Genomic DNA, 50,474 nt, shown 5'->3' on the forward strand with positions numbered 1-50,474 from the left:
AAGGGGCGAGCCGCTGACACCCAGAGTCAGCGGCTCGTGTTCTACGCTCGCAAGAAAGGGAGAGGGTCTTTCTTCGAGCTACGGGAACCTGAATAAAGCAAGCAACTAAATTGCTTAAAAACATAGTAAGTTAACCGAGGGAAACTTACAAGAACATTTTCAACTTTTTTATCTAATTTCGTAAACTCTACAAAAAGTTAGACTAAGTTTACATGTCTATGGATTTTTATCTTATATCAAGAAAGTCCGAGATAAACATAAACAAAATCCCCCGCACCGAATTGGTGCGGGGGATCAGGTCAGCTTACTAAACTAGTAGTAGCTTATGCCTTTGCAGCCTCAGTAAGGCTGGTAAGGATCTTGTCGTCCTTCTTATCCCACTTTGGAGCAGGACGGAAGAGCTGGAAGAGAATTGCTGCCAAGAAGGCAAAAGCAATAACAGTCCAGACACCGAAGGAACCAAGAACGAAGAACTCCCAGAACTGATTGATCATCAGGCCAACAATCCATGCAAATACGCACTGATAGCCAATAGCAAACCAGAACCACTTAGAGTCGTTCATTTGTCGACGAATAGAACCTACTGCAGCGAAGCAAGGTGCGTCAAGCATATTGAATGCCACAAATGCACACATTGCACCAACGTGGAGGATACCACCAGCATCAGTAAACATACCAGCAAAGCCAGACCACATAGTGACAGACTTCTCACTTGCATCGCCAAGGCCATAAAGAACGCCAAAGGTGGAAACAAGATTCTCTTTTGCAATCAAAGCAGAAATAGAAGCTACAGTTGCCTGCCAATTTCCAAATCCAAGTGGAGAGAAGATAAATCCAATAGAACCGCCAATAGCAGCAAGCAAAGAAAAGTCCATAACATTATCAGGAGCACCCTGAATACCTGGGAGATAGCCGAATACTCCATTTGCGCCGTCCCAGTTAGCCCAGCCAAAATTGGATAAAACCCAAATTCCAATTGCTGCAGCAAAAATAATGGTACCAGCTTTAATAATATACGCAGAAATACGCTCCCAAACATGCATTGCCCAAGACTTAAGAGAAGGCATGTGATAATCAGGAAGCTCCATGACAAATGGTGCTGGCTCTCCCTCAAAAGCCTTAGTCTTCTTTAGCATGATTGCAGAAATAACAATCATAGCTACACCCAAGAAATAAAAGGCTGGGGCAATCCACCAAGCAGTAGTTCCTCCAATAAGAACACCCATAATCAAGGCAATAATAGGCTGTTTTGCCGAACATGGAATCATAGTGGTAAGCATAATCGTCATGCGACGATCTTTCTCATTTTCAATAGTACGAGTAGAAAGAACGCCAGGAACACCACAACCAGAGGAGATAAGAAGTGGAATAAAAGACTTACCTGATAGACCAAAACGACGGAAGACACGGTCCATAACAAAAGCAACGCGGCTCATATATCCGCAGTCTTCCAAGAAACACAACATAACAAACAAGACAAACATCTGTGGAATAAAGCCAAGAACAGCACCTACGCCGCCGATAATACCGTCAACTACAAGACTGGTGATGACGGGGCTTGCGCCAGCACCCTCAAGAGCGCCGCGAGCAAGCGTAGGAATACCAGGGACATACATGCCGTACTCAGATGCCTCTGGCTCAGTAGCAGCGCCTTCAACAGCGGTCTTGAAGCCCGCAGCAGTTACGCCGCCCAGAGTCTGAAGTTCTTGACCTTCAGCAAGAATTGGGTTGCCGTTTGCGTCAAGCTGAAGAGGATTGTCGTCAGTATCAACGAAGTTGCCATCCTCATCATGAACTGGTGCGCTCAGAGCAACGACGCTCTTTTTAGAAGCTTCGTTCTCAAAATTAGTAATAGCGTCAGAATCCCACTGTTTAGCCGCGATTGCAGCACGAACCTCAGTGGTATCAATACCGGCCTCGTCTGCTGCATTGAGATATGCGTCAATCTGGTCGCCATAGTGGTGAGAGTCAAAATCATCTTTTGCCTGACTATACTCTGCATCTCCGATGCCCAATACGTGAAAACCTTTGTCAAACAGATTGTCGTTGACCCAGTTGGTAGCATTGATACCAACTGTAGAAATAGAGATAAAATACACCAGGGACATTACAATAACAAAAATTGGAAGACCCAGAATACGGTTAGTGACAACACGGTCAATCTTCTCGGAAGTAGACAGCTTCTTAGGTGCCTTTTTGACACAAGCTGCCATTACGCCAGCAATCCACTCATAACGGTCAGACGTGATGATGGACTCAGCGTCGTCATCACGAGATTTCTCAACTGCAGAAATAATCTTCTCAATTTCTGCGGTCTTCTCGGCAGAAAGATTAAGAGGGGCAATTGCAACTGCATCGCGCTCAAAGACCTTAATTGAATACCAACGAGAAAGAGATGCTGGAGCAAGGCCCTCGATTGCAGCAGCAATCTTGCCAAGAGCCTCTTCAACCTCTGGGGTAAAGCACTTAACACCCTCAGCAGGAGTTCCCTCCTGGCCAGCCTTAATTGCCGTCTTTACCAGAGTATCAATGTTCTTGTTACGAAGTGCGGAGACCTCAACAACCTCAACGCCAAGCTGCTTAGAAAGCTCCTTGACATCAATGACGTCACCAGACTCCTTGAGCAGGTCAACCATGTTAAGACCAAGGACAACTGGACGACCAGCCTCAAGAATCTGAGTAGTCAGATAGAGGTTACGCTCTAGGTTAGTAACATCGAGAAGGTCAATGATAGTATCAGGGCGCTCGTTAATGAGATAGTCACGTGATACCTGCTCCTCAGGTGAATAAGGAGACAGAGAATAAATACCAGGAAGGTCGACAAAGGTGACGTCCTTATCAGCTCGCCAGTTTGCCTGCTTCTTCTCGACGGTAACGCCAGGCCAGTTGCCGACGTAACCGTTTGAGCCCGTAAGCTCATTGAATAGGGTGGTCTTACCGCAGTTTGGATTACCTGCAAGACCAATAATAGTCTTTTGTGCCATTAGGCTTCCTCTACCTTGTGAACGTCTACTACTTCAATGCTTGCAGCTTCATCCTTGCGGATAGAAAGCTCGTAGCCACGAACTGTGAGCTCAATTGGGTCTCCCAGTGGTGCTACCTTTTTGACGTGAACCTCAGTACCCTTAGTAAGGCCCATGTCCATGATGCGACGTTTCACGGCGCCTACACCCTTTAGCGCAGCAACCGTGCAACTCTCCCCCACCTTAACTTCTTTCAGAGTTGCCATAACCTTCCTTTCATCGAAACACGTATTAAAAGCCGCGGGTTTTACCAGCAGCGCAATACAACAAAGTGTTTAGAGCGGAGAAACCATGATGTGCGACGACATCTGACGGTTCAGTCCAAGTCGTGCACCCTTAACGCTAACAATAACGTCGCCGTTGACTCGTGAAATAACCTTTACCTCGGCGCCCTCAACAAAACCAAGTGTTGAGAGGTGCTGGCGAAGATCAGAAGCACCCTTAACCGTTACGATCAGCGCAGTCTCTCCCTCACCAAGCATGGCAAGAGGAAGAACTGGACCAGAATTCGCAGGACCCTGTGAGGTCTTTTCTGTATCCATGCATCCCCCAAAATAACGTAGGCAAACTAAGTTTGCTCTTTCGAACTTTTACTTCATTAGTATCAACTAAAAGTTAAGGTAATTCAACTTTCATTTAATAATTAAAATAAAAATAAGGCGAGAAACTCTGTCTACCAGTGGTTTCTCGCCTTGTAAATATTGCAACTTTATTTCAGGTAATCCTAGTTTTACGTAAACATAAACGATTGTTTGCTCAAGCTTACGGCAAGCTGTGTGACATCAGCCCGTATTCTGCAGACCTGCGGCAACACCAGACACGGTGCACAAAATCAAATACGTAATGTTTGCACGTTCCTCTGGAGTAAGCATGTCATCCCTTATACGAAGCTCAGACAGGGCATGCACCTGCGTAACCGAGAGAATATTAACAAATGGCAGACGCAGGCGGATAACAGGACCAAGCACACGACGGTTCTCCAACGGCCACTTATTTCCCGTAATATTCAGCACCCACTTACGTGTGAGAGCCATCTCAGAAAGAACCATCTCCGAAAGTTCAGGGCGATCGCCTAAGGCCAGGTAAAGCCTTGCAATACGAGCGTCAATCTTGGAGATAGACATCTCAATGTTGTCGATAAACGTAGTGAACAGCGGCCACTCTCTATATGCCTCACGGAGGCGTTCGATATCCCCTACTGCCTCGCAGGCACTGCCCAGTCCGTACCAAGCAGCCAGGTTGATACGAGCCTGTGACCAGGAGAAAATCCATGGAATAGCACGCAAGTCATCAAGAGACTTGGCACCCAGACCACGTTTTGCAGGTCTTGAACCAATGGGGAGAAGACCAATCTCTGTCAGAGGGGTAACAACCGAGAACCACTCAGCAAAGCCATCGGAGTGAATGAGCTCCAAGAAACGCTGCTTGGACGCTTTATCAAGCTCAGAAGCGAGTGAAGCAAACTTCACGTCTGTCTGAGTATTCTTCTGCTCAATAGAAGGTGCCATCTGAAGCAGTGTTGCTCCAGCAACGGACTCTACGTGACGACGGGCAAGCGTTGGGTCACCATAGCGAGCAAAAATAACTTCTCCCTGCTCAGTAAGTTTAAAGCGACCGTTGACTGAGCCTTTGGGCTGAGAAAGAACAGCACGGTTTGCAGGACCACCGCCACGACCAACTGCACCGCCACGACCATGCATCAAGATGAGGTCAATGGAGTTCTTCTCTGCCCACTCTGCCAAAGCAGCCTGGGTCTTATGCAGAACCAACGTTGCCGTAGTTGGACCCTCGTCCTTTGAGGAATCGGAATAGCCCAGCATGACCTCAAGCTTGCGGTCTGTCTGAGCAAGACGTGCCTGTACCTCAGGGAGCTGAATTACCTGGTCAAGTGTAGCAACAGCGTTCTCAAGGTCTTCAATTTGCTCAAAGAGTGGAATAACGTCTAGTACAGGAACGTCTTCTTCATTTGCAAACGCTAGACGTGCAAGCTTATAGACATTCTCAACATCCTGAGCAGACTGCGTAAACGAAATAATATAGCGACGAGCAGCATTAATGCCGTTCTTCTTTTGAATTGATCCAATGGAGCGGAAGGTGTCTAGCACCTCCTGCGTCATAGCATCAAGTTTGGCGGGTTTCTCGGCAGTTGATGGGTGTGCCTCAATATCTGTAAGTGCACGCTTGTGCACCAAAGAGTGCTGACGGAACTCCATCTCTACCAAATGGAAGCCAAAAGTTTGAGCCTGCCAGATAAGCTTTTGAACAGGACCGTAGGCAATACGGAAAGCCCCTGCTTGAGCCAGTGAATCCTGAATAACGCGCAGATCAGCAATAAACTCTTCAGCGTTTTGATACATCAGGTCAGCATTGCGCTCAATGGTGGCGCTGAGTCGTCCAGAAATAACGCGCATTGCCGCACGGTGCAACTCAGACCCAGCCTTATCAATAGCCCTAGAGGTCAGGGCCTGGCTCATTTCTACCTGCTGTGCCCAAAGATTGACAAGCGCAGGCGAAGCTGGAGTAGAAATACCATCAAGCGTCAGGCCTCGACTGACTTCCTTGGTAGCCCGAGCCAGTGCCTGCAGTACGTGTACACGGTACTTCTCGGCAACTTGGCGAGAAACCAGGGCGGTGACGTTAGGGTTACCATCGCGATCGGAGCCAATCCAACTACCTGGACGGAAGAATGGTGGACAGACAGGTCGCACACAACCAGCATTTTCTCCCAGCACCCAGTTATCAAAGCGGCGATACACCAAGGGAACCATCTCAAAAAGAGTGGTGTCAAAAATGTTAAGGACAGTGTCTGCCTCCTCCAAAGGAGTTGGCTTTTTATGACCGATAGGAGATGTGCGGAACAGGCCGTCAATCTCTTGCAACATGCAACGCTCGTTTTCTATGCGAGCAGGACCGCCGAGCCTCTGGCGCTCATCAAGAAGCTCTGAAATAGCGCGGATTCGGCGCTCAACATTTTTACGGCGAGCCTCAGTTGGATGTGCAGTAAAAACAGGATGGAACTCAAGGCGATTAAGACGTGCTTTTGCCTCTTCTTCACCACACTCGTCAATAAGCTGCCTATAGGCAACGGTTATCTCGTTGATAGGGTCTTCTGCAGAGGATGGATCTACAGAGGCCTCACGAGAACGCAGGCTGGTAACGCGATAATTCTCTTCACAAAGATTTGCTAAATGGAAGAAAGTGACAAACGCACGCATAAGAAGTACGGAGTCTTCAATGCTTAGGTTGTCAATGGTAGAGGCAAAGCGAAGAAATGCGTTAAGCGATTCCTTCTCTGAATCTACCTTGAGCACCGCATTAATTGCCTCAAGCAGCAAAGGTGCGCGAGTTGTAGACAAGTCATCTGGTCCAGCTTTAATTGCCTCAACCAACAACGTGTCAAAGCTAGTAAGAAGATCTGGATTGTACTCAGCAAGCACCTTTCTTACCAAACGCAAAAAGAAGGTAAGGTTATCACGCAGAGGAGCTGGTGCTTTAAGCGCTTGAATAAGGGTACGAGCAGCAGCAATCTCATTCCCGCGTCGTTCAAGAAGCGACTGAGCTACTTCAGAAGTTGTTGCACCATCGATGGGTTTCTCGTCAAAAGAAGCATTGCTGGACTCTAGATTTGAATCTTGAGGATTGCCTGCCATGCTCATCCTTTCCCACATGACTCAGAATACGTACTATCTACCATACCCTTTTGTAACAATCTTCGCACGATTGTTTGTCAATCTGTTACCTAATGTACATCGTGGACTACAATCGATATAACAAATAAAAATTGATATATCAAAGTTTCTGGCCACGTTAAAGAAGATTTTAGGTTTTACATGCTCAATCCATTCAAGAAAAGTCGTACTGCGTACAACAATTCTTCCGTACATAAGCAGGTAGAGCGTCTTCGCACACCTCGCTATGAGCTTGATGACTCGCGCACAAACGGGGGTCAACCTGGCATTGTGGTTACATGGTGGACCAGGCTTCTCTCTGCCGTAGTCTCTGGCGATATTGCTAATCAAGACGAGCAATACTTGGCACATCAAACGTCCCAGGATTATCTCTTCAATGCACTTGGACAAGGTGCCTGGGGTGCACTTTTCCCGCTTTTAACTGTTGTTTGCTCTCAGCTTGTTGGCATTGAACAAGCAGGACTTTTCTCCATGGCATTTGTTGTGGCAACACTTTTGTTATTTATTGCCCAATACGGTGTTCGCACGTATCAAGTTTCCGACATAGTTGAACAACGTAGTTTTTCTGATTACCAGATTCAACGCGCAGCTACTGTTGTTGTCATGGTACTAGCAGGTCTTATTTGGTGCTTCTTTAAAGGGTATACCGAGCCCATGTTTTCTATCTGCACGGGAGCTTTGCTTTTTAGGGCAGTTGACGGCATGGCAGATGTCTACGAAGGTCGTCTTCAGCAAAAAGATAAACTCTATCTAGCCGGACTCAGTCAGGCTCTTAGGTGTAGTGCCAGTTTTATTCTCTTTACTGTTGTGTTGTTTGTTACCAGAAATCTTGTATGGGCAAGCTGGAGCATGGGTATTTGTGCCCTTATCACCCTGCTATTTGTTTCTGCTCCCCTAGCCATTCTTGAGACCGATAAAAGCGTGCGCATCAAACTTGCAAACATCAAAGATATTTTTGTACAGTGCTGGCCTCTCTTTTTAGCACTTTTCCTCTACAACCTTATTGACTCGCTGCCAAAGTTTGCCATGGAAGGCACACTTTCTTACAGCAATCAGTTGTACTTCAACGCACTTTATTTCCCAGCTCACACTATTTTGATGATCTCTACGCTCATCTACAGGCCACAGCTCTTCAAACTTGCTAGTTTGCTAGAAACCTCAATTCATAATCCCGCTAATAAGAAGCGCTTTGGCGTAATTGTACTTGCAATGTTTGGAGCCATTGCCGTAGTCACCATTGGTACCGCTGCATTTGTCGAGATCATTGGCATTCCTCTTAACGGCTTCTTATATGGCGTTGATTTTGAGCAATATCGTGGACTTGCACGCATTATGGTGGCCACGGGTGGACTTTGTGCTGCGATCGACTTTTTATACCAGCTCATCACCATCATGCGAGTTCAAAAAGCCGTTACGCGCTCGTACCTCATTTCATTTGCTGTATCCATCCCCATTATCTGGATGATGGTCAGCTTTACTGGTCTTAATGGCGCAGTTATTGGCAGCTTCTCATCCATCCTTATCCTCTTCTTACTGCTCATCAGCGAATACGCCGTAGCACGTATGAAAAGCTAGCAAAACAATTGATGCTCAAACGCAAAACCCCCTCTGCTCCATACGTTGGAACAGAGGGGTTTTAATGCATATAGCGAGAAACCCGTCTGCTAGAGGGGTTTCTCGACAATGAGCTTAGAAGGAGCAAGCGCCGCCGATAGTGCAAGCAGCTGCTGCAGAGCCGTCATCTGAATCATCGTTTGAACCAGAAACATGGAAGACCTCGGAGAGGTAGTTAATGATGTCGCCGGACTCATACATTGCCTTGCCGTCAATGAACAGACATGGAACCTGACGCTTGCCGCCTACCTCAATGAGGCGCTCGCGAGCAGCGTCATCAGCAACAATGTCATGCATAGGAAGCTCAATGTTGTTCTGCTCCATGAAGGACATAACCTTGTGGCAGTATGGGCAGGTTGGCTTATAGAAAAACTCGAGATTCTGAGTAGCCATAAAAACTCCTTTTGTTAGTAATTACTACTACTTTGTCTATACCCACCACAGTGTAGTTGTTTCACATGGATTTAGATAGGCATAAAAATAGCCGCACAAGGCGGCTATTTAATAGTTAATGGTGCCAGCAACCAGGATCGAACTGATGACCCCCGCTTTACGAGAGCGGTGCTCTACCAACTGAGCTATGCTGGCGTGCAAAAGCGCGCTAACAACTATACGGGGAAGCCCTGTATTATTCAAGCAGAAATACTAAAGAAGCCCGAGAACACCACGAACAAGGCGCTCAAGATCATCTGCGTACTTCTCGGATGCCTCTTGAACACTCTTATGCGTAGTTCCGTGAGCACCAGCTGGATTTGCTGCAAGCGTTAGAGCTAATACGTTCATATCAAGAGCGCGGGCCATAATAACCTCAAGAGCTGTGGAAACGCCAACATATGAGACGCCAAAGCTACGAAGCATAGCAACTTCTGCAGGAGTTTCAAAGTTTGGTCCCAAAAGACCAGCAAAAACACCCTCATTGAGCTCAATCTTAAGGTCATCTGCTACGCCACGTGCAAGCGTTCTTAGGTAAGGCGAGAAGGCATCATTCATATCAACAAATGGTGTCTCGACATCGCGAAGGCCTGCCCACTCTGCAAGCGGATTGGTTCCGGTGAGGTTAATCTGATCCGTAATAACGCCAAGGCCAGTCTTTGCGTTTCCAGAAACAGCGCCTGTTGCACCTGCAAAAATAATGTCTTTACAGCCTAGGTGATGAGCATGCTGAACAAGAGAGGTTACCTCAGCGGCAGAATAGCCCTGATAGAGGTGAACGCGGCCAGGATAGACAACTACAGGCACACCATCGATAGTACCAATGGTTGCTTCAAAGCTGTGACCTGCCATAGGTGAAGCGTCAACAGGGAAGCCGGGAATATCACGATAATCAATACGACGAACTGGCTTTACCAGATCGGCAAGATGACCAAGTCCGGTTCCCAAAATAAGAGCAACAGGATGCTCAACAGATGGGCTTACATTCTCAATGGTTTTCTCGGTAACCACGCAAATCCCCTCCTCTAAGAGGTGACGAGTAAGTGTTCCCTCGCCAGAAACAAGCTTTCCTGAGTACGTACCATCATAAATCTCATGCACGCCACAAGACGGGCTCTTTGCCTTCAAAACGGCGAGCGTGATGTCAGAAGACGTAACAGCGCTAAGAGCAATCTTAGATCCACGTTCAAAATCTTCTGTAACATCCGAGCCATCCTTGAGCCAAACACGTCCTTCTCGCTGTTCCGCGGGTGGACGAGGCACAGGAAGACCTGAGGAAGTCTCGGGGCAAATCTTTGTGACGTTTACTTTTTCTGCCAGCTTTTGTACTGCAGAAACAGGCTTGGCCCCTCCGTCATATCTGACGGGGAGGCCAAGTAAACAAGCGCTAATAGCAACTTTCATTGCTTTTCAAATCCTAGAGAGCAAGAGAGTAAACAGCAATAGATGCCTTACCAAGAATCTCGTTGATCTTCTGTGACCACTCCTGAGACGCCTTGCTTGCAACAGCAGAGTACTTGCTCATTGCAACCTGATAAGCGGTCTGAGCAGCTGCATAAGAAGCGGAATCGTTGGAGATTGAATAAGCAGAGAGCTGCTTGTAGTAATCGCCATCCTGGGAAGCCCAAGTGTTATTGTTTGCGTCCCACTCGCTACCAGCAAGACTAATGATGTACTGAGCATACTCCTGGCTTGTGGTTTCAGAATTGCCATCTTCAGGTGCCGTTGGTGCCTGTGGAGCATCTGGAAGGGTTGTAGTCAGAACGCTATCACGATACTTCTTCATGATGACAGCATCATGGATGAGCTTCTTTGCAACATCTTCAGAGAGCTTGTATGCAGAAGCAACCTGGCTAACATCAGTAGTCTTGAAGTTGGTCTGCATGTAATTGGTAATCTCGTCATCAGTAACGGTAATACCCTTACTCTGAGCCTCAGCAACAACAAGAGCATTACGAACGTAACCAATAATCTTATCCGCTGGTGGGACAGCATAGGTGCCGTCAGACTGCTTTGCTGCGTCAAGACCAGAAGTATTCTCAATGACCTCACGAGCAGTTACTTCTTTGGTCTGACCGTTATAGGTATAAGAAGCAATAGGAGTGTTGAGCTCACCCTCAGAAAGTGTGGTGCGACCGTTCAAAGAACCAGTAGCTCCGCCACCGCCCAGAAGGAAGCGACCGATGACAATACCAAGAGCAAACAATACAACTGCGCCTACTCCGATAAAGATCTTTGAGTTCTTTTTTACATCAATAGATGGCATATCCTTGCCTTTCATCGCTTAATGCAACTATGCGTACATAATACAAACCTGTAGTTTACTCTTATTAGCATGCATAAAACATACAACCAGTAAACTCCCCCGTTTGTACACAGTCATTTACAAGCAAATCAAATTACTTGGTAGCTGCAACAATCTCTTCCGAATACTGCTTAATGTATCCAGTGGCATTTTCCGCATCAAACTTCATACGCTGCGACAATGCCTTCTTCACGTCCTTAGAAATAGTTCCATGTGCTAAGGCGAGAAGACCTTGGAGCATATCATGGTACTCAGCATCTCCGTGATAGCACTGAACTGCCTCATCCAGAAGTGGCCATGCCTCATCAGAATGTTTTGCAGAAGTTGCGCCGTACTGGCAAAGGAACAAAAATGCTGCTAGACGCACTGTTGCCGAGTCGTCATCAAACAAAGAAGCTTCAGCAGCGTCAAATGCCTTAAAGACCTGGTCACCAAAGTGAGCGCTCAGATTGGCAAGCGCATCAAGTACTTCCCAACGAGTTTGTGCCTCTGGCCTATATAGTGCATCAATAAGAGAATCAATGTGCTCTTCAAAAGCAAGAGGAGCAATATGGGCCAGCTCCGCAAGCTCATGAGAAGCGTCTTGACGAGCGCGCCTACTAGCATCAGATAAAGCAATGACCAGTGCATTCACTTTTTTCATCTGTGCCATAGTTGGCTTTTTAGTAGCCTTCTTAGCAGGTTGCTTTTCTTCTTTTGGCGCCTTTGTAGAGCCCGCTTTTGCGGTTGCCTTAGTTGAAGCCTTTTTTGGCTTCTGAGCAGTTTCTTTCTTTTCTGCCATGAAACCTAAATCCTCTCTAAAACACCCTTTATTCTCTAAATCCGTCTACGACAACGGTACCGCTTTTTTGATCCTCATGAATTTTAATAAATCCAAGGCTCGATGCTTCACGTAAAAGAGAAGTAAACGAACGATATCCATAAGTTGCCTCAGCAAACTGTGGACGCTTCCTTCGCATAGTCTCCTTTAAACGAGACGCATAAATAAATGTTTCGCTTTCACGCTCCAAAGACTCAATGGTCTCAAATAAGAGCTGATAGCAGTCGTGTTTCTCGACAGGTACCTTCTCTTTAAAGTCTGGAATTCTGCCAGAACTCAAAATATCCTCGTAGAAGATAAACTCGTCACAAACCTCAGCAAGAAGCGAGCTGGTAGATTCCTTCATGCCAACGCCAATAACTGTTTTACCAGCCTCTTTGAGTTTTGCCACAAGTGGCGAGAAGTCCGAGTCACCAGAAAGCACAGCAAATGTGTCAATGTGATCTTTAGTTAGACACATCTCAACAGCATCTACCGCAAGTCTAATGTCAGCGGAGTTCTTGCCGGTATAAGCTCTATCGGGAATCTCAATGAGCTCAATGCCAAGCTCATGCAGGGGTGTAATAGCATTTGGAAAGCGCTGCCAATCGCAGTATGCACGCTTGGCAGTAATGCGTCCCTTATCAACAAGCCTCTCCATAATGAGCTTCATCTCTGGAAGATGGCCTGGCTCTTGATGACCGTTTCTCTTTCTTTTGCCTGTTCCTAGTGCCAAATTTTCATAATCGATGAAAACCGCAATAGAGCTCTGAGGAGTAGAAATATCACTCATAATCGGGGTCCTTTGCGGTTAGCACTTAGTGGCAGCAGTGGCCGTCATGACCGTGCTCGTGACCTTCATGCTCATGATGATGCTCATGATGATGTCCGTGACCATGGCACTCACACTCGTGATCACCATCTTCGTGGTCGTGGCCACAGCAGCACTCGTGCTCACCCTCATCTTCCTGGCTCTCAAGAAGTGACCAGTCAAGACCAGCTGCAGTGCTCGTAGCCTCATCAGCATAAAGCAATGAGATTGCCTGAGTGCCCTTGCGAGCGCCACCGATCTGGCAGAGCATGTCATAGAGGGTAAACGCAGTTTCTACACCAGGGAGGGTAATCTCAAGGTCCTCAGACTGAGCAAGAGCAAGCGCAATATCCTTGCGGAAGTGCTCGGCCAAAAATCCTGGCTGGAAGTCTCCCTCAAGCGACTTAGGAGCAAGCTCTTTAAGTGCGCGAGAAGAACCCATGCCGCTTGCAACAACCTCAAGCATCTGCTCGACGTCAAGTCCGCCCTGCTCTGCCAAGGCCATTGCGTCTGCGTAGCCAATCATGCAGGAAGCAAGAGAAACCTGGTTACAAAGCTTTGCAGTCTGACCCTTGCCAGCACCACCCATGCAGAAAATCTTTGCCGAGAAGGTCTCGAGAAGAGCGCGTACTGGCTCAACATCATTCTCAGTTGCGCCGACAATCAGCGTAAGAGTACCATCCTGAGCGCCTTTCTGACCGCCCGTAACTGGACAGTCAAATGCATGCTTTCCCTCAATTTCAGCAGCATCGTGAATATCACGAGCAAGCTGAGATGAAGAAGTGGTCAGATCAATAAGGTATGCGCCCTTCTTAGCAACGCGGATAAGACCATCTGTTGCCAAGTAAACATCTTCAACATCAGTTGGATAACCAACCATGGTAAAGACAACGTCAGCGTCTTTTGCAGCATCTGCCACACTCTCTGCAGCGTGAGCGCCCAACGAGACAAGCTTATGCGCTTTCTCTGGTGTTCTGTTGTAAACAGTAACATCATAGCCAGCAGAAATAAGGTGCTCCGCAATAGGAGCGCCCATAATGCCTGTTCCAATAAAAGCAACCTTTGCATTCTTGCTCAGTGCCATGTATGAGTCCTTTCAGACTGAAATAAATATACAAACTGGGGCCGCTCCAAAGAGCGACCCCATACCTTGTACCCGTTAATTAGATTTACGAACCCTGTTAGCAATTCGGTCAGAAAGCGAAAGCTTCTCGCGGCGATCAGTGCCCCAGAAGACAATAGCTACCATGCCTGGGCCAACGTGAGCACCAATGACTGGTCCTACCTGGCTATGAATAATGGTAAGTCCCTCGCAGCCCTTCTCTTTACGAATCTGAGCCTCAAGCCAATTAGCGTCCTTCTGTGCGTCTGCAGAAATAATGCCAACAGGAAGCGAGGTGTCATGAGAATAGCTATCTCTAAAGTCCTGGATAAGAGACTTGAGTGCCTTCTTACGGCCTCTGCACACTGTCTTGACGGTAAGGGCTCCTGTTGAGTCATAGGTAAGCTCTGGCTTTACATCAAGCTTGCCACCAATATTTGCTGCAGCAGCAGGAATGCGACCGCCCGCAGCAAGAGCATCCAAGGTCTCAAGTGTTAAGTAGCCATGAATATAGTTACGCGCATCTTGTGCCCACTCGGCAATCTCTTTTGCCGAGAGACCCTTATTGGCCTGATGTACTGCTTCAAGACCCAAAAGCTGAGCTGCGGACGAAGGTGCACCATTGTCGACTACGTAAATCTCAAAGTCTGGGTATTTCTCTCTTACCATATCTGCTGCTTGCTCAGCTGCATAGTAGGATGAAGAAAGCGCAGAGGTAAAGCAAAGATATACCGTTGGAGTGCCCTGCTTTGCAGCACGCTCAAAGACCTCGAGGTAATGACCAGGAGTAATTGCAGAGGTGGTGTAGCGCAGCTTTTTGTCTTTGCGCATGCCCTCAAAGAACTCATGTGCACTGATGCTCTTCCAGCCGTCATCATAGTGCTCTCCATCTGGTCCCACATAAGGGAACTGGATGATATCAACACCTAGCTGTTCAGCAATTCCTGGAGCAAAGTCTGCGCAGGAGTCCATGATGATTCGAACGTTACTGGGCTTATGATATGCAGCTGAAAGCTCAGTAGGCTCAAGATCTTCAAAGGCAACCTCGCTGATTTCTTCTTCGGCTTTATCTTTTTTATTGAACATCCTGTTCCTCAATCTTAGGTTTGATAATTCCGTATCCACCATTTTTACGATGGTAAATGACATTAGTCAAACCAGTAGAAGAATTAACAAAGACATAAAAATCATGGCCGAGAAGGTCAGTTTGGACAAGCGCCTCCTCTTCCGTCATTGGCTCAAGATCAATGTATTTCTCGCGAACAAGCTGGTCATCAAGATCTTCAGCTGGAATCTCAATGAGATTGGCAAGATCTTCTTGTGTAAGAGCAACTCCGCGCTCAGACTTTACATGATGACGGCGCTCAACAACTTTTGTCTTGTACTTGCGTAGTTGTCTGGAGACTTTTTCTGCTGCTTCATCAATAGCCACATACATATCGTCAGAGCTAGCAGTGACACGAACAACATTGTTACGAACAAATACCGTAACCTCAGCTGTCTTTCTATCTGGATTTGAAGGGTTTTTGTCTACTCTGAGAACTACATCGCAAGACATAGGAGTGATGTCAAATACTTTAAGAGCATCACCGATTTTCTGATCTACGTGTGTGTGCAAAGCCTCAGAAATGCTTACCTTGCGTCCCGAAATCTTGATGTCCACCATAGGAGCCTCCTATCGGATACACGAGACATCTTCTAACTGATGTCTGTATAACAACAATACCCATTTGTCGGTCAATCATTCCATAAAAAGTTGAATTGAGCGGTAAACGGTTAGAGACTATTTCTCTTTATGTGCGATTAATTTTGCTCAGAGGAAGATGTAGCTGAATCAGCGCTGGTAGGTTGCGTAGAAACTTCCACAAGACCAGAAATCTTATTGGTAGTTGAGAGGTGTGGCAAGGTACCAATCCACTTGTTTCTAATAACTCCCTCGACACCGTTAGATTGAATAGCTGAAAGAGCTTGCTGAATTTGTGTAGCGAGAGCTTTGTTACTGGTTGCTACAGAAATACCAATCGTGGATGGAACGTCAACGACACCAACCATAGAAATATCTTTGTTTGCTGCTAAATAAGCACCAGCATATGCATCACAGGCCACATAATCGATGGAGCCATTTTCAAGTGCTTCAAAAGCATCATTTAGGTTAGAAAAACCTTGAACAGACATGCCCGTGAGTACCTGACCCATTGCGCGCTCAGATAAAGAACCCGTTTGAACGCCAACTGACTTTCCACTCAAACTATCAGCAGTAATGTTTGTCTCTGAACCTTTATGGAAAAGAGCTGTTGCATACTCAGCATAACCAGAAATGAGCGTACTTGTTGAGTCTTCACCACTTCTGACATCCATGACAATGTCGCAACCTGCTTGTAGGCCATCTACTGGTCCGTTAACTGATACAAACTTGACGTCTACGCCTAGCTGATCTGCAATTGCAGAAGCTATTTCAACGTCAATTCCCTGCAATGTTCCAGCTTCTGAGGCCACAACCATTGGAGCTGTTACTGACTGAGTACGTAGACCAACGGTCAAAGTGCCAGCTGTGTGCAGAGAGGAATCAGGAATCTTCTGCTGACGGGCTTCTCGCTTCTCTTGGATTGCCTCTTGCACTGACTTGACGTGGAACCATTTATCCAGATCAATGTTGATAGGACCAATGGAGCATCCTGTTAAAACAACAGCAAGTGCTATAAGAAGTAACACCTTAAGAGAGCTTTTACCGCGCGTCATCAGAACTCCTTCTTCTATTCAGGTGTCTTTTCAGCTGACCTGGTATTTGACCCCACACTCGCATACTGGAACGTTTGCTTTGCTACCGCAGCAGCTCCACTAGTAGTTCTCTCGCCTGCGAGACCCTTTGTCTCTTTGATATAACAGGCGGTATGGCTTACTTCTAGGACGAGCCATGATCGTTTACGTGCGCACACGCAAACTTACGTGGATCCCTTTGACCTCGTCTGTCATGGACTAAAAGCTCACAGAGAACTTCGCAACCACAGACCTGAAAAGACTTATCAAGTATAGCCGTTTGCAACCATAGGTAACTCACCATACGCGAGCTAATGCGCCTACGGTTACAGAATGCACGCCTGCGGCACAAAGTACTCTAGTGGCTTCTCTAATTGATGCTCCCGTAGTTACAACATCATCTAAAAGTAAAATATTTGATTGATTAACCGGCGCAGTACAAGCAATACTTCCTTTCAAATTTATTTGCCTTTGAGCGGATGAAAGTGTTCTTTGGTCCTTTGCATGAGGACGTATAAGCACGTCATACAAAGGTAAACCTGTAAGCTGGCAGAACGATTGGGCTACAAGTTCCATATGATCAAAGCCTCTGCGCGCGTACGCTTCTGCAGTTGCTGGAATAAAGGAAACGCCATCAATTTTTGAACTATCAAAGCGAGAGGTACCGTCACGAGCTTTCCATGCTGAGGCTTCTTCAAGCGCACACAATAGAGCTGCAGCAATTACCGGCACCAGTCGAAGCTCGTGTCCATCCTTAAGCGTCAAGATCAACCGTGCGGGAGGGCCCTTAAATCCCATGGCACAAATGACCGCTCTACTCTCCCACTGAACAGGTCGTTTCTTTTTATCTGCACACTCTGAACAAACAAGCTTCCCGTATGGAGCACCGCAATTAGGACATGCCCACTGCTGAGAAATCCATGGCAGCTTTGCCCGACACTCATCGCAGAGGAGCTGGCCGGGTTTCTCGCACACAACGCAGCGCGTAGGAGCAAGCAGCTCAAGTGTTGAGTTTGCCGTTGCAGTAAGGATAGATGTAGGTTGCATTTTTACCCCCAAATCTGGGGGCTGACAGTGAATACAGTCTAGATCAAAGGTCGCAAAATGGAAGGCATTTTAGGTAAACGGAAAAAGATGGCTTATCTAAAGCTCCTACCAGTGAGATTGTATTTTGTGAGGATTCGGCTAACGGATGTTTGCCACGGAAGCCATAACAAAATCAAAAAAACAAGCGTTGCTACGCCGTGCGTTAGATCAAGCGGAATTGAAGCCGCAAACGCGAGAAGAGCGGATTCAAGCGTTAAAGGATGTACAAATCCAATAACAAAGTACACGTTCATTACAAGGCCAAAGAATGGTCCGGATATAAATGCCCAAATCATAAGCAAGAAAGGTGGAAGTTTGTGGGGTTTCTCGCTTTGTTGGACGGATGGACGCTTAGAAGATGCACAAGCTGAGATAAAAGTTGCAAGAAGGCCTCCCAGATAGCCAACAAGTCCCCACGCATACATCTGCCATGGCGTCCACGAGCCCTGACCAAAGAAAACGTTTGAAAGAAGCGCAGATAAGGCACCTACCAAAAAGCCCGCATGCCTGCCAAGAAACGCTCCCGCGAAGATAGCAACTGCGGAAACAGGCTTTACGTACGCGAGGGGCGCAAAGGCAATTCTTCCCGCAGCACCTAAGGCGCTAAAGACGGCAGTAGGTACCAAATTGGCAACTGATGGCTTCTTTGCCTCAAAACTTAACATAAATAATGCAACTGAAATGATCGCTAAAATAATTGAAGATACCGCGGTAAAATCGGGAAAATATATCATTTCAATAGCAAGAATAATAGGTGTAGCAAAGAGTGCCACAACCTCTAAGACTATTGATAACGTGTGTCGATTATCCACAAGAACCTCACGCTTACCGTCAAAATAAAAATATCGAGAAGGTCTATCTTATTTTGGCATAAGATGATTTGAAACTACAACAAGGAGGTCTTCATGATCTATCTGGGAAACTTTAGCTACAACGACGAGCTTGACTCTTCTGACAACTACTGTCTTATGCCTTGTATTGTTGAGGCAGATTCCACAGATCACGCGCTTGAGCTTTTCTCGGAGCACCTTATTGAGGTTGCAAATTCATCTGACCTGCTTGACGGCGCAAAAGAGATTTTCTTGGATTCCATTGTTGAGCTGGGAGAAGTTCCAACCACTCCTCTGATTGCTCAGTGGCAAAAGATTATGCCTGCAGGAGTTGGTCTGTGCAGCATTACCAGCGCTCTTCCAACACTTGAGTTTGATGATGAGACAGCCAATGCCTACGGCTTCAATGAGCATACTCACAATCATGAGGAAGATGAAGAGGAGCATGAACACGAGGAGTTTGGCGACATCAACGATCTTGACGATGAGCTTCTTGAGGAGCTTGGCCAGGATGAGGAGCCGTTCTTAAGGTTCTAGCCACCTACTCCGCCGACCATACCCAAGAGTTCTCAAAGAACTCTGAAGTTGGCTCTGTCAGAGAAATCTGACCATCAAAAACTAGAGAAACGTTATCAGCAACGCGCGATATCAACTGCATGTCGTGCGTTGCTATTACTATGGTTGCACCTTCTGACTGTGCGCGAGAAAGCAAATTGACAACAGCATCTTTGGTTGGGGCATCCAGGCCTTTTGTTGGCTCGTCAAGAATAAGCAGACGCGCTTTTGTAAGCAGCACTTTTAAGAGAGCTAAGAGTTGCTGCTGTCCACCAGACAAATCGTATGGATGAGAAGACATAAGCTTCTGATATGTTGTGCGAGCAAGAAGTCCCGAAGCTTCCAGAAGCTCCTGAACATCCTGGTCAGAATAGGCGCCACTCTGCTGCCACTGAGCAAGCTCCTCGCCCACACTTAGGCAGGTAAAGAGCAGCTCGGGATCTTGTGGAATGTATCCTTGGGATTGCTGGAGCTGGTTGTAGATATGTCCGCGTCTTGGACGGAGAACACCCGCTGCAAGCTTAAGCAGTGTTGACTTACCTGAGCCGTTGCCGCCTACGAGCGCACGAATTTCTCGCCCCGCGACCTCAAGTGAGCACTTGTTGAGCACCAGGTACTCGCTCTGTGGATACGCAAACGTCACGGCGCTGAACTCGAGCACGGGAGTGTTGTCGGCCACGGTGGATGCTTGGTTTGGCGCGGAGCTGCGAGGACAAAGCGCCTGGCGAGAAGAGCCGTCTGCTTGGAGCGCATCGGGCTTCTCGCCATCGAGGTGGATGCGGATATCTGCGAGGTGCTCGAACGCCGCAACGTCGTGGGTGGCAACAAGCACGGCAACGTTGAGCTCGCGCGCCACTCGCTCTAGGAGCGCGGTGAAACTCTTCTGCGCAAACGGGTCCAGCTGCGAGGTTGGCTCATCCAGCAAAAGCAGCTTTGGGCGCATGACAAGCGCTGCAGCAAGGGCCACTAGCTGCTGTTCTCCCCCGGAAAGCTCGTTGCAGCGTTTATGCAAAAGCGATTCCATGCCAAAGAAACTGACCGTCTCAAAAATACGTCGGCGCATTTCTTTCTCTGAAACGCCTCGATTTTCCAGGCCAAAAGCCAGCTCTTTCAAAGGTGTCTCACACACAAGTGCTTGTGAAGTGGCTTGCGGCACAAATGCAATGGTGTCTACGGATTGCGCCTGCGTCATCGTAGAAACCTCTTGGCCGCAAACAACAATTGAACCCTCTCGCCTACCTTGAGGCGCAATCTCGGGCTTAATGAGGCTCAAAATGGTGGACTTGCCTGAACCAGTTGGTCCCAGTAAAAGACTAATCTGACCAGCACAAACCTCACAGGAAAAATCTTCTACAACGTTGCGGTCTGGAGTTAGAGCATACGCAAACGAGAGATTTTGAATAGCAAGAACTACTTCTTTACTAGCTGAAATAGTAAGTGAATTCTGAATATAGGAAGAATGCTCATTCATACAGACTGCTCCCATAAGACAGTATCAATACGCACAAAAATTACTGGTAAAACGGTAAACAGTACTACGCCCAGATACCAAAAACTCACTTGGAACTCTGGCATAGTAGGATAAAACTGCCAGGCTTGTACCAGCATATACAAAGAAACCGCAGCTATAACGCTTAAGAAAGTAAATACCAGCAACGCCACAGTATCATAGGCGTCAAGCACTTCAGCGCTCCATCTACTCCTGTGCCCTGCCATCCCCCAACCTCGAGACACGATAGACTGAAACGTACTCATCGACTTCTCCAGCGCGCTCATGCACACTGCGTTAATGGTGGCAGCTGATTGCACAATAGTTTTTCTCGCGCTCAAAAGACGGCTTTGACTTGGAACACGGCTTTGCTGATGTGACTGCACAGCAGAATCACACCTTCTAGCTGCGGTATTTGCTGACTGAATTTGACGGGCTGTTGTCAGATCAGAAAGTAGTTGTGGCATAAGCTGCACAGAAAGACTCAAGACCAGCTGCAATCCCGGAAAGCGCACGCTTGATCGCTGTAACATCTCGAGCGGCGATACTACTGCAAATAGGCACTCAAGCCAGCTCAAAGTACTTACGAGCACCAGGCCCGAGGTAGCCCCGTACACCAGACTTTCTGCGTACAGTTGCGTGTGCCCAAAAGAATACAAAACGGTAGATCCAGATGCCGAGAAAAACGGATTAATTATCGCCATCAATATAATAATTGGAGCATACCAAACAAGCTGTTTAGCAGCATGTTTGGTATCAAACAACTGGATTGTACAAAGCTGCGCTCCTAGAAAAGCAATCAGCGCACAGAGAGGTTGAAAAGAAAACGCGGCAAGCGCAACCTCGCTTCCAAACAGCACCACCATAGCAAGTGGATGAAGGCGAGAAAAGCTTGTGCGCGCGGGATTCATTAGTTCACCGCGTTAACGTACGTCCAAACAACCGAATCGCCATCATGCAGAACATATGCATCTGACGTGTAGTTAGGCTGAACACCGTTAACTGAATATACCCAACCGCTCTGTGGACCGTGGTCACGCTCTGCAAGCCCATTAATAGCCGCAACGTACATACCAAACGACGTGCTACGTGCATTTACCCCGGCTCCACTTGCAAGCAACGCGTCATAGACTGACGTACCCTCTTGCACCTGGAGGTTGACAGTAAATGAAGACCCTTTGGCTGCAGAGCCGTCAACCGTAACACTTACAGAAAGCGCACTATTCTCTTTATGAGGAGCAGCTACAGCGTTTGTTGAGTTACCAGAGTTAGAAGGCTCCGACGTTTTCTGATTAGAAGAATCCTGCGTTTTAGACGCATCAGCATTTGACTGAGCATCAGGAGTAGAGCTCCCTTGCGTCTGTGACGTCTGAGAGTCTGCTTGCGTGCCAGAAGCACCTGCTGCCGTCTGACCTTGTGCGGTAGGAGCTTCTTGAGCAGAAGTGCTTGAAGCGGGCGTAAAGAAATACTGGACTAATGTCCATGCAAAGAAAAGCATGAACACAAAAGATACTATTGATGCTGCCAAATAGAGAATCCGTTTGGATTCTCTTGTGAGCTTAACCACTATCTCACCTGGCCTCGGCCATTGGGAACATGGTGAATTGCAGCAGTTTCTTTCTTAAGCAACACTACAAACACTGCAAGAACTGCACCAGAAGCAAAGAAACCAAAGACACTCAGAAGTGGAATGGTAGGTGCAGAGGACACCTGCTGTGGGGCAGCAGCCTGCTTATTTGAGTATTCAGTAGGTGGAAGCTGCTTCTCGTCAGAGTTAGTGTCTGCAGTCTTGTTCTCAGATGGAGCCTTTGTAACCTCCTCACCAGCACTCGCAGCGGTGGTCGAGGAAGTTTCATGCGCAGCTGGAGATGAAGGATCTTGAGCTGGCACGTTTGTAGCTGTGGAATCTGTCCTGCTAAAAATGTCTCCAGATGGCTGGGTATTCTCGCCAGAAGGTTTCTGATTAATAAGCGAGAAAAGCGTGCCGGAGTCGTTGGTGTAGTAAAGATTGCCCTCAAAATCTGCAATGACCGACGACGTGGTGTAGTTCTGATGGTTCTTATCTGGAGTGTAAATCTGCGCTGCTCGGCTGGTGCCCAACTTGTATACCCATACGCCACCAGGTAGACCGTTTACCGTGAAGTAGGCATAGGTACCGTTTTGTTGAACAGAAACAAGAGGAGTGCTCTGAGACTTACCCTTGCCAGCTCGGGCCTGGTCAATCACCGTAAAGGTATCAAGAGAAATCACAGAGATAGTTCCGTAGCCCTCAGCATCGACACCGTTAACAAAGACATTAGAACCGCTGATAGTTGGTGTAGAGGTAGATTCTGCTGCAAATTTGACTTGCTTCTCTTCAACAAGAGAAGAACCGTTTCTTCTAATCAGGTGCAGCGTACCGTCATTTCTGGTTACGGCAAGATAGGTTCCATTACCGTTTTGATCAACAGAGACAGGAACAATACCTGCGCGAATTGGCGAGCCAAGGTTAAGCTCGGCCTCAATGGCGCCGGTGGTACCGCTGATAAGTCTGACAGAGGAGGACTCGTCGCCAATCATAAAGTCAGAGCCAGAAGCCGCTGCGCCAGACCAGTAATAACCTGAAGGCTGACCAGAGGTTGCTCCAGGAATATTTGCAGGCTGTGCATTCTGCTTCCAGCGAAGCGCACCAGTTGTAGCGTCAACAGCAACCATGTAGCCACCAGCTGCGTCAAATCCGCTCATCTTAGTAAACTCAGCCAAGATGGTGCCATTATTAACCGTCAGGCTAGAAACAGATTGCAGTGCATTGGTGGTATCCAGCGGCTCTGTCTTCCAGATGCACTCCATAGTTGTTGCCGAGAATGCGGTAAGACATCCATCATCGGTAGCAACAACAATCATGCCATTAACGTAGAGAGGACGTGCAAAGTACGAAACCTTAGAGCCAATCTGTGCCTCAGCAATAAGGCTACCCGTTGCAACATCAACTGCTTTAAGGGTAGAGCCACTCACGTAATAGACAGTATCTTTAACAATGACCTGATCAGAAATAAATCCTGGTGCATTTTGAGTTCCCTCAGTAACACTCCAGCGCAAGGCTGCAGAGTTAATTGGGGTGCTCTGCGTAGTAGTGGAACCGTTTCCGCTACCAAAACCACTCCAAGATGCATCGTAGTTAGGGTGCTCAGCAAATGGATTGATGACCAACTCATTTTGAGGAGTTGGAATGGAGCTATCCTGACCACCATATGTCCAGGTAATAGTAGTGTTTTCGTCCAAGGAAACGTTGTTTGCCATCTTGTCCGAAAGCTGACCGTTTACAAAGAACTGCCACCATTTATAGGCGCCATCTACCTGCGCTGTTGCAAGCGTAAGTCCCTGTGAAGGCGACGTAATAGAAGACAAATAACCGCCCGCTGCATCGTAGGTAAGGCCATTATTCTTCAGGTAGTCATACGTTGCCTTGTCAGCAGTGGTACCCTTACGAACCTCAATAGTCTGCGTAGGAGCCCAGTGCTGAGGCTTACCGTCTTTATCAAGACCTACTACAGAAAGAGTGACGGAAACAAGCTGACTTGGATCTGGGTCTTCCTCTACAGGTCGAGCGCCCTTCTCGCCTGCCACGGTAAAGGTAGCAGAGACCTTCTGATTAGTAAGGGCCTGGAACTGCGCATTATCTGGATACAAGCTTGCATAGCGAGAATAGCGTGCACTTGAAAGAAGTGCCGAAACCGTAACAGACGTGTTGTACTCAGGAGTCTGTGCGAGAACAAGATTCTCGTTCTGAATGATTGTTGGCTGAGAAGAACTGTACGTGCGCGCCTGATCAGAAGGGCCCATGGGGTCGTATGTTGGGAACTCCGAAGGCACAATACCACTTGCGGTCTTATCGGTATTGTTAACATCATAAGACCAGGTCAAAGAGCCGTCAGCAGCACGATAAAACTTGTTTGGTGTAGCCAAGGACTCAGAGACCGCATTCTGCTTATCCTGCTGACCAGAAGGAGTAGCAAGCGCATCCCAGAAATGAGCCTTAGACTTATTCATCAAAGCAAGCTCTGCATCAATGTCAGCCTGATTAAGCGGGCTTACCGTAACCGTAAGAGTCTTAGAGACTGATACCTCAGGATTTTCTTTATCGGTAACGGTCAGAGTAATGTCTACCTGCTGCGCGGAAGCAGAAGGCAAAGGCTGGTACACCGTTCCTCTATAGCCATTGAACGTAATAGCAGCATTGGAGGAAGTGTACGTAAACTGATAGCGCTTTCCATCTAAGCCAAAGTTCTTTGGCGTAGGCATCTGCAGGTCGTCTGTAACTGCCTGGGCATTAATTGAGTGATTGGTATACACATCTTTAATGCTTGATGCCGAGAAACGCCTGTTAATGCGCCTCAACAGATTATTCTGTGCATCGGTAATAGCCGAAGGATCTCCGGGAACCGTTATGGTAAAGGTTTTCTGATAGTTTGTCTGAGGGGCATCGGAGCTGCTCAGAGAGACATTTGCAGTCAGCGTTACCTGCTTATCACGAATGCCGCGGGTAACCGTTGCCTTATAAGGCTCAGTACCATATCCATCAATGCGAACTACAGAGGTATCTGAGCTAGTCCAAGTGACCTTAGACCATGAAAGTTGGTTTCCATCTGCGGAAACAAGCTTATGTGGAAGGGTAAAGTCTGAAGTTACAGAAGATTCATTTTGTCCTGCCGCGTATGATGGCGCAAGGTTTTGAGATACGTCAGCAAGTTGCGCCTGAGATTTTGCCTCATCCCAAGGAATTAAAACATTGCAGGTATATTGGACGGTCTTGCCATCTTTGGAAAGTTCAAAGGTAACTTTTGCCTGACGGAGGATAAGAGTGCTTCTCTGGTTAGTAAAACCAGCCGCATCCATCCAGAAGTACTCAATAGAACCATTAGTCGCAAAATCAGTAGAAATGCCTGCGTGAGCATATGAGGCTGTCGAAGACATCTGAACAGATGCCACTCTAACGTTAACCTCTCCAGCACCAATGCGACGCAGCTCTTCTGCAACCATGGTGTTGAGGTTAGTATCTACACCATAGCGAGGTTTTGGCTTATAGAAGGAATTAGTCAGAGTTTCTACTGCCTGGTCCAGCGTTTTGTGTGGATAGTCAGTCTCATTTGTGGTTGCTGCAACGCCAGGACCTGTCTCTTCAGAGGTTGTGGCTGCGCCAGCTGTAGCGTCTGCTGCGCCAGAAGTGGCGGCTACCGTACCAGAAGTAGCTTCCGTACCAGAAGCGTTATCCTGAGCAGTAAGGGCAGTTTCTGCTGAGGAGGTTGCAGTAACAGTAGTGGTCAACTCCCCCGCTGCTTCTGCGAATGCAGGAGCTGGTAAGAGCGCAAACACTAAGAGTATGGAGAAAAGGCTATTGAGCGCCTTTTTAAACATGCTTCTAATTCCTTCCAACTTGTGGTGAGTTTAGCCTTCTTGCCAAAACAAGCACCACAATTCCAAATACAACTAAAGGCAGACTGAGCAACTGTCCCATGGTAATAAAACTGCCAAAGAGATAGCCAAGCTGCTCGTCAGGAACACGGACAAATTCCACGACAAACCTAAAAATGCCATACAGCATCAAAAACGTTCCAATGAACGTTCCTTGTGGACGAGGAGGGTACTTCCTAGAAAGGATGTACAAAATAGCAAACATCACAAGGCCCTCGAGAAGTGCTTCGTAGAGCTGAGAAGGATGACGGTAAACCGCTCCTCCTGTCTCAAACATAACTCCCCAAGGCAGATCAGTTGGCTTTCCCCAAAGCTCACCGTTAATGAAGTTTGCGCAACGTCCAAAGAAAAGACCAAGTGGCGCACCAATAACTCCCAGGTCACAGATGGTAGGGATAGAAAGACCCGATGCCTTACAGACAATAGAGCCGCCAATAATAGCTCCTACGAGGCCTCCATGAAAGCTCATACCGCCTTGGCTTAGGGCAAATGCGTCAAGTGGATGAGCTACGTAATAACCCGCACCGTAGAAAATTACGTAGAACAGACGGGCGCCTACAATAACGCCAAACGAGATGCCTACCATCAAATTAAGCACGTCATCAAGGGTAACGTTAAGCTTCCAGCGCTGAGCAGTTCTGTACATAACTACGCCAGCAAGCACAAAGCCCACGAGATATGCCAGACCATACCACCTGATAGACAGCGGACCCAGTGAAAGCGCTACTGGGTTTAATGAATGATAAAAAGCATCAAGCCACACAATACGTCCTACTTACTAAAACTACTTTGAAAGAACATGCGAAGGAGTTGCACCACGCTGACCCTGATAATGGCTACCAAGATCTTCGCAGCCATAAGGACGCTCAACAGGAGAACTCATGCGCTCAAAGGAAAGCTGACCAATCCTCATGCCAGGGTGCAAAATGATTGGAAGGTTAGCAACGTTAGAAAGCTCCAGTGTAAGCTCTCCGTCCCAACCTGGATCAACATAGCCTGCAGTTGAGTGAATCATAAGGCCCAGGCGTCCCAAGGTGGACTTACCTTCAAGCTTACCGAGGATATCGTCAGGAATAGCAATGCGCTCAAGCGTAGTACCAAGCGCAAACTGACCAGGATGAAGGACAAAAACCTCTCCCTCAGGAACATCAATTGACTCAGTAAGACCCTCTTGGGCTACAAGTGGATCAATTGAGGTATGCGTAGAATTGCGGAAGATTCTAAAATTTGAGCCAAGACACACGTCAACCGATGCAGGCTGCACGTTTTTCTCGCATAAAGGCTCAATAACGATACGACCAGCTGCAATCTCTGCTTTAATGTCGCGATCAGAAAGAACCACAACGTCCACCTTTCTTACGTCATACAAATATATGGTCAGAAAACCTAGTTATCCGTTTATATAAAATATCACGCCCTACACAATAATGTGCGGGACGTGATATATAAAATTTGTAAATATGCAGGTCAGTCATGGTTCACCACAACTTCTCTGCATAAAAAACACGTTTATGCGTATGAAACTAACAACCGATAAGCGCCAAACGTTCACTTTTTGGTGCTGAGCGGCAACTTACAGCATTGCAGGTTGAACGCGCTTAACGCCAGGAACATGCTCAATCAGGATGCGCTCAATACCCTCAGACATATCGTATGCAGACATAGGGCAACCAGCACAAGAGCCGACCATCTCAAGGGTAACGGTACCGTCATCGCTTACATCGATAAGCTCAACGTCGCCACCGTCAGTCTGAAGGCTCTGGCGAATAACATCAAGGGTTGCATTCAAAAGGTCACGATTAATGGCCATGTTTGCTCCTACTCAAATCTACTCAAAGCGCGGCCGCGCTCATAACTTACAACAAGGGTATCCTACCCAAAATTCCAAACTTATTTCTGCCCTATCCAATTGGCGAGAAAAGATGTCCAACTGAAGCATCTTTGAGACGTGCAGGCAATGATGCACCCGACGCTGTTGCCGCAATCGCAGCAGCTACGCGAGAGGTAGCCTCCCGTGTCTGCTCCGTACTCAGAAGCGTTGCGTCAACCATAAAGCGCTTTACGCCGGCAGAAAGCATCTCAGCCATCTCTGGCACGCCGTCAAAGAGCTTAGGGCTCCAAATCTTAGAGCGACCGTGCCTATCGGTCCTAACTGGCATGTAATCGTTATCGATGCCCCTAAGCGTATGCTCCTCAAGGCGCAGCTTACAGGCATCACAATCGTGGATACACTTGCCCGTAGACATCAAAATACAATGCTCAGTGGTCATGGTGCGAATACGGCCACTGACCATATAACCCACAGGAATCGAGGCGTTTCTCGCCATATGGCAGATCTCTTGGAGGGTAAGCTCGGAGTTGAGCCAGACACCTTCTGCGCCCATGTCGGCAAGCGCCTGCAAAGCGTAATCGTTGTGGACTGGAATGCACTCGCGTACCTCAGGGATGGCTCCGCGCTCAACGGCCAGCGCCAGCTCGGAGATGTTGCCCACGGCAATCGGCCTACCTGCAGCAACGTAGGGATCCAGGCGCTTATGGTCAATCTCGCGACACACCTCGTCAAGCCATGGTGTTACCTTGGCGAGAAGATCCTCTGGCCACGAAGTCTCTGCGAGCGCATCACCTGTTGCGTACAGACGATCTGCTCCTGCCTTGAACGCAACGCGCGCCTGCTCTGGAGTTTCAACCAGAACACATACTTCTGCCTGCGACGCATTTGTTTTTGCAGCAGCCTCATCAAAGGCAAAAAGCTTCTCTTTGTCCTGGGCTTCTCGCTCCTTTTGATAGGCAAGACGGGAAAGCGGAGCAATCTTCTGCTCGCGGTCCTGGTACTCCTCCAGAAGCGCCGCCTCCAGCTGCTCACATGCCGCGGCGCGGACCTTGTGGACAGCACTAAAGCTCATGCCGCACATATCGTCCATCTGGACATCAAAGCTTACGGCCTCAAACGGCGAGGTTCCCATGCGGCCAACGTGCTCAATAAGCTCGTCAGAGGTTACCGCTTTGGTGCGTGCCTCCTCCACCACAAAGCCCTCGGCAGACGCGCTTACCACACCGTCTGCGGTAGTAAGGGCCACAGTAAAGGGCTGGCCAATGCGGGCAATAATAGCCACGTCAACGGCTCGTTTACGAGGATATTCTAGTGAAGAAATCTGCTCAGCTGCTACACGCGCCGCTTCAGAGCGAATAATACGTACCGTAGATCCGGTCTGCATAACGCGAGAAGTGCGCACGGTAACTGTCTGACCAGGCTCAACATCAATAGGACAAAGAGCGGTCAGGAACTTGTCAGGCGCATCGAGCGGCCTAATTTCAAGCAAGTCATTCTTGCCAATAGGCGCGTGTGCAATAAGATCAACATCTGCCTGCTTGTAGCGGCGCAGCTTAACACGGCCACCATTCAGACCACTCTTGCGCTCAAGAGCATCCTCAAGCGGGCGTCCGCCGGTGACCTCACCAACAATCTCACCACGGTTATTGGAGCGCTCGTAGCTCATCATCTCATTGCCAGCGGTACCATGCAGGTAAGCGTTAGTCAAGCCACGGTTAAACGAGCGTTTAAGCAAGCGGTGGCGGCGTGCCACATCAGCCTGATTGTCCACGCCCTTCTCGGCAGCATCAATTGCCTGACGATAAGAAGACACCACCGAATACACGTACTCAGGTGCCTTCATGCGGCCTTCAATCTTAAGCGAGCCAACGCCCGCCTCAATCATGTCAGGCACGTCATCAATAGTGCAGTAATCCTTTGGGCAGAGCAGCCTATCAATGCCACCCATCGAAACAACTTCATGCTTAGAATTGAGCAGCTCATACGGCAGGCGGCACGGCTGAGCACAGGCTCCACGGTTAGCAGAGCGGTCTCCTCGCATAGACGACATGTGGCAGATGCCCGAATAGCAGAAGCACAAAGCGCCGTGACCAAAACACTCCAGCTCAACGCCGAGCTTGGAAATAGTAGAAATCTCTTCTTTCGTAAGCTCTCTGGACAGCGTAACGCGACCCACACCAAGCTTTTTGCAGGCAGCAACACCACGTGCATCGTGGATGTTTGCCTGTGTTGATACGTGGCATTCAATCTCTGGCCAGGTCTTTCTTACCTGAGCCATAAGACCCCAGTCTTGGATGATAAAGGCGTCTGCACCAAGAGTCCACGCGCGACGAATCAGGCGCAGCACCCGCTGCATCTCGTCCCACTTAACAACAACGTTAACGGTGACGTACACGCGAGCACCAGCTAGATGAGCCTGTCTGCACGCACGCGCAAACGACTCGTCATCAAAGTTGTCCGCACCACGGCGAGCATTGAAGTTGTTGCCCAAGCCGCAGTAAATAGCGTCAGCACCACCAGCAAGAGCTGCGGTAAATGGTGCTGGACCTCCCGCTGGGGCGAGAAGTTCCATCTGTGTTGCGCGAGGGAGTGGCTGAGTTGAGAGCTCCTTGTCAGAAGCTTCCTCTGTCCACTCTGCCTCGTTCATGCGATTTAGCTCGTGAGCTGTGGATTCTCGCTCACGACGATTACGTTCGTTCATAGTACCTAACTTGCCTTCAGCGCTTGTTACTTCTTAAGTGAAGAAAGTGCTGGATGAATCTTATCTTTGTCGGAAAGAATAACCTTTACTGGATCTAAGGTCTTCTCGCCAAGAAATGCTGGCCACTCAATGCCAAGCTCTGGATCATTCCACATGATGCCACCCTCATCACCTGGGTGATAGATGTCGTCACACTTATAGCAGAACTCCGCAGTCTCAGAGAGGACCAAAAAGCCGTGGGCAAAGCCGCGAGGAACAAAGAACTGCCTGCGGTTCTCAGCGGACAGGACAACGCCTTCCCACTGACCCCAAGTTGGACTTCCCTCTCGCAGGTCAACGGCAACGTCAAAGACAGTGCCAGAGATTACGCGCACAAGCTTTGCCTGTGGATGCTCAATCTGGAAGTGAAGGCCGCGGAGCACGCCCTGAACGGAATAGGACTGGTTGTCCTGTACAAACGAAGCATCAATGCCGCCGGCAACAAAGTTTTCTTCACGATAGGTCTCCATAAAGCCACCACGCGCATCACCGTACAGCTTTACGTCCACAACCTTTACACCTTCAATCGAGGTGTCATAAAACGTAAAATTGCCCGATTGAATAGGGTTTTTAAGCTCTTTTGGAAACTCCATAGCATGCACCTTTCGATTTCTTTAGGTAATCTACTATATACGAGTCAAGTTTAATTCGGCTTTTGAGCTATGATATTCATGCAGTTAACGTGTAATTTGCAATTCAAAGGATGCTTGTGAGAATTCTTGCAGTCGTTCCCGCTTACAACGAAGAAGCCTGCATTGCTTCAACTATTACAGAGTTGTGCCAGGTAGCCCCTCAAGTTGATTACATCATAATCAACGACGGCTCCGCTGACCGCACGCTGGATATCTGTAAAGAGCGTGGATTTAACTACCTCAATTTGCCTGTTAACGGAGGCCTTTCTGCAGGCTTTAGGGCTGGTATGCGCTACGCCAAAGAACATGGTTATGACGCTGTGGTGCAGTTTGACTCCGATGGCCAGCACAGGCCTGAGTACATTGCTCCTATGGCTCAAGCAATGGTAAACGAGGGAGCAAACATCGTCATTGCTTCTCGCTTTGTCACCAAGGCTCGCGGAAACTCTCCTCGAGAGATTGGCTCCAAGCTGATTTCTTGGCTTATCAAAACAAGCACTGGTCAGACCATTACTGACCCTACCTCGGGCATGCGTATGTACGATCGTGGTCTTATTGAAACGTATGCGCGCTCCTTTGATTTCTCTCCCGAGCCAGACACCATCTCATTGCTGATGCGTCGAGGAGCTAAGGTTGTCGAGATTGAAACTGAAATGCGCGAGCGTCAAGGTGGCGAGTCCTACTTGAGCTTCTATAACTCAATTATGTATATGGCTCGCACGTGTCTCTCGCTTTTGCTCTTCCAATGGTTTAGATAAGGTGACACCATGACTTTAGTTCTGAGAATTCTGCTGCTTATTGGCGCCCTATTTGCCATGGGCATTGTCATCAATAGCGTCCGCAAATCAAAGATTCGCATCTCCGACTCTGTCTATTGGGTTGTTTCTGCAGGAATCCTCGTTTTGTTTGCGCTTATCCCTCAGCTTGCCTATTTCTTCTCGGGCCTGTTTGGTTTTATGAGTCCCGCAAACTTTGTCCTGCTGCTGGTTATTGTGCTGATGCTTATTAGGATTTTCCATCAGTCCTGTGCAATTTCTAAGCTTACTTTTAAGGTTGAGCAACTTTCAGCTGAGCTTGCTCTGCGTGACAAAGACTCACGTGACGAGAAAAACCTTGATTTTGTAACTGATCTTAACCAGCGAACCCGCGTATAAACGACGCGTCAGCTTTCTGACGGCACGCTAACACTCAAATCATTTATGCAAAAAGTCCGCCTATGCAGCGGACTTTTTCTTTTGGTCTTTAAATCCCAAAAAGCAGAAGATTCCAAATACAAGCGCCAGAATTGCCAGAGAGGCGTCATAGAGAATACAAGCTCCCATAATGCCAAAGTTGCCTACAAACCATCCTCCTGTAAGCGCGGCAAAACCTGCACCTGCAGCATAGCTCACAAACACGGCAACCTGCTTTCGCATAGTTACTACGGCGTAGTACAAAATGACTGTGAGCGCATTAAGCAAACCGCCAAAAAGTAGCACTAAAAGCTCTAGCTTATACGGCTCAAAATCAAGGCCATATAATAGCCCCAGCACTGGAGCTCCTAGCGGCCAAGCCAGAGCCATAGAGAGTACTGTTGCCAGAGCAACTACGGCAAAACCCTTAAGAATCAATCCAACAAATTGCTTGTCTTGCTGGTTATTCCAATACTCAGCCATCTGTGTTAGTAGCGGCTTAAAGACAAAGTTGCTTAAAAGATTGATAACCATAGCGGGCATAGCAAGAGCGGTAAAGAAGGTAAGAAGTGCTTGATCACTCAGACCTCCCAGCGCATAACGTGGAGCGCCCACAACGTATGTCAGCAAAAATGAACCGGCAAACAAAGGAGCGGTGGTAATCAGCAGCTTTGTAATTTGTTTAAAGTCAAAAGTAGGTTTAAGTGTTGCCATCTGCTTAGTGGGAGGAATGACAAGCACAACCATAACCACCAACGAAGCAACAAAAGAAACAGCTGCGCCAATAAGCAAATTCTTTGTAAGAAGTACACCCACCGCAAAACCAACAACGGTTGCAAGTACACGATAAAAGAATGCCCTACCAGCAACATCTAAGCGACCATGCTGCTGGAACATACCATGGAAAACATCTTCTACAACATCAAATAAGCGCAGCGATGCGATGAGGGCGTACAACACTCCCTCGTAGCTCAATCCCTGAGACTGCAGGGTAAAAATAATAATTCCAGCAACCATCAAAACAGTTGTGATAATTCGTGCAGCAAGATACACACCAAACGAGAATACTTCTTCTGTATCGGTAACCTGATACGTTCTAATCTCAAAATGACCAATAACCATCAGCTGCTGTGCAACAGCATAAGCAAGCGAGAAAACACCACCAGCAGCAGCTCCCATGGTACGTGTGACCACCATCAGCATAAGCACGGTTGAAGCCGCGTTCATCAAGGAGCCAAGCGTATTCCAAAAGTAGTTTTTTTTCAGCTGTTCAGCAGAAGTATCAATAGTCATAATTAGTTTTTCTGGCCAAAGTCTTCAAATGCCTGACGACTTCCTTTGGTAACGTCTATGTCTTTCCACTTACCAAAATCGAGTTGACTAGGATAATGATTTTTACGTTCAGACATTGAAGGAAGCTCCATATAAGCACCATATGCATTCGTTAACAATTTATCATAGGCATTAGGCAGTATTGTTGTTATATCTTCAAAGGGCACACGAATCATTGGATATAAATCTTTAAGGTCCATTTCCCAATTTTCTGGATCAGATTCAACAAAACAGGTACGTCTATCTGTATCTTCTTTTTCTGCAGTCCTTGCAGCTTTTTCCCATTTTGACAAGATAAACTTAGAAGAAATACGAAAAATTCGTAAAATATAATGAATGACATAACATACAAAAGAAGCTATTTTTCTTTTCCATCCATGCAAAGGTATATGCGGTGTTGGAGTTACTAGAAGAAAATTAAGACGTCCCCAGAACCACGTACGACGCAATACTGATTTGAATATTTTTGGACTTGTGGGAATTTTATCAAACGGAAAAATCCCAATTGAAATTGAATATTTAAATGGACAATCCGAGAAATCATCTGGAACACAAACAGTATTTCTAAGAGATAAATTAGAATTCATCGCAGGAAAGAAATTATCCGTTCTACCATTTTGAATGCAAAAATCTGGTCGTAAAAGTCTTGGACCATCTTTCAATAAAACTTCATAATCCTCTCGAAGCATTGAAATATCAATATCATCATCCCAAGGAATGAAACCTTGATGCCTCACGGCACCAATTGCTGTTCCGCTATACGCCTGATATGAAATACCTAGCTCAGTACACACTCTATCAAGCTCATCCATCAAAAGTGTAGAAAGAAGTTGAACTTTTCTCAATTCATCATGATTCTTGTATTCTTTATAATCATCAACGCTCAATTTAATCTCCAAACATTAATTTTAATATGTAGAATCGAACCTCATCTGTATCTATAATACTAAACATTGGAGCTAATCGATTGGATGTAGCAATGTATACACCTCAGGATCACACGTTTGCTGTTTGCGCTTATGGCGAGAGTCCCTATCTAGAAGAGTGCATTCTCTCGCTCAAGGAGCAAACACTATCTACGAATATTCTTTTAGCTACTTCAACACCAAATGATCTGATTAAGTCTCTTTGCAAGAAATACGACATTCAAATGCATGTCAATCTTGGCCCAGGTGGTATTGCTGGCGATTGGAATTTTGCTGTAAGCGTTTGCACAACTCCATTGGTAACCATTGCTCATCAAGATGACCTTTACAAACCTAACTATGCAGAGTACATGCTTAAACGTGTAAACAGCTCTTCTTGTCCACTCATTTATTTCACTAATTATGGCGAGCTACGCGACGGTGAAGAAGTTCTTCAGAATCGTCTGCTTAAGATAAAGCGTCGTCTCTTGCACTCGCTCTCAAAACCGGAAAATGCAAGTAAGGCATGGGCCAAACGTCGTGCACTTGAGTTAGGTTGTGCTATTTGCTGCCCAAGTACCACGCTGATCCTTCCCAACCTTGAAACTCCTGTTTTCAAGGCTGGATTTGGCTCTAACTTGGATTGGGAAGCATGGGAAGCAATTAGCAAGCGCGAGGGAGATTTCTTATACGACACCCGCGTGCTGATGCTTCACCGTATTCATAAAGATTCTGAGACCAGCCATCTTATTCATGACAATCGCCGTGCAAAGGAAGATTTTGAAATGCTCAAAAAGTTCTGGCCAACTCCTGTTGCCAAGCTTATTAATATGGCCTATAAGAACGGACAAAAAAGTAACGGCTAGTTTGTCATTACAACGTAGAAACGCGACAACAAGAAAATATATAAATGCAGGTTGTATACTTATATAAACAATATAGCAATCATTGGAGAAATATGCTGAACTTTGCTGTTGGTCCTGTTCAATCAGAAGATGATGTTCGTGCTCTCGGTGCACTTAATGTTCCTTACTTTAGGACTCCAGAGTTTTCAACTACCATGCTTGAGAACGAACAAATGATCTGTGAACTGGCAAAAGCACCAAAGGGCTCTCGCGCTGTCTTTGTGACTGGATCCGGTACTGCAGGAATGGAAACCGTTGTTGCAGGCACCCTCTCAGCAGAAGATAAAGCTCTTGTAGTTGACGGTGGTAGCTTTGGACATCGTTTTGTTCAGCTCCTTGAGCTGCATAACATTTTTCATACTGTCATCAAGCTTAACTACGGCACATCATTAACCGCAGCCGATTTAGAGCCTTATCAGAATCAGGGCTACACAGCATTTCTCGTCAATCTTGGTGAGACTTCCCAGGGCATTTTGTATGATGCTGAGCTTATTTCTGCATTCTGTAAAGCAAATAATCTCTTCTGGATTGCGGACTGTGTCAGCTCATTTTTAGCAGATCCTTTTGACATGGCTTCTTTAGGCGTAGATGTCATGATTACTGGTTCTCAAAAAGCACTTGCCTGCCCCCCAGGCATTTCTCCTCTTGTACTCTCTCCTAAAGCAGTTACAAAAATTACTGGAATTAAAGCACCATGCATGTATCTTGATCTCAATCTACTTCTCCAGAATGGAGAACGCGGTCAAACACCTTTTACCCCAGCAGTACAGACGCTTCTTCAAATCCATAAACGCCTCAGCAACATTGTTAAAGCTGGCGGTGTCGATGCTGAAAATGCACGTATTGCAGTGCTTGCAAAAGATTTCCGCGAGCGTGCTCAAAGTCTTCCGTTTAAGATGCGCCTTGTATCTCCTTCAAATGCAGTTACTTTCCTTTCAACTGGTAACTACTCTGCAAAAATGCTTTTTCAAGTACTTAAAGACGAATATGGCATGTGGATTTGTCCAAATGGTGGCGAAAATGCAGACACTTCTTTCCGCGTTGGGCACATTGGTGCGCACGAGTTAAGTGATAATGCCGTTCTTGTTGCAGCAATTCATGACGTTCAGCGTAGAGGTCTCTTAACCACCAGGGAGTAACCATGACTAAGGTAATCACCTATGGCACCTTTGACTTGCTTCATTATGGCCATACAAACCTACTCAAGCGCGCCAAAGACCTGGGCGACTATCTTATCGTAGGTGTTACCGCTGAAGCCTACGATATGGCTCGCGGTAAAATCAACGTAAAACAAAGCCTCTCTGAACGAATCGAAAACGTCAGAGAGACTGGTCTTGCTGACGAGATTATCGTTGAAGAATACGAAGGACAAAAAATTGACGATATCCGTCGTTATGGTGCAGATATTTTTGCGATTGGCTCAGACTGGAAAGGTAAGTTTGACTACCTCTCTGACTACTGCAAAGTAGTGTATCTTGACCGGACAAAAGGCATTTCAAGCACGGAGCTCCGCAGCGAAGAGCGCAAACTTTCTGTTGGGCTCATTGGTGACGCTTCTTGGCTTGATAAATACAGGATGCAAGCTCGTTTTGTAAACGGTATGGAGATTGAAGGCATTGCTACGCCCGACACCACCATGCTTACTCCTGAGCTATCTGAACTTCCTGTTATAACCTCTGACATCTCCGATCTTCTACAAAAAGTTGATGCTGTTGTCATTGCATCTGATCCATCTCTTCACGAGAAACAAATCAGGCAGGCGCTTGAGGCGGGAAAGCATGTCCTATGTGAATCCCCCTTTGCTCTAACACCAGAGGCTGGCGATTCTCTAGTAGCTTATGCACAAGAGCGTGGTTTGGTGCTTCAAGATGCCATTAAAACAGCATATTCAACAGCCTTCCATCGACTTGTTCTCTTGGTTAAAGGCGGAAAAATCGGCAAGGTTGTCTCAGTTGATGCCACCTGTACCTCACTTCGTTATAGCAAAACTGATGATTCAATTACGGGTGCCAACTGGGGTGGTATGGGTGAATGGGGACCCATTGCCCTTCTCCCTATCTTCCAAATTCTTGGTACCGACTACACATCTTCGCAAATCATTACTCGTGGCGAGAAAGGCTTTGTCCACGAAGGTGAATTTACCAAGATAGATTTTGTCTATCCAAGTGCGGTAGCTTCTATGAAAGTAGCAACCGGTGTTAAATCTGAGGGCGAGTTGGTTATCTCTGGTACTGACGCTTATGTCTATGTACCAGCACCTTGGTGGAAAACAGATTACTTTGAAATTCGCTACGAAAATCCTGCAGACAATAAGCGCTACTTCTATCAACTTGATGGTGAGGGCTTTAGGTTTGAGCTTATTACGTTTGCTCAAGCTATTGCAAACGGTGCATCAAATTCTTACATTTCCCGAGATATTTCACGTTCACTTTGCAAAATAATGGGCGAATACTACTTGGGAACAAATATTTTACAAATTAGGTAACTTCATATCAAAACGAGTCATTCATATTGTAGAATGACTCGTTTTTTGTAAGGCACCTAGAATCACAAAAAACAAATTAATCTCTCTTGAGCAGCTCGTTCCAGTCTGGAGTAGCCGAAAGAACTGTTCCCACAATAATGACAATGCAGCAAATCACAATCAATGGAGACGGAATTGCTTCGGGCATAATTGTTGGTAGAACAATACCTGCTAGAGCAGCAAAAATTACCGACCAAGCAGAGTAGGAAATATTCAAGGCCATACCGCGAGAAGCGCCAATAGCGTCAATGGCCTTGTAGTAGAAGAGATACGAGGCAGTACCAGCAACTGCCGCAATAAAGACAACACCATTAGCAGGAGTAACTGCAACCTGGCTTGCAAACTCTACAGAGCCTGCGAGAGGCAGGATAATAAGACCATAAGCAAACGCAGAGGTGGTTTGCCTAATCTGGAGTGCTGTCTCATTATCAACGGCATCGTCTTGCATACCCCAAGCTAAAATAACTGCCTCGGAACCCCAACCAAAGACACAAGCTATAACACCCACAATACCAACAAGAACGTTTCCATTACCCTCTCCTGCAGCAGTTGATACACCAATGACCATAACGCCTACAAGAGCAACAATAAGGGCAATAACCTGCTTCAAATTCATTTTTTCTTTAAGAAGAAGCCACGCCAAAAGCGAGCCAACGGCTGGATAAAAAGCCGAAATAGCAGCGGTATAACCAGGTCCAATAGCATTAATTGCGGCAAGATAACCACTCATGCCAATTGGTCCGCCTAAAAGAGCGCCCAGCATAACAACGCGGCCGCTCTTAGTTTTTGCAGCTTCAAGGGTATCCCTCAGCCTGCCCTTACACCCCATCATGACAAGAAGAATAGCCGCGGCAAAAAAGTCATGCATAAATGCGCTAGCAAAGGATGCTTGAGCGGAATTAACATAGGGACTCATACCAAGAGCAACACCGAGAATAACGGTATCAACTGCCCACAGAATGCCGCTTAATAAACCATATTGCATTATTTCCCCTTTTGATCTTAGTTCTTGATCTCTTCATACCAAGAAAGCACGCGGTCGATATTATTTGCAGCGTAGCGGTAGTAGATAAAGAACCACTCGCCTACATTCTCGCCCTCAGCCTCTTTTACAAGTGACCATAGATACCAGCACCAGCCTGCAAAGACCACATAACTCCAGAAGTGCCTGCGCTGCTCAAACGTTGCTTCTTGTCCAAAGTAGAAATCAATAGCTGCATTTGCTTCATCGTCAGTAAGCTCACAACAAACCGTAAAGGTACCAAAGTCATTTGCCTCATCAGACATACCTGCGTATTCCCAATCAATAAGGCTGTAATTACCAACCTCGTCAATCAAGAAATTCAGGTAGAAGAAATCATTGTGAGAAATAACAACGGGATACTGATCAGCATCTGCATGCTTCTTCAAGCGCAGGACCTTCTCGCGAAGCTCATAGTAGCCAGGAATCTCAATAGGACCATCTTCAAGCAGGAGTTTCTCGTAATTAAGACCCTCATTGACAAAGTCAAAGGAGCGATCAAGTGAAGCGCCACTGTGATGCAACTTGTAACCCATCTCCATTGCGCGCTTGAGCTGTTCAGGATTATGAGGATCAAGGTTCTGAGCGTTCTTTACAAACTTAGAAATCTTCCAACCTTCTTTTTGGTCCTCGTAAATAAAGGTGCTATCTAGGCCAAGCTCACGAGCAAGTCGAAGACCAGCCTCTTCAGCTGCGCGATCAACAAGTTTCTCGGTACCAACGCCAGGATGTCTATAGACATACTCCTGAGCATCATTACCATATCCCACAATAAAGTGAGCAGACAGATTGGTAAGTCCCTGCTTGAGAGGATAGAAACCGTGAATGTCCTTCTTTTGACAATGAAGCACCGAGACAATGTTGTCAAAAATCTCTGAATCGATGTTCTCAATAAACGCTGGGTCAAACTGACGAAGCTCATCAAGGGAATCAAACTCGTAAATGACGCCGTCAGGATACTTTCTAATGGTCATAGAAAGCTCTTTGATGTGACGGACGTAAATCTCTTCCCAGAGCATATCAACGGTTTCTGGCTTGTCGTAGACAGCCTCAAGAATGTCTACAAACTTCTTTGAGAATTGCCTGTCAAAGTAGACGTGACCAAGCATAATCCAAGAATTTGAACCGCCAATTTCTACGCCGGTAATACGACCGCCACGTCCCTCTTTAAGACACCACTCATCAGTTTCTCCTGCAACATACGTTGCTGAGTAATAAGCCTCATAGACATAGTGTTCAAATGGGTTCTGTGTAAAGTAGTCATCTGACGAGCAGATATACGTATTATCAAGTTGGTCTTTTACATACCACAGCGTGGAATTGTTATTTCTTGTTGCGTAATCTGGGTTAACAATAATCTTGACGCCATACTTCTCCTCCAAATAGAAGAAGTACTCCTTCTTATAACCCACAACAACGGTGATGTCAGTAATGCCAGCCTCAAGCAGCTGATGAATCTGACGTTCAATCAGAACTTCTCCACGAACCTTCAGGACGCCCTTTGGTTTCTCACATGAGATAGGGGCAAAGCGAGAAGACAGACCAGCAGCCATGATAATGGCGTTCTTAACCTCGTAAGGCTTCAGGGCTTCAAAACCCTTTGGTGTGATGAGTCCCTCTTCGATAAGACCCTGGTCCTCAAGCGTTTTAACTGCTGAATTAACTGATCCCAGAGAAAGCTCAGCCTCTTCTGCAAGCTGTCTCTGATTGAGTTTCTCGTCAGAAAGGGCAATGGTTTTTAGTACAGAAAACACGTTCTTTGTCAGTGCCACGGTTCCTCCAAATGAAGACCTCTGATAGCAAAAAATGATTTCAAGCTAAAACACACTTGAGATGTTACTCCTATGTTCAATTTTTAACAAGCTATATATTATTTTGAACAAATTAGTAACGATTTTGAGCTTACCTGATATTCAGCCATCAGGACTCACAAAAAAACGGCACAATACGTGCCGTTTAGAGTACTTGTCATGAATCAGAGTGAGTTTTGAATTAATAAGGACCAAAATCAAGGCGAGCTGGATAGTGATTTTTGCGTTTTTCGACTGGAGGCAGTTGCATATAATCGCCATATACAAGCTCAAGGAACTCCTCGATTTTATTAGGGAATGCAACCATCATTCCTTCATACTCAAGCTTTTTAACAGGGAAAATGTCATCAACGTAATATGTCTGTGTCCATGGATCGGTGTCGTTCAAGTATCCAATGCGCTTAGTTTTGATGTGTGCATAGCGATTACGAGCTTCTTGCTCGCGCTCATACATCTTTTGAGTAGATACATGAAACAGCTTGCAGACTCCTCTGCCTATGGTGACTCCCACACGCAGGAGCTTTCCCTTAATACCATCAACCAGGATAACGGGATGTGGAACATCTACCAAAATACGCATGTGTGACCAGAACCAGGTATCACGTGCCTGTTTCTCATACTCTTTTTGATTATCTGATACGTTGTCAAAACAATAGACATCCAAGAAGATTCCCAAATCAAGTGGAAGCGATGCAAGTGCTTCTTCACAAAACTGAGTACCCTTGAGCATAATGCGTGTTGTAGGGAACGGGTAGTTAATGTTGCGTTCTGAGTTGATGATGCTGTATTTATCAGCCCATTCTTCATCGTAGATAGCTAGGAGTTTATGGAAGTCTTCTGCAGGAAGCGCAACATCAATATCGTCATCCCAAGGAATAAAACCCTTATGACGCAAGGCGCCGATACCAGTGCCAGCAATGCCAAAATAGCGGATACTATGAGACTCGCAGGTATCAACAAAATCTTTAAAGATCATGCGTTCAACTTGCTGGAGATGTTTAAGCGTTTCTGTATCGTATGTGCACATTATCGACCTTCATACATCTTCTTGTAGTAATCCTGATAATCGCCGGAAACTACATTCTTAACCCACTCGCGGTTCTCTAAATACCAGTTGATAGTGGTAACAATGCCCTCTTCAAATGGAGTTTCTGGATACCAGCCAAGCTCTTCTTTAATCTTATCAGGTGCAATACCGTAACGACGATCATGACCCTTGCGGTCAGTAACGTAAGAGATCAGATCCTCAGTAATCTGAGTGTCACCAGTGATTCTTGCAACTTCACTGATGATGCGCTTAACAATGTAGAGGTTATTGCGCTCGTTATGACCGCCAACGTTATAAACCTCACCAAGGCGTCCGCCTTCAAGAACCATAGCAATTGCCTTGCAGTGGTCATCAACATACAGCCAATCACGAACATTAAGTCCATCACCATAAACAGGAAGAGCCTTGTGTTCCAAGCAATTCTCGATCATTAAAGGAATGAGCTTCTCAGGGAACTGATAGGGGCCGTAGTTGTTAGAGCAACGAGTAATTACTGCTGGGAATCCGTACGTATCATGCCAGGCCTTTACAAACATATCTGCAGAAGCCTTAGATGCAGAGTAAGGGCTGTGTGGACTCAATGGTGTAGTCTCGCGGAAGAACGCCTCTGGATCATCAAGCGGCAGTGAACCGTAGACTTCATCAGTAGAAACCTGCAGGTATCTGTGGTCTCCGTAGGAGCCCTGGCCATCATTCCAGAAAGACTCTGCAACACCCAGAAGAGCGACAGTACCCATAACGTTAGTGTCAGCGAAGGCACCTGGATCTTCAATAGAACGGTCTACGTGGCTCTCTGCTGCAAAGTTAACAACGTAATCAGGATGATAGGTCTCAAACAGCTGTGTCAGAGCCTCTTTATCCCTAATATCTACATGGGCAAAGGTATAGCGAGAATCTTGATCATATTCCGAGAGGTTCTCAAGGTTGCCTGCATACGTCAGGGCATCCACGTTCAAGATATGAATGTCCTGATTTCTTCTAAGCATATAGTGGATAAAGTTAGATCCAATAAATCCAGCTCCACCAGTTACCAAATAGGTCTTCACACTAACCTCTTTCTACCTTCGAAAGATATGTCGCAAGAGCCTCCTGCCAAGGCCTCATACAATTTCCAATGGTACTCTCAAGATGACCGTTTACCAAAGATGAATATGCGGGGCGAGAAGCACTTTCTGGGTGCATCTCTTTCCACTGAGCAGAGGTTACCCTACGAACCTTACAGTCAAGATTGCTGCCAGCCATAATGGCTTCAGCAAAATCAGCCCATGAACATGTTCCTTCATTAGTTGCATGGTAGATGCCATGGTTCTCAGTGGCTGCAATGCACAAGATTGTGTGAGCTAGGTCATTTGCGCTGGTAGGGTTACCCACCTGATCATCAACAACGCTAATCTCTGGATACTTTGCGCCAAGGGTTCGCATAGTTGCTACAAAGTTCTTGCCAACATAGCCGTAAAGCCATGCCGTTCTCACTACAAACGTTTGAGGATTTGCGGCCAGCGCAAGTCCCTCTCCTGCTAATTTGGATCGACCGTACGCAGAAACAGGACAAGGAGCATCTTGTTCCGTGCGAGGAGAGCTTTCCTTACCACTAAAGACGTAATCAGTAGAAACCTGAACAAGCTTTGTCTGCGTAGCACTGCAAGCTCGTGCAAGATTCATAGGGCCAAGCGCATTTACCGCAAAGGCCATCTCAAAATTGCTTTCGCAGCCGTCTACATTTGTTGCGGCCGCACAGTTAATAACAAGGTCATAACAATCATGCTGGTCAAACCATGTATTTACCGCTTCTGAACTAGTAATATCAAGCTCGTCTGCATCGGTATAGTCAACATCTGGATCAACAAACAACTTTGGAATAGGACCAATTTCAGAGATACCAGTCTCAAAAAGACGCTTGAGTTCATTGCCCAACTGACCATGAGAGCCAGTAATAAGAATACGCATGTTATTCCCCTTTTTCAGAAGGAAGAATACGTCCCTCTGCAACGCTCTTGAGGTGCTCACCATACGTTGATTTACCGTAGCGTTCTGCACACTCGAGGAGTTTAGAGCTGTCAATCCAACCGTTCTCAAAAGCAATTTCTTCTGGAACACTTACAGGCAGACCTTGCGCAGTCTCAACAGTACGAACAAAGGTAGATGCCTCAAAAAGAGACTCCATAGTTCCTGTATCCAGCCACGCAAAGCCACGACCAAGAGTAACAACATCAAGCGTGCCATCGTCAAGATAGAGTCGATTAAGGTCAGTAATCTCGTACTCACCACGAGCGCTTGGCTGAACCTGCTTTACCAGCTCAGTAACACGTTGATCGTAGAAATAAAGTCCGGTTACTGCGTAGTTAGATTTTGGATGAGCTGGCTTCTCCTCAATTGAAATAGCGTTGTAGTTCTTATCAAACTCAACAACGCCAAAACGCTCTGGATCATCAACGTGATAGCCAAAAACTGTGGCACGACCAGCAGTTTGTGCCTGCTGAGCAGCTTTTCTCACAAGTCCTGAAAGACCGTTTCCATAGAAGATATTATCTCCAAGAATCAGAGCAGCAGCGTCATCACCAATAAACTCTTTACCAATAACAAACGCCTGAGCAAGTCCATCAGGAGAAGGCTGTTCGGCATAGCTGATAGAGATGCCAAAGTCAGAACCGTCACCTAAGAGTTTCTCGAAATTTGGAAGGTCACGAGGAGTAGAGATAACAAGAATGTCTCTAATCCCCGCCAGCATAAGCGTAGACAGAGGATAATAAATCATTGGCTTGTCATAAACAGGTAAAAGCTGTTTAGATGTAACGGTTGTCAGCGGATAAAGCCTGGTACCGCTACCTCCTGCAAGAATAATGCCTTTCAAAATTACTCCCCATCAATCGCTGTGATTCTATAAAGTTTATACGGTCCTTCTTCAAGTACCAACTCAAATCCTGGAGCACCATTATCAATATTGAGACCAGACCATACTCCTTCTTCTTTAGGCATAGTTGGGTACTGATCATCTGGATACATATTCAAACGAATAAAATACTGTGCGCCAACAGAACGAACGGCATCTTGAACCGATTTTTCATAAAACACGCGATTTAGCTTTTCTCTAATCAGCCTGCTTTCAGGTGACTCATTATCATTGTATTTAAACTTGTAGTACACGTTTAAACCATCTATCGCATAAGCAAGAGATGATCCATCAAATGGATTATTGAGTACAACTGAGTCCCCAACAATTTCTTTTACTCTTTGAACAAACGCCTGTTCAGAAGCGGAATAAGTCTTCCAGTCTTGTGGAATATATGACTCGCTCATCCAATGTAGACTCATCTGAAAACGACTTGGCTCATGTGTCTGAAACTGCAAAGGATCAACTGGGGTCCACAGTGCATATACGACAGGAATAGAAAGTAAAACTGCAAACGCACTCTTAAGAAGAGAAATTCGACTACGCGACAAACGTGGCTTATCGCTTGTAGCGGACTGAGCAGGTCTTACTGCATGTTTTACTTTTTGAAGTACAACTAAAACAGCAGAAACAATATCAATACCACCTTGTAAAACTAATGGCGTAGAGGTGATACACATGATGGCAGCAATACGCTCTGGGTCTGTGTACCAAAAGCCAATAAGAAAACGCTTTACATCTACGTTACCCATAAGTCCCACAACAAAGAAAATAGAAACAAAGAGCAGGCTGCAAGCATACCAACGAGATTTTTTAACGAGAAGAGCGTGGATAAAGCCAACCCAGAAAAGCACCGTACAAACTGCTTCTGGGACATTCATGATGAACGACTGAGTGGCAATATGCATAATTGAGTCAAGTGGGTTTATATCCCAACCCCATAGAAAATGCACAACAGATTTCATAAAGCTGCTATTCAAAACAATGGTCCACATACCAATACAAAGGACAATACAGAGCGTCTCAAAAGCAACTAAGATAGCAACTTTATTCTTTTTATCTGCGTATTTATTGGTCACCATGCGTGGGATAAATGAAACTAACACGTAAGGGAACACCATAATTGCCCAGAAAAATACACCATTTGGATGGCAAAAAACAATTCCCAAAAGTACCGAAATGAGCATAAAGATATCTGAAGCCTTCTGGGGTTTCTCGCCATGTTTATGAGAAGACAATTGCGCTATCGAATCAAGGAGTTGCACAAACAAATACACTGCTATAGGAACACAGCAGAAGGAAAGCATATTTGGAAACGGGCCATGTACTGTGAGCATGCGGACAGGAAATGCCATATTGGCAAATGCTGCAAAGGGTGCAAGTACTGCCGCCTGGATTTTCTTTCCAAAAATCTTTGAAACAAGCGCAAAAAGTCCTAATGGGTACACTAAGCCGGTCCACACCACATTAACGGCATTTTCTGCCATTCCAATTGAGCAGTGGGTAAGTAATGTAACTACTGAGGCAAAGCTGTGAAATGCCAAAGGATAATACCAAGAGCCCGAGAAAGGCTGTGGTGTAGAGAGCGGCAAACCGTCAAAAACAGATGCTTTTAAAGTCGAGAAGACACCTGTTTGAATAATTCTATTGATGTAAGAGATATGAGTGTAGTTATCGTCATATTGCAAGAAGTTATTTGGATTTCCAAGACCTCGATAAAACACATAACTTGCTGCGAGTGCGCCAAGACAAATAACAATGCAGACTCCAGGCAACGAAAGCGACAAAGAAGAATGAATCTTTTTGTGTAAAAGTCTCTCTGAGCCAAATCGAGTTGCTGCAATAAGGGCGAGAAAACATGCCGCAAGAGCAAAAAGCGGGATAAGCCCCTTGAGACCAAGAGGATACATTGCAATGCCCGCAACAATATAAAAAACGACGCTTAACGGACCAGCCACGGCAAGTGAAAGTGCTCGTTTACCGCCTGATAAACGAGCACCCAGATATCCTGGAACAAAAACAATTGCTGTTGTAACTATAAGAACAAGAACAAATTGTTTCCACATGCGTATGCGCCCTTAGTTAGTGCTTCTGTTTTAGATGAGCTGAGCCCAGCGCTTTTTACCTGCCTGGAGAAGAGCTTTCTCAAGAACCGATGGCTCAACCTTATAGGTCTTTGCTGGATGAGGCTGCTGGTTAATCTTAATACCGCCGCCGTCAATCAGACGACGAGCCTCACCGTTACTTGAAGCAATCTCTACTTCAACCAAAATCTTTGGCAGGTAGATAAGACCATCCTCATCAGCCTCAAGAGAGATGGCAAACTCTTTGACGTCGTCAGGAACCTCATTGTTCTTGAACTGAGCATCAAAAGCTGCCTGGGCCTTAAGGCCTTCTCCCTCACCGTGGTAGAGGTCAACAATATTTCTACCAAGAGCACGCTTGAGCTGATAAGGATCAGCGGTACCGTCCTCAAAGCTCCTATCGATTGCATCAAGCTCATCAATGGAAAGCGTAGAGCAGAGGCGATAATACATTGGAATAATCTCGTCAGTAATAGACATGACCTTGCCAAACATATCGTTTGGCTCATCAGTCAGTCCAATATAGTTACCGTAAGACTTGCTCATCTTCTTAGTGCCGTCAGTACCTACAAGCAAAGGCATAGTAAGAGCAATCTGAGGATCCATGTCCATATCACGCATAAGATCGCGGCCAGCAAGCAAGTTGAAGATCTGGTCGTTTCCGCCCATCTCTACGTCAGCCTTGATAACAACTGAATCGTATGCCTGAAGCACGGGATAAATGAACTCGTGAAGCGCAATTGGCTGTTGGTTGTGATAACGATTAGAGAAGTCTTCTCGCTCAAGAATACGAGCAATGGTGAACTTGCTCATAAGGCCAAGCATAGTCTCAAGATTCATAGGCTTAATCCAGTCGCCGTTATGAACAACGGTAGTTCTTTCTGGATCAAGAATCTTCATTGCCTGGTTAACATAGGTCTCTGCGTTGGCATCTACCTGCTCCGCGGTGAGAGGAGGACGGGTAGAATCTCGGCCAGAAGGGTCACCGATCAGCGCAGTGCCACTACCAATAATCAAGGTGACATTATGACCAAGGTCCTGGAACTGACGCATCTTGCGCAGAGGAACTGCATGACCCAGGTGCAAATCAGGACTTGTTGGATCAACGCCGAGCTTAATGTTAAGAGGAGTGCCCTTTTTGAGTTTCTCTTTTAAACCGTCCAAAGGAACAATTTGCATAGTTCCTGAAGTAATAACACGGAGCTGTTCTTCTACTGAAAGCACTCTGTATCCTCTCAACGCAAGCCTGTTAAACCATATAGTTACTGCTACAAATAGTATCAATCAAATATGTTATCTATCAGAATACAACAGAGTTGTAACTCTTTATTCACTGAAACATAAATATCAGACTATAATAGTGAGAGCTATGACAAGGAGGCTCAATGGGTATTAGAACCCGTCGTGCACGTACACACGCAAATACACATGCCGTAGGTTTTGGCGTTGCTGGATTCTTTGGCTTTATGGCTCTTCTCGCGCTTGCACTTGCTCTTTCTTTGGGTGCAGCTGTTTCTTCATGGCTCGAGGACCTGCCTGATTACAACTCTGCTGATGCCTACCTGGTAGCAGAGCCTACCCGCGTTTATGACTCCAAGGGTAACGACATTGCTGACTTCTATCTGCAGCAGCGCCGTTCCGTTACCCTGGATCAGATTTCTCCTTATGTTATTCAGGGCACTATTGATACTGAGGACAAGCGTTTTTATTCCCACAGTGGTATTGACCCCTGGGGTATTGTCCGAGCATCTGTTGGCTCTCTGTTTGGTGGCGGCGAAGGTGCTTCCACTATTACACAGCAGCTTGTTCGTAACACTGTTCTTTCCAACGAGCAGTTTGAGCGTTCTTTGAAGCGTAAGGTCCGCGAGGCTTACATCTCTATTCAAATGGAGAAGAAGTTTACTAAAGACCAGATTCTTAATATGTACCTCAACACCATTTACTACGGTAATGGTGCTTACGGTATTGAAGCAGCAAGTATTATCTACTTCAACAAGCATGCAAGTGACTTAACTCTTGCTGAGGCTGCAACACTTGCTGGTCTTCCAAACGCACCTTCTGCCTATGACCCAACTGTTAATCCAGAGGCAGCAAGAGAAAGGCGTAATACCGTTCTTGAGCGTATGCTTCGCGCGGGCGATATTACACAGGAGCAGTACGATGAAGCTGTTGCTGAGGACTTGGTACTTAACCCTGGTACTTTGACCGACAACATTGGCCAGTTCCCTTACTGGACTGACTACATTCGTAGCCTGCTTCAGGAAGACTTTGATAGCGATACTATTCTCCAGGGTGGATTGCGTGTTTATACTACACTTGATCCTGACCTCCAGAAAGATGCTGATGAGGCTGCTAGAAGGCGTATTGCTGAGCTTGGCAACCCTCGCCTGGGTGCTGCTTTGGTCTCTATTGATCCTCAAACTGGCTATATTAAAGCAATGGTTGGTGGACAGGATTACTCAAAGAGTCAGTACAACATTGCAACCAGTAGTAACCGTCAGATGGGCTCCAGTTTTAAGATGTATACGCTGGTAGCAGCCCTTTCTGAAGGCATGAACCCAGAGATTGTTCTTAACGGCAACTCTCCCATGCAGATTACACCTACCTGGCTGGTTGGAAACGCAGGTAACTACAGCTATGGCGCAATTACGCTGCGTCAAGGTACGGTTTACTCTTCTAACACTGTTTACGCACAGGTTGCTGAAGCTATTGGTATCGATAAGATCCTTCAAACGTGCTATGCCATGGGTATTCGCACCCAGCTACAGCCATACCTGTCTACTACTCTTGGTTCCCAGGGTGTAACCCCTATTGAGCAGTGCACAGCATTTGCAACGCTTGCTGCAGGCGGTGTTCGTCGTGATGCTGTAGCAATTACGCGCATTGAAGACCGTAATGGCAACGTTATCTACGAGCACAAGGACAACCCAGTTCAGGCAATTAGCCCAGCTGTTGCTGCAGCTGCTACCGATGTTCTGAGTGGCGTTCTTACCTCCGGTACTGGTCGCTATGCTTACAACCTGAAGACCTTTAACCAGCCAGTTGCTGGTAAGACAGGTACTTCCGATAAATCCGAGGACCTTTGGTTCTGCGCCTATACCCCACAGCTTGCAACAGTTGCTTGGTGTGGATATCCAGATAGTCGTGACCCTGTTATCATCGGTGGCGGCGAGTCTTCTACCTTTGTTACTGCGCAGTATGTTTGGGCTTACTACATGAACGCAGCTTTATCTGGCGTTCCTCGTGCTGAGTTCCCAAAGACCACTGAAACTATTGCTTACAAGCCTAATAGTTACTGGAAATTTGTTGGTGGCTCCGCTAATGCTAAGCAAGAAAAGAAAGATGACGACGAAGAGGAAGAGGAAGAGGAGGAAGAGGAAGAGGACGATTCAACCACTACTCCTACTACTCCTACCACTCCTACCACTCCGGCCACTCCTGGTACTGGTACTGGTACTGGTACGGGCACCGGAACAGGAACAGGAACGGGCACTGGAACTGGAACTGGAACTGGAACAGGAACTCCATAAACCTCTGGTTTATCTACAACAAAAAGGAGTCTGCACTAATGATGTGACCCCCAAAAGTTAGACTTTTATAACGTAGCAGTTTATATGGCTGCTACGTTATTTTTAT

At 46.5% G+C, this 50,474-nt stretch carries 42 protein-coding genes and 1 tRNA gene; 8 read left to right on the forward strand and 35 right to left on the reverse strand.

Annotation, left to right across the window (positions count from 1 at the left end):
• Positions 1–323: 323 nt before the first annotated feature.
• From feoB to HMPREF1492_RS00545, 4 genes are all read right to left on the reverse strand, one after another.
• Positions 324–2,984, reverse strand: coding sequence for a ferrous iron transporter B (feoB, locus tag HMPREF1492_RS00530; RefSeq protein WP_035434878.1), 2,661 nt, complete (start codon positions 2,982–2,984; stop codon positions 324–326).
• The gene (locus HMPREF1492_RS00535; protein WP_035427815.1) at positions 2,984–3,229 is read right to left on the reverse strand and encodes a FeoA family protein; all 246 of its coding nucleotides are present in this window, start codon (positions 3,227–3,229) and stop codon (positions 2,984–2,986) included. Before HMPREF1492_RS00535 ends, feoB begins: the two co-directional genes overlap by 1 nt.
• Before the next feature lie 69 nt (positions 3,230–3,298).
• A complete protein-coding gene (locus tag HMPREF1492_RS00540; RefSeq protein WP_051479314.1) occupies positions 3,299–3,565 on the reverse strand; it encodes a FeoA family protein in 267 nt (88 codons plus the stop codon).
• 240 nt (positions 3,566–3,805) lie between these two features.
• Complete coding sequence (locus tag HMPREF1492_RS00545; protein ID WP_035434880.1) at positions 3,806–6,673, reverse strand: phosphoenolpyruvate carboxylase; 2,868 nt, start codon at positions 6,671–6,673, stop codon at positions 3,806–3,808.
• 180 nt (positions 6,674–6,853) lie between these two features.
• Between HMPREF1492_RS00545 and HMPREF1492_RS00550 the strand changes: the two genes are divergently transcribed.
• Positions 6,854–8,287 carry a lipopolysaccharide biosynthesis protein gene (locus tag HMPREF1492_RS00550; RefSeq protein ID WP_232215573.1) on the forward strand — a complete coding sequence of 478 codons (1,434 nt, stop codon included), beginning with the start codon at positions 6,854–6,856 and terminating at the stop codon, positions 8,285–8,287.
• A gap of 114 nt (positions 8,288–8,401) precedes the next feature.
• Here the strand turns inward: HMPREF1492_RS00550 and HMPREF1492_RS00555 are convergent, their stop codons facing one another.
• The 12 genes from HMPREF1492_RS00555 to HMPREF1492_RS00610 form a co-directional block, all read right to left on the reverse strand.
• Positions 8,402–8,719: a glutaredoxin family protein gene (locus HMPREF1492_RS00555; protein ID WP_035434882.1), complete on the reverse strand. Its 318-nt coding sequence runs from the start codon at positions 8,717–8,719 to the stop codon at positions 8,402–8,404.
• Between the two features lie 119 nt (positions 8,720–8,838).
• Positions 8,839–8,914 (reverse strand) — tRNA-Thr (locus tag HMPREF1492_RS00560).
• 57 nt (positions 8,915–8,971) lie between these two features.
• Positions 8,972–10,162, reverse strand: coding sequence for a purine-nucleoside phosphorylase (locus tag HMPREF1492_RS00565; RefSeq protein ID WP_035434883.1), 1,191 nt, complete (start codon positions 10,160–10,162; stop codon positions 8,972–8,974).
• Between the two features lie 13 nt (positions 10,163–10,175).
• Entirely contained in the window at positions 10,176–11,024 is an 849-nt protein-coding gene (locus tag HMPREF1492_RS00570; RefSeq protein ID WP_035434884.1) for a SurA N-terminal domain-containing protein, read from the reverse strand.
• A gap of 133 nt (positions 11,025–11,157) precedes the next feature.
• On the reverse strand, positions 11,158–11,844 hold the full coding sequence (locus HMPREF1492_RS00575; protein WP_051479315.1) for a HEAT repeat domain-containing protein: 687 nt from the start codon (positions 11,842–11,844) through the stop codon (positions 11,158–11,160).
• Positions 11,845–11,872: 28 nt separating this feature from the next.
• Complete coding sequence (locus tag HMPREF1492_RS00580; protein ID WP_035434886.1) at positions 11,873–12,655, reverse strand: NYN domain-containing protein; 783 nt, start codon at positions 12,653–12,655, stop codon at positions 11,873–11,875.
• 25 nt (positions 12,656–12,680) lie between these two features.
• The gene (locus HMPREF1492_RS00585; RefSeq protein WP_035434887.1) at positions 12,681–13,757 is read right to left on the reverse strand and encodes an NAD(P)-dependent oxidoreductase; all 1,077 of its coding nucleotides are present in this window, start codon (positions 13,755–13,757) and stop codon (positions 12,681–12,683) included.
• A gap of 75 nt (positions 13,758–13,832) precedes the next feature.
• On the reverse strand, positions 13,833–14,861 hold the full coding sequence (locus HMPREF1492_RS00590) for a DegV family protein (RefSeq protein WP_035434888.1): 1,029 nt from the start codon (positions 14,859–14,861) through the stop codon (positions 13,833–13,835).
• Positions 14,851–15,441, reverse strand: coding sequence for a ribosome hibernation-promoting factor, HPF/YfiA family (gene hpf, locus HMPREF1492_RS00595; RefSeq protein WP_198014322.1), 591 nt, complete (start codon positions 15,439–15,441; stop codon positions 14,851–14,853). Before hpf ends, HMPREF1492_RS00590 begins: the two co-directional genes overlap by 11 nt.
• A 137-nt stretch (positions 15,442–15,578) precedes the next feature.
• Entirely contained in the window at positions 15,579–16,514 is a 936-nt protein-coding gene (locus tag HMPREF1492_RS00600) for a substrate-binding periplasmic protein (RefSeq protein ID WP_035434890.1), read from the reverse strand.
• Between the two features lie 315 nt (positions 16,515–16,829).
• Positions 16,830–17,579, reverse strand: coding sequence for a ComF family protein (locus HMPREF1492_RS00605; RefSeq protein WP_035434892.1), 750 nt, complete (start codon positions 17,577–17,579; stop codon positions 16,830–16,832).
• A gap of 92 nt (positions 17,580–17,671) precedes the next feature.
• Positions 17,672–18,283, reverse strand: coding sequence for an ECF transporter S component (locus tag HMPREF1492_RS00610; protein WP_198014323.1), 612 nt, complete (start codon positions 18,281–18,283; stop codon positions 17,672–17,674).
• Positions 18,284–18,523: 240 nt separating this feature from the next.
• Between HMPREF1492_RS00610 and HMPREF1492_RS00615 the strand changes: the two genes are divergently transcribed.
• Complete coding sequence (locus HMPREF1492_RS00615; RefSeq protein WP_035434896.1) at positions 18,524–18,985, forward strand: hypothetical protein; 462 nt, start codon at positions 18,524–18,526, stop codon at positions 18,983–18,985.
• A gap of 4 nt (positions 18,986–18,989) precedes the next feature.
• Here HMPREF1492_RS00615 and HMPREF1492_RS00620 read toward each other — a convergent pair whose 3' ends face one another.
• The 9 genes from HMPREF1492_RS00620 to rfbC all read right to left on the reverse strand — a co-directional run bounded on the left by HMPREF1492_RS00620 (position 18,990) and on the right by rfbC (position 31,107).
• On the reverse strand, positions 18,990–20,474 hold the full coding sequence (locus tag HMPREF1492_RS00620) for an ABC transporter ATP-binding protein (RefSeq protein WP_051479317.1): 1,485 nt from the start codon (positions 20,472–20,474) through the stop codon (positions 18,990–18,992).
• A complete protein-coding gene (locus HMPREF1492_RS00625) occupies positions 20,471–21,403 on the reverse strand; it encodes an energy-coupling factor transporter transmembrane component T (RefSeq protein ID WP_035434899.1) in 933 nt (310 codons plus the stop codon). Before HMPREF1492_RS00625 ends, HMPREF1492_RS00620 begins: the two co-directional genes overlap by 4 nt.
• Positions 21,403–22,020 carry a DUF4430 domain-containing protein gene (locus tag HMPREF1492_RS07145; RefSeq protein WP_156924069.1) on the reverse strand — a complete coding sequence of 206 codons (618 nt, stop codon included), beginning with the start codon at positions 22,018–22,020 and terminating at the stop codon, positions 21,403–21,405. The genes HMPREF1492_RS00625 and HMPREF1492_RS07145 overlap by 1 nt, the downstream gene beginning before the upstream one ends.
• 38 nt (positions 22,021–22,058) lie before the next feature.
• The gene (locus tag HMPREF1492_RS00635) at positions 22,059–25,886 is read right to left on the reverse strand and encodes a DUF4430 domain-containing protein (protein WP_035434901.1); all 3,828 of its coding nucleotides are present in this window, start codon (positions 25,884–25,886) and stop codon (positions 22,059–22,061) included.
• Positions 25,887–25,890: 4 nt separating this feature from the next.
• Positions 25,891–26,706 carry a prolipoprotein diacylglyceryl transferase gene (lgt, locus tag HMPREF1492_RS00640; RefSeq protein ID WP_035434902.1) on the reverse strand — a complete coding sequence of 272 codons (816 nt, stop codon included), beginning with the start codon at positions 26,704–26,706 and terminating at the stop codon, positions 25,891–25,893.
• 21 nt (positions 26,707–26,727) lie between these two features.
• Positions 26,728–27,285, reverse strand: a complete 558-nt coding sequence (gene dcd, locus HMPREF1492_RS00645) for a dCTP deaminase (RefSeq protein WP_035427834.1) — start codon at positions 27,283–27,285, stop codon at positions 26,728–26,730.
• Between the two features lie 231 nt (positions 27,286–27,516).
• On the reverse strand, positions 27,517–27,753 hold the full coding sequence (locus HMPREF1492_RS00650; RefSeq protein ID WP_012809080.1) for a NifU family protein: 237 nt from the start codon (positions 27,751–27,753) through the stop codon (positions 27,517–27,519).
• Positions 27,754–27,844: 91 nt separating this feature from the next.
• Complete coding sequence (locus tag HMPREF1492_RS00655; RefSeq protein ID WP_051479319.1) at positions 27,845–30,475, reverse strand: U32 family peptidase; 2,631 nt, start codon at positions 30,473–30,475, stop codon at positions 27,845–27,847.
• 26 nt (positions 30,476–30,501) lie between these two features.
• The gene (rfbC, locus tag HMPREF1492_RS00660) at positions 30,502–31,107 is read right to left on the reverse strand and encodes a dTDP-4-dehydrorhamnose 3,5-epimerase (protein WP_035434904.1); all 606 of its coding nucleotides are present in this window, start codon (positions 31,105–31,107) and stop codon (positions 30,502–30,504) included.
• A gap of 116 nt (positions 31,108–31,223) precedes the next feature.
• On the opposite strand from rfbC, the gene HMPREF1492_RS00665 reads away from it, so the two are divergent.
• Positions 31,224–31,904, forward strand: a complete 681-nt coding sequence (locus HMPREF1492_RS00665) for a glycosyltransferase family 2 protein (protein WP_035434906.1) — start codon at positions 31,224–31,226, stop codon at positions 31,902–31,904.
• Positions 31,905–31,913: 9 nt separating this feature from the next.
• Positions 31,914–32,300: a DUF2304 domain-containing protein gene (locus tag HMPREF1492_RS00670; RefSeq protein ID WP_035434908.1), complete on the forward strand. Its 387-nt coding sequence runs from the start codon at positions 31,914–31,916 to the stop codon at positions 32,298–32,300.
• A gap of 60 nt (positions 32,301–32,360) precedes the next feature.
• Here the strand turns inward: HMPREF1492_RS00670 and HMPREF1492_RS00675 are convergent, their stop codons facing one another.
• Both HMPREF1492_RS00675 and HMPREF1492_RS00680 read right to left on the reverse strand, forming a co-directional pair.
• Positions 32,361–33,611 (reverse strand): lipopolysaccharide biosynthesis protein, encoded by a 1,251-nt coding sequence (locus HMPREF1492_RS00675; RefSeq protein WP_035434910.1) that lies wholly within the window; start codon positions 33,609–33,611, stop codon positions 32,361–32,363.
• A gap of 2 nt (positions 33,612–33,613) precedes the next feature.
• Complete coding sequence (locus tag HMPREF1492_RS00680; RefSeq protein ID WP_051479320.1) at positions 33,614–34,537, reverse strand: LicD family protein; 924 nt, start codon at positions 34,535–34,537, stop codon at positions 33,614–33,616.
• Between the two features lie 92 nt (positions 34,538–34,629).
• On the opposite strand from HMPREF1492_RS00680, the gene HMPREF1492_RS00685 reads away from it, so the two are divergent.
• From HMPREF1492_RS00685 to HMPREF1492_RS00695, 3 genes are all read left to right on the forward strand, one after another.
• A complete protein-coding gene (locus tag HMPREF1492_RS00685) occupies positions 34,630–35,421 on the forward strand; it encodes a glycosyltransferase (RefSeq protein ID WP_035434947.1) in 792 nt (263 codons plus the stop codon).
• Positions 35,422–35,513: 92 nt separating this feature from the next.
• Positions 35,514–36,599, forward strand: a complete 1,086-nt coding sequence (locus HMPREF1492_RS00690) for a pyridoxal-phosphate-dependent aminotransferase family protein (protein ID WP_035434912.1) — start codon at positions 35,514–35,516, stop codon at positions 36,597–36,599.
• A 2-nt stretch (positions 36,600–36,601) separates the two neighbouring features.
• Positions 36,602–37,945, forward strand: a complete 1,344-nt coding sequence (locus tag HMPREF1492_RS00695; RefSeq protein WP_035434914.1) for a Gfo/Idh/MocA family oxidoreductase — start codon at positions 36,602–36,604, stop codon at positions 37,943–37,945.
• A gap of 76 nt (positions 37,946–38,021) precedes the next feature.
• On the opposite strand, the gene HMPREF1492_RS00700 is transcribed toward HMPREF1492_RS00695, so the two are convergent.
• From HMPREF1492_RS00700 to tyrS, 8 genes are all read right to left on the reverse strand, one after another.
• Positions 38,022–38,969, reverse strand: a complete 948-nt coding sequence (locus tag HMPREF1492_RS00700) for a DMT family transporter (protein WP_035434916.1) — start codon at positions 38,967–38,969, stop codon at positions 38,022–38,024.
• A 17-nt stretch (positions 38,970–38,986) separates the two neighbouring features.
• Positions 38,987–40,777, reverse strand: coding sequence for an NTP transferase domain-containing protein (locus tag HMPREF1492_RS00705; protein ID WP_035434918.1), 1,791 nt, complete (start codon positions 40,775–40,777; stop codon positions 38,987–38,989).
• Between the two features lie 220 nt (positions 40,778–40,997).
• Positions 40,998–41,843, reverse strand: a complete 846-nt coding sequence (locus tag HMPREF1492_RS00710) for a LicD family protein (protein WP_035434920.1) — start codon at positions 41,841–41,843, stop codon at positions 40,998–41,000.
• On the reverse strand, positions 41,843–42,910 hold the full coding sequence (gene rfbB, locus HMPREF1492_RS00715; RefSeq protein WP_035434922.1) for a dTDP-glucose 4,6-dehydratase: 1,068 nt from the start codon (positions 42,908–42,910) through the stop codon (positions 41,843–41,845). The genes HMPREF1492_RS00710 and rfbB overlap by 1 nt, the downstream gene beginning before the upstream one ends.
• Before the next feature lies 1 nt (position 42,911).
• A complete protein-coding gene (gene rfbD / locus HMPREF1492_RS00720) occupies positions 42,912–43,811 on the reverse strand; it encodes a dTDP-4-dehydrorhamnose reductase (protein ID WP_035434924.1) in 900 nt (299 codons plus the stop codon).
• Between the two features lies 1 nt (position 43,812).
• Positions 43,813–44,715 (reverse strand): glucose-1-phosphate thymidylyltransferase RfbA, encoded by a 903-nt coding sequence (rfbA, locus tag HMPREF1492_RS00725; RefSeq protein WP_035434926.1) that lies wholly within the window; start codon positions 44,713–44,715, stop codon positions 43,813–43,815.
• Between the two features lie 2 nt (positions 44,716–44,717).
• A complete protein-coding gene (locus HMPREF1492_RS00730; RefSeq protein ID WP_035434929.1) occupies positions 44,718–46,820 on the reverse strand; it encodes a DUF6541 family protein in 2,103 nt (700 codons plus the stop codon).
• 30 nt (positions 46,821–46,850) lie between these two features.
• Entirely contained in the window at positions 46,851–48,062 is a 1,212-nt protein-coding gene (gene tyrS, locus HMPREF1492_RS00735) for a tyrosine--tRNA ligase (protein ID WP_035434931.1), read from the reverse strand.
• 161 nt (positions 48,063–48,223) lie between these two features.
• Here tyrS and HMPREF1492_RS00740 point away from each other — a divergent pair, with 161 nt between their 5' ends.
• Positions 48,224–50,368 (forward strand): transglycosylase domain-containing protein, encoded by a 2,145-nt coding sequence (locus HMPREF1492_RS00740; RefSeq protein ID WP_051479322.1) that lies wholly within the window; start codon positions 48,224–48,226, stop codon positions 50,366–50,368.
• The last annotated feature ends 106 nt before the right edge of the window (positions 50,369–50,474 follow it).

Origin of the sequence: Atopobium sp. BS2, from assembly GCF_000565075.1 — a bacterium.
Classification (GTDB): Bacteria; Actinomycetota; Coriobacteriia; order Coriobacteriales; family Atopobiaceae; genus Lancefieldella.

Bases quoted from the DNA above. Each gene is read 5' to 3' on its own strand.
- HMPREF1492_RS00565 (WP_035434883.1), bottom strand. From the start codon at position 10,162: ATGAAAGTTGCTATTAGCGCTTGTTTACTTGGCCTCCCCGTCAGATAT.
- HMPREF1492_RS00610 (WP_198014323.1), bottom strand. From the start codon at position 18,283: ATGTTAAGTTTTGAGGCAAAGAAGCCATCAGTTGCCAATTTGGTACCT.
- HMPREF1492_RS00580 (WP_035434886.1), bottom strand. From the start codon at position 12,655: ATGAGTGATATTTCTACTCCTCAGAGCTCTATTGCGGTTTTCATCGAT.
- HMPREF1492_RS00685 (WP_035434947.1), top strand. From the start codon at position 34,630: ATGTATACACCTCAGGATCACACGTTTGCTGTTTGCGCTTATGGCGAG.
- HMPREF1492_RS00540 (WP_051479314.1), bottom strand. From the start codon at position 3,565: ATGGATACAGAAAAGACCTCACAGGGTCCTGCGAATTCTGGTCCAGTT.
- HMPREF1492_RS00535 (WP_035427815.1), bottom strand. From the start codon at position 3,229: ATGGCAACTCTGAAAGAAGTTAAGGTGGGGGAGAGTTGCACGGTTGCT.
- HMPREF1492_RS00590 (WP_035434888.1), bottom strand. From the start codon at position 14,861: ATGTTCAATAAAAAAGATAAAGCCGAAGAAGAAATCAGCGAGGTTGCC.
- HMPREF1492_RS00700 (WP_035434916.1), bottom strand. From the start codon at position 38,969: ATGCAATATGGTTTATTAAGCGGCATTCTGTGGGCAGTTGATACCGTT.
- HMPREF1492_RS00600 (WP_035434890.1), bottom strand. From the start codon at position 16,514: ATGACGCGCGGTAAAAGCTCTCTTAAGGTGTTACTTCTTATAGCACTT.
- HMPREF1492_RS00690 (WP_035434912.1), top strand. From the start codon at position 35,514: ATGCTGAACTTTGCTGTTGGTCCTGTTCAATCAGAAGATGATGTTCGT.
- rfbD (WP_035434924.1), bottom strand. From the start codon at position 43,811: ATGCGTATTCTTATTACTGGCTCTCATGGTCAGTTGGGCAATGAACTC.
- HMPREF1492_RS00710 (WP_035434920.1), bottom strand. From the start codon at position 41,843: ATGTGCACATACGATACAGAAACGCTTAAACATCTCCAGCAAGTTGAA.
- HMPREF1492_RS00550 (WP_232215573.1), top strand. From the start codon at position 6,854: ATGCTCAATCCATTCAAGAAAAGTCGTACTGCGTACAACAATTCTTCC.
- HMPREF1492_RS00650 (WP_012809080.1), bottom strand. From the start codon at position 27,753: ATGGCCATTAATCGTGACCTTTTGAATGCAACCCTTGATGTTATTCGC.
- HMPREF1492_RS00655 (WP_051479319.1), bottom strand. From the start codon at position 30,475: ATGAACGAACGTAATCGTCGTGAGCGAGAATCCACAGCTCACGAGCTA.
- HMPREF1492_RS00635 (WP_035434901.1), bottom strand. From the start codon at position 25,886: ATGTTTAAAAAGGCGCTCAATAGCCTTTTCTCCATACTCTTAGTGTTT.
- HMPREF1492_RS00625 (WP_035434899.1), bottom strand. From the start codon at position 21,403: ATGAATCCCGCGCGCACAAGCTTTTCTCGCCTTCATCCACTTGCTATG.
- HMPREF1492_RS00570 (WP_035434884.1), bottom strand. From the start codon at position 11,024: ATGCCATCTATTGATGTAAAAAAGAACTCAAAGATCTTTATCGGAGTA.
- HMPREF1492_RS00675 (WP_035434910.1), bottom strand. From the start codon at position 33,611: ATGACTATTGATACTTCTGCTGAACAGCTGAAAAAAAACTACTTTTGG.
- HMPREF1492_RS00730 (WP_035434929.1), bottom strand. From the start codon at position 46,820: ATGTGGAAACAATTTGTTCTTGTTCTTATAGTTACAACAGCAATTGTT.
- feoB (WP_035434878.1), bottom strand. From the start codon at position 2,984: ATGGCACAAAAGACTATTATTGGTCTTGCAGGTAATCCAAACTGCGGT.
- HMPREF1492_RS00545 (WP_035434880.1), bottom strand. From the start codon at position 6,673: ATGGCAGGCAATCCTCAAGATTCAAATCTAGAGTCCAGCAATGCTTCT.
- hpf (WP_198014322.1), bottom strand. From the start codon at position 15,441: ATGGTGGACATCAAGATTTCGGGACGCAAGGTAAGCATTTCTGAGGCT.
- HMPREF1492_RS00585 (WP_035434887.1), bottom strand. From the start codon at position 13,757: ATGGCACTGAGCAAGAATGCAAAGGTTGCTTTTATTGGAACAGGCATT.
- HMPREF1492_RS00615 (WP_035434896.1), top strand. From the start codon at position 18,524: ATGATCTATCTGGGAAACTTTAGCTACAACGACGAGCTTGACTCTTCT.
- HMPREF1492_RS00605 (WP_035434892.1), bottom strand. From the start codon at position 17,579: ATGCAACCTACATCTATCCTTACTGCAACGGCAAACTCAACACTTGAG.
- HMPREF1492_RS00740 (WP_051479322.1), top strand. From the start codon at position 48,224: ATGGGTATTAGAACCCGTCGTGCACGTACACACGCAAATACACATGCC.
- HMPREF1492_RS00555 (WP_035434882.1), bottom strand. From the start codon at position 8,719: ATGGCTACTCAGAATCTCGAGTTTTTCTATAAGCCAACCTGCCCATAC.
- HMPREF1492_RS00670 (WP_035434908.1), top strand. From the start codon at position 31,914: ATGACTTTAGTTCTGAGAATTCTGCTGCTTATTGGCGCCCTATTTGCC.
- HMPREF1492_RS00575 (WP_051479315.1), bottom strand. From the start codon at position 11,844: ATGGCAGAAAAGAAAGAAACTGCTCAGAAGCCAAAAAAGGCTTCAACT.
- rfbC (WP_035434904.1), bottom strand. From the start codon at position 31,107: ATGGAGTTTCCAAAAGAGCTTAAAAACCCTATTCAATCGGGCAATTTT.
- HMPREF1492_RS00695 (WP_035434914.1), top strand. From the start codon at position 36,602: ATGACTAAGGTAATCACCTATGGCACCTTTGACTTGCTTCATTATGGC.
- HMPREF1492_RS00620 (WP_051479317.1), bottom strand. From the start codon at position 20,474: ATGAATGAGCATTCTTCCTATATTCAGAATTCACTTACTATTTCAGCT.